This window comes from Kitasatospora sp. NPDC057904 (genome assembly GCF_042887925.1).
Lineage (GTDB): Bacteria > Actinomycetota > Actinomycetes > Streptomycetales > Streptomycetaceae > Kitasatospora.
Map to the genome: position 1 here is coordinate 1 of NZ_JBHVOL010000034.1, position 55,781 is coordinate 55,781.

The following is a 55,781-nucleotide window of genomic DNA, read 5'->3' on the forward strand; positions in this document are numbered from 1 at the left end:
CGTCTTACCACTCATATGAACCCCCCCCCCGGCCCCCCCACCCCCGCCGCCACCCCCGGCACCCCCCACCCACCCGAAAGCCCACCCCGCACCCCAGCCCCGCGCAGCGGAACCCGCATCACCGAGCCGCGCGCCGCGCATCCCTCACCCGGCGCAACCGATTCACCAGCACCGGCGCGTGCGCCAGCGCCTCCGGCCGGTCCAGCAGCGCGTTCAACACCTGGTAGTACCGGGTGCTGGAGATCCCCAGCTCCTCCCGGACGGCCCGCTCCTTGGCCCCCGCCGTACGCCACTGGCGCCCTTCGAGCTCCAGCACCGCCCGGTCCCGCTCACTCAGCTCGCCCACGAGAACACCTCCTGAAGACCTCCTGCCGAGAACACCTCCCACGACCTACGAAGTGTCATTCTCGGACGCCCCCAGGACACACTCTGCGTCCTCCCCCGGCCGAGCGCCCCGGCTAACGTCACGGTCATGATCGAATCGAGCTTCACCGTCCACGTCCCCGACGCCGACCTGACCCCCGAGCCCCTGGATCCCGCGCAGATCGTCGAGGGCACCCCGGAGGTCACCGGGAAGGTCCTGCACGAGTCCGCCGACGGCCGGCAGCTGCGCGGCATCTGGCAGATCACCCCGGGCGTGGTCACCGACACCGAGGCCGACGAGATGTTCGTGGTGCTGAGCGGCCGGGCCACCATCGAGGTCGACGGCGGCCCGACGCTGCACGTGGGCCCGGGCGACTGCGCCGTCCTGCGGGAGGGCGACCGGACGACGTGGACCGTCCACGAGACCCTCAGGAAGGCCTACGCCATCACCCTCCCCTGAAGGAAGGAGGCACCCCGCCCCACCTCAGCCCAGGCCCGGCCTCACTTCCGAAGCCGGGCCGCCTCCTTGACGGCGGCGTCCTGCAGCCCGGTGAGGACCTGCTTCGGGTCCCCGGTGACGGCCTCGCCGATCCCGGCCTTGATCCGGTTGCTCACGTCCGCCCAGGCCGGGTCGCCGAACGGGTAGAAGCTGGCGTTGGTCAGACCGGTGGCGAACTGCTTGAGGTCGGCGTGCTTGGGGTCCGAGGACATCTGGCCGAAGGCGTCCTGGGTCACCGGCAGGAGGTTGTACCGCTCGTCGAACTTGAGCTGGTTCTCCCGCATGAAGACGAAGGACAGGAACTTCTTGATCTGGTCCTTGTGCCCGTTGGCCTTGAAGGCCATCATCCAGTCCGCGACGCCGAGGCTGCCGGTCTTGTTGAGACCGTCCTTCCTGGGGATCGGGGCCGTCCCGAAGTCGACGTTCCCGGCGGTGGCCATCCGCAGCAGCGTCGGGTGCCCGTTCAGCATCGCGACCTTCCCGGACGCGAAGTCCTGGAACACCGGGGTGCGGTTCATCTTGCCCGGCTCGGGATAGGTCAGCCCGGTGCTCACCAGGTTGCTCTTGAGCCAGGTGAAGGTGGCCTGGTTCTGGGCGCTGTCGATCGTGTAGTTGCCGACGTCGTCGGAGAGCAGGCCGCCGCCGCTCAGCGTCCACAGCATGGACTCGGCCGGTGCCTCCTCGGGCCCCAGCGGGAGGCCGTACGGGGTGACGCCCGGCGCCTTGGCCTTGATCTTCTCGGCGTCCTGCCGCAGTTCGCTCCAGGTGACCGGCGGCTGGCTGATTCCCGCCTGCTTGAAGAGCGTCTTGTTGTAGAAGAGCACGCGGGAGGAAGAGACGAAGGGAATCCCGTACTGCGTGCCGAGCACCTGCCCGGCGTGGGCGAAGGAGTCCATGAACTTGGCCTGGGTGTCCAGCGAGAGCACGTCCGCCGCCGGGTACAGCCGGTCCGCGGCGACCTGGTCGGCGAAGCCGCCGGTCTGCAGGAGGTCGGGCGACTTGCCGGCCGCGATCAGGTCGTCGACCTTCTTGCCGATGTCGGTCCAGCTCTCGACGTCGACGTCGACCTTGATGCCGGGGTTCTGCGCCTCGAAGCCGCGCACGACCTCGTCCCAGTACAGCTTGGAGCTGGTGTCGGCGTTCTCGCCGTAGTCCGCGGCGACCAGCCTGATGGTGACGGGCCCGTCGCCCTGTCCGCTGCAGGCGCTGACCGCGGAGAGCACCAGCGCTCCGGCCAGCGCGGTGCCGAGCACACGGGTGGGGACGTGGGCGCGCCTGTTCAACGCGGGTACCGCCTTCGGGGGGAGAAATGCGACCGGAGGGGTGATTCCGGCAGGGGGGAGGCGCAACACTGCCAAACCGACCCCACAGTGGTCCATACCTCTGCCCCGTGTCCGGCAAGTAGTTATCGAAGTGCGGACGTCATTGCACGATGCGCAACGAAACACCGTCGACGCCCGCCCGAACCACCGCCCGAACCACCGCCCCAACCCCTCCCAACCCTCCGAAAACCCACACCCCAAAGCCCCGCACACCGCCCGCTTCTGCGACAAAGCTCACCCAGTATGGACCAGACCAATCCGACAACTGGACTAGACCTCTTCGACCCGGCCAAGGGAAACTGTCCCCCGTGAAGCACGTCATCGCACTCGATGTAGGCGGCACCGGCATGAAGGCCGCGCTGCTCGCCCAGGACGGCTCCGTGCTGTTCGAGGCACGCCGACCGACCGGGCGGGAGCACGGCACGGACGCCGTCGTCGCCGCCATCCTCGACTTCGCCGCCGACCTGGCGGCCGAGGGCCGCGACCGCTTCGGCGTCGCTCCGCTCGCGGCCGGCGTGGCCGTGCCCGGCACGATCGACGAGAGGAACGGCATCGCGGTCTACTCCGCCAACCTCGGCTGGCGCGACCTGCCGCTGCGCAAGCTCCTCGGCGAGCGCCTCGCGCCCCCCGCCCCCGCGAAGGGGGGCAGCAGCACCGCCCCGATCCCCGTCGCCCTCGGCCACGACGTGCGCTCCGGCGGCCTCGCCGAGGGCCGGATCGGCGCCGGCCGGGGCGTCGGCCGCTTCCTGTTCATCGCGCTCGGCACCGGCATCGCCGGCGCCATCGGCATCGACGGGCGGATCGAGGCCGGGGCCCACGGCTACGGCGGCGAGATCGGCCACGTCGTGGTGCGCCCGGGCGGCCCGCAGTGCGGCTGCGGCGCCCGCGGCTGCCTGGAGACGCTGGCCTCGGCCTCCGCCGTCTCCCGGGCCTGGGCCGCGGCCAGCGGCGACCCCGACGCCGACGCGGCATCCTGCGCCGCCGCGGTGGACGCCGGGGACGACCGCGCACTCGCGGTCTGGCAGGGCGCCGTCGACGCCCTGGCGGACGGCATCGTGCTCGCCCAGAGCCTGCTCGACCCGTCCACGGTGATCGTCGGCGGCGGGCTGGCCGAGGCCGGCGACACGCTCTTCACCCCGCTGCGGGCGGCCATCACCGAGCGTCTGACCTTCCAGATGCCCCCGAAGGTCGTACCGGCGATGCTGAAGGACACCGCGGCGTCGCTGGGGGCCGGTCTCCTCGCCTGGGACCTGCTCGCCGAAACCCACCCCCCGCGCCCGTGAGGGGGCTCCCCACCCGGCCTCCGAGGCCTCATGCTCGGCATCCGGGACCGCACGGGCCCACCCGGAGACACCGGCCGACCCGACCCCCGGAGCCGACCCGACACCCGGAGCCGACCCAACACGACCGGCCGTCCCGATACCCGAAGCCGGCCCGACCCCCGAAGCCGACCCAACACGACCGGCCGTCCCGACCCCCGGAGCCGACCCGACACCACCGGCCGGCCCGGCCCCCGCACCCCCGTGGCACCCGGACGCCGACCGCCGTCCGGAGCCGGGTCACCGACCACAGCGGCCTGCCGGCGCCCAGCGCATTCGAGAACCCGGGACACCCGTCCCGACAGATGGAGGTGACCGCGTGACTGCCGCGGAGCGTGACCGTACCGCACTGGCCGGCGCCCGGCTGGTCCTGCCCGGCGGGGTCGTCGAGGGCGAGCGGATCGCCGTCGAGGGCGACCGGATCGCAGCCATCACGAGTGGGGCGCGTGGTGGCGGGGCCGAGCCTGGCGACCTCGACCTGACCGGCCACACCGTCGTCCCGGGCTTCGTCGACCTGCACGTCCACGGCGGCGGCGGCGCGTCCTACGCCTCCGGCATCGCCGAGGAGGCGCTGCGGGCCGCCCGGACCCACCTCGAACACGGCACCACGACCACCATCGCCTCGACCGTCACCGGCGAGATCGACGAGGTCGCCCGCCAGGCCGCCGTGCTGTCCGAGCTGGTCGAGGACGGCGTGCTGGCCGGCATCCACTTCGAGGGCCCGTTCATCTCCCGCAACCGCTGCGGCGCCCACCGCCCCGACCTGCTGCGCGACCCGGACCCGGCGCTGGTGCGCAAGCTCGTCGACGCGGCCCGCGGCCACGCGAAGATGGTCACCCTCGCCCCCGAGCTCCCCGGCGGCCTCGACTCCGTCCGGATGCTCGCCGACCTCGGCGTCATCGCGGCCGTCGGCCACACCGACTCCGACTACGCGACGACGCTGGAGGCCGTCGACGCGGGCGCGACCGTGGCGACCCACCTGTTCAACGCGATGCCGGCGATCGCCCACCGGGCCCCGGGCCCGATCGTGGCGCTGCTGGAGGACGAGCGGGTCACCGTCGAGCTGATCAACGACGGCGTGCACCTGCACCCGTCCGTCCTCGACCTCGCCTACGGCACCGCGGGCGCCGAGCGCGTCGCCCTGATCACCGACGCCATGGGCGCCGCGGGCATGGGCGACGGCCTCTACCCGCTCGGCCCGCTCCAGGTCGAGGTCAAGGACGGCGTGGCCCGGCTGGTCGAGGGCGGCTCGATCGCCGGCTCGACGCTCACCCTGGACGTCGCGTTCAAGCGCTCGGTCACCGTCAACGGCCTGACGCTCGACCAGGCCGTCCAGTCGCTCTGCACGACCCCGGCCCGGCTGCTCGGCCTGGGCGACTCCGTCGGCACCCTGGAAACCGGCAAGTACGCCGACCTGGTCGTGCTCGACTCCGCCACCCACGACCTCGTCGCCGTCATGCGCCGCGGCGAGTGGGTCGTCGGCGGCGACCGCTTCACCACCGTCAAGCCGGCCTGACCGGAGCCGCCTGACGGAACGCCGACGGCCGCCCTCCCCGCTTACCGGGGACGGGCGGCCGTCGGCGCGTCCGGGCCCGACCGGGCCGTCGTCAGCCCGTCAGCTGCTCGGCTCCACCGTGATCTGGTCGACCAGGATCGGCCCGCCGGACGGCACGGTCATCGTGATGGTGTTCGAACCGGCCTGGAGCTGCGGCAGTATCCAGGTGGAGTACCACGAGGACGCCGGGTCCTTGCCGGGCGAGTAGTTCTTGAAGGCCAGTCCGCTCGGCCAGTCCTTGCCGTTGACCGACGCCGCACCCCGCACGTCGCCGCCGGCGTTGTTGAAGTGCACGGTCAGCTTGTAGGTGCCGGCCGCGGCCACCTCACCGGTCCAACTCAGCGAACCGCCCGGCTGGAGCGTCAGGTAGCTGCCGTCCGCGGACTTGGCGCCCTTGACGGTGTTTCCGGAGGGTGCGTTCTGGCCCTGGAGCTGTCCCGCGTCCACCGTCACCGGCCCGCCGGAGGCGGAGGCGCTCGGCGAGGCCGAGGCGGAGGAGGTCCCGGACGGGGTGCCGGAGCCGGTCGTGCTGGGAGCCACCGAGGCGGCGGTCTGCTGGCCGCCCTTGGCGGTCTTCTTGTCGTCGCCCGAGTCCCCGGTGGACAGCGCGATCCCGGCGCCGATCGCGATCGCCGCGATCACCGCCACCGCGCCGATCACCGCACCCTTGCTCCGGCCGCTGCTGCCCTGGCGGTCGTCACCCGGCTGCGGGCGGGAGTGCTCGGCGTAGCGGGTCTGCTGCGTGGGGACGCTGCCGTAGTCGGGCTGCTGCTGGCCGTACTGCTGCGGGTACGGCTGGCCGGGGCCCTGCTGCGGGGACCCTTGCTGGAAGTACTGCGGCTGCTGCTGCGCGCGCGGAGGGTAGGACTGCTGCTGGCCGTACTGGGCACGGCCGACCTCCATCGGGCGGCTGTACGGCGTACGCGGCACACCCTGCTGCGGCTCGGCCGACTGCCCGGAGGACCCGTCGGCCGGGCGGTAGAGGTAACCGAAGGGGTCGTCTTCCTGAGGGGCACCGCCCCCCGGGCCCTCGGGCGCTCCGTTGTTGCCGGCGGTCGTCACGGTGGTCAACTCCCCCATCGTTCGCGCCGCCGGGCCGGCGGCCCCAGGCGCAGGTCATGGACGCTCTCGTTACCGGGGAACCCTACCTGCCCGACCCGGCCGCCCGGAACGAGGGCTTGACAACCCGCCGGTAACCTGGGCCGCCAGGGCCCGGGTTCAGCCCGCCCGGCGGTGCGAGCGCTCGCCCCTGGCCCCGCGCACGGCGCCGCCCCTGGCCCGCTTCTCGTCGTACATCCGCTCGTCCGCCGTGTGCAGGACTTCCTCGATGCTCATCCCGCAGCCGGCCCAGCCGATCCCGAGGCTCACGCCCACCCGCATCGCCCGTCCGTCGATCCGCATCGGCGGGATGATGGCGTTGCGCAGCCGGTGGGCGAGGTCCTTGGCCTCCTCGCGGCCGATGCCGTCGGCCAGCACCACGAACTCGTCACCGCCGAGCCGGGCCACCGTGTCGCCGTCCCGGACGGCCTGGCTGAGCCGGCGGGCGACCTCGACCAGGACGGCGTCGCCCGCGTTGTGGCCGAACCGGTCGTTGATGGACTTGAAGCCGTCGAGGTCGCAGAAGAGCACCGCGAGCCCCTTGTCGACGATCGCGCCGCCGCCCGCGCCGGGGCGGAATGCTCCGGACCACGCCTCGCCGCCCGGGCCGTACTCGGCCGGGACCACCGCGTGCACGTGCTCCGGATAGCCGGGACCGAACCCGGCGGCCCCGTAGCCCGCCACCTCGTAGCCCGTGACCTCGTAGCCCATGACCTCGTACCCGGCCGGGAGACCGCCGTCCGCCGCCCCGAGCCCCGCCGGCAGGCTCCCGTCCGGCGCGCCGTACGTGTGCACCGCCCCCGCGTACGGTTCGGCGCCCTCCAGGCCGTCGTACGCGGCGTGCGCGCTGTACGAGTCGGCCGGGTAGCCGCCGTACGGCTGCGGGAAGGCCGCCTCCGCGGGGCCCGCGACCGCGCCGACGGTCTGCGGCTCGGGGCAGAGCCGGCGGGCCAGCCGGGCCTTCAGCTCGGCGCCGTTGGGCAGGCCGGTGAGCGCGTCGTGGCTGGCCCGGTGGGCGAGCTGGAGCTCGTGGCGCTTGCGGTCCTCGATGTCCTCGACGTGGGTGAGCAGGAAGCTGGGTCCCTCGGCGGCGTCCGCCACGACGGAGTTGCGCAGGCACACCCACTGGTAGCCGCCGTCCCGCCGGGAGAGCCGGAGCTCGGCCCGCCCGCTCTCCGCGCTGGTGCGTTCCAGCAGGGCGCGGTCGTCGGGGTGGACGAGGTCGACGAAGCTCTGCTGGCGCAGCACCGCGCGTGGTCGGCCGAGCAGGCGGCAGAGCGCGTCGTTGACCCTGGTCAGCTGGCCGCGCCCGGGGCCGCACAGCTCCGTGATGGCCATGCCGCTGGGCGCGTACTCGAAGGCCTGGCGGAAGCTCTCCTCGCTCGCCCGCAGTGCCTGCTGCTCCTTCTCCAGGCGGGCCAGGGCGCGCTGCATCTCGGCCCGCAGGCGGGCGTTGCCGATCGCGATGGAGGCCTGGAGCGAGAACATCTCCAGCGCCTCGCGGGTCCAGGCGCCGGGCCGCTTGCCGCTGCGCGGACGGTCCACCGACAGGACGCCGAGCAGGTCGCCGCCGGCGCTGTACATGGGGGCGAGCAGCCCGTCGGCGGGGTGCCAGTCGTTGGCGTACACGGGCATCGGGCCGTCCCCGATCCAGCGCGGGATGTCGCTGGCGACGGCCCAGCCCCGGTCGTAGGGCAGGAAGCGCAGGGTGCCCCAGTGGTCGCTGACGCCGAGCAGCCGGTCCCAGGACTCGCGGGAGCCGACCTGGCCGAGCAGCACGGAGGGGCCGCCCATGGCGCTCTCCTCCAGCTCCCAGACGGCCGCCACGACGAGGTCGCCGTCGGGCCGCACCAGGCTCACCGCGGCGGCGTCGAATCCGAGCCCGTGGACCGCACCCTCGACGACGGCCTGCAGCGTGCCCGCCAGGCTGCGGGCAGCGTTGAGGTCCGCCACGACCCGGTGCAAGGTGCGGAGGGTCGCGAGACGGACGTACGGCTCCGACTCGGCTTCCATGCGGGGGCTCCCCGGCTGCTTCGGATAGTTCTTGATTGGTTATCGTCCGATTGCCAGAAGAACTGAATCACAGGGAGCACAGCGTTCGGCACGCTCGGTCAGCAATAGGCCACCACTTGTGACTTAAATCACACGACACTAATGCGCCCTTAATCAGCTCATCCGTCCCATAGCGGGACATAAAGCGCTATCGGAACATTTCTCGTGGTCGACCGCATTGCCCGCGTGCTGAAGCCGCCTGTCGCCCGGCAGGCCCTCTGCTTCACCCCTGCTTCACCCCTGGGGGTGAGTGAGGGCACCGGTCCCGGCCGTCACCCCTGCGCCGCTGGTCCTACGACCACGGCCCGATGTCGCGACCCGCGACCGCCAGCTACCGTGCGGTACGTGTACCCGTCCCCGCAGCCCGAAGCTGCCGCCCACGCCACGCCCGACGAGTTCCGGGCCGCACTCTCCCAGCTCGCCGCCGGCGTGAGCCTGGTGACCGTCCACGACCCCGAGGACGGCGAGGACATCGGCATGACCGCCACGTCCTTCCTCTCCGTGTCGCTGGAGCCGCCGCTGGTGCTGATCTCGGTCCGCGAGGACTCCCGGATGGACGAGGTGCTCGCCCGCGTGGACACCTGGGCGGTCTCGGTGCTCACCGAGGCCCAGAAGACGACCGGCTCCCGCTTCGCCATGAAGGGCCGGCTCAGTGACCGGCTGCTGTTCGCCGACACCCCGCACCACCGCGGCCCGGCCACCGGCGCCCCGCTGATCGAGGGCGCGCTGGCCACCGTCGAGTGCCGCACCGAGCAGCGGATACCCGCGGGCGACCACACGCTGCTGCTCGGGCGCGTCCTGGAGGCCGTCGTCCCGGACCCCGGCGGCCGGCCCCTGCTCTACTTCCGCGGCGGCTACCGCACGCTCGGCTGAGCCACCCCGCCGGCACACGGCGCGCTCGACCGGGCCACCGCGCCGACGGACCGGCGGGCGACTACTCGGCGGGCGACTACTCGGAGCGCGGCGAGCGCCGCCCCTCCTTCAGCTCGGAGCGGTGCCGCTTGTTGTCCAGCCGCCGCTCGACCATCCCACGGCTCGGCCTCGTCGCCCGGCGGGTCTTCGGCGGCGGCGCGCAGGCCTCGGTCAGCACCGCGGCCAGCCGGACCGCGGCCGCCTCGCGGTTGCGCCACTGCGAGCGGAACTCCGAGGCCTGGACCACCAGCACCCGGCCGTCCACCAGCCGGCCCGCCAGCCGCTCCAGGGCGCGCTCGCGCCACACCTCGGGCAGCGCCTTCGAGGCGGCCACGTCGTAGCGCAGCTCGACCTTGCTGTCGGAGGTGTTGACGTGCTGGCCACCGGGGCCGGAGGAACGGGAGAAGCGCCAGACGAGCTCGGCGTCGGGGACGACCACCGACCCCCGTACGCGGATGGGCTCGGGCATGCGCCCATCATCCCGCGCCCGGCCCGCCCGGTCACCCGGTTATCCGGCACGCACCCCGAGCCCCGACAATGGCGGTGTGATCGAGCTCGGCTACTCCCTCTCCAACCGCTTCCCCGACCCCCCGCAGACCGACTACCGCACCGCCTCCGTGCACGCCCTGCGGTACGACCTCTTCTGCGGCGACGTGTACCTGGACGCCGAGGGCGCGGAGCTCTCCACCGCCTGGGGCTGGGTCCCGGTGCTCGACTTCGCGTGGGCGCTGTGCGACATCGCCGAGGAGCTGGACCGCGACCCGGCCGGCGGCCGGGCCGCCCGTGTCCAGACCGCCGACCTCGACTTCACCCAGAACACCGAGCTGCTGCGCTTCGCCCGCCGCTTCAACTGGGTCGAGGTCAGCGCCACCTGGCTGCCCGACGAGCCGCCCGCGGTGGTGCGCCACGCCGATCTGCGCCGCGAAGCACGGGACTTCCTCCAGGACACCCTCGCCGACCTGTTCGACATGCACCCCGACCTGGCCGACAACCCCAACATCTGGTCGCTCCAGGGCAGGTTCCGCCGGATCTGACCCGTACATTGCCCGTGCTTTGCCAGAACTTGGCTCCCGCGCGAAAGGGAGGATCCCCGGTGGAACCAATCCACCGGACGATTGCGTTGTCCCGGGAAAAGCGAACGAAGGGACAGCGATCACCATGCCAGTGAGCCTCTCCAAGGGCGGAAACGTCTCGCTGACCAAGGAGGCCCCGGGCCTGTCCGCGGTCTCGGTCGGCCTGGGCTGGGACGTCCGCACCACGACCGGCGCCGAATTCGACCTCGACGCCAGCGCCATCGTCCTGAACGCGGACGGCAAGGTGCTGTCCAACGGCCATTTCGTGTTCTTCAACAACACCAGCACGCCGGACGGCTCCGTCGTGCACACCGGTGACAACCGCACCGGCGAGGGCGTGGGCGACGACGAGTCGATCAACGTCGACCTGGCCGCCCTGCCCGCCGAGGCCGCCCGGATCACCTTCCCGGTCACCATCTACGACGGCGTCGCCCGCAGCCAGAACTTCGGCCAGGTCCGCAACGCCTACATCCGCGTGGTGAACGCCGCCGGCGGCGCCGAGCTCGCCCGGTACGACCTCTCCGAGGACGCCGCGACCGAGACCGCGATGATCTTCGGCGAGCTCTACCGCAACAACGCCGAGTGGAAGTTCCGCGCCGTCGGCCAGGGCTACGCCTCCGGCCTGGCCGGCATCGCCCAGGACTTCGGCGTCCAGATCTGACGCCCGGGCCCCGGGCCCGAAACGCCGCGGCGCGGAACGTCGGTCGATCCGATGTTCCGCGCCGCGGTCGCGTTCGCGGGGCGTCAGCGCGAGGCGCGCAGCTCCGGGAGCTGGATCAGCTCCGTCTCCTCCTCCGGCGTCAGGTCGACGACGGTCGGCTCGCCCTGCTCCGGCGCGGCACCCCCGGCGTCCCGGGCCCCGCGGGCCTCCTGCGCCTCCTGGGCCTCCTGCGCCTCCTGGGCCTCCTGCGCCTCGGCCAGCGCCTTCTCGGCCACCGCCTCGTCGCCCACCACGTCCGCCAGGTCCGTCCGCTCGTTCAGCTCGGCGACACTGCCGACCGCCGGAGCCGGGGCCGCCGCCCGCACCGCGGCACCCGGACTGCGCCCGAAGAAGCTGAAGCCCTGCCCGCGCGCCTGGCCGGACTGCCCCGGGCGCGGACGCTGCCGCTCGGCCGGAGCCGCGGGCGCGGCCGGCGCACCGCCCAGCTGGCCCACCGTGGCGGTCAGCACCGGCCGCACCGGAGCCGCCTTCACCGGAGTCGGCGCCGGAGCCTGCCGCGGAGCCGACTCCGGCGTCGGGACGGACGGGGCCACCGGGGCCGGCACCGCGGAAACGGGCACGGCGGCAACCTGCTTCGGGGGCACCGGAGCCTGCGCGGCCCGCGCCGGCGCGACGGGAGCCGTCCGCGCCCGCAGCGCGACCTCCGCGCCCGCCGACCGCTCGCGCCGCTCCTCCTGGGCCCGCGCGCGCCGCTCCAGCAGCCGCAGCACGGCACCGGCACGGACGAACGCGGCCGGGCTGGCCGGGTACTTCGGACGGCTCGCGGCCAGCGCCCGCTGCGCCGCCTCGGCCTCCTTGAGCGCCTGCTCGGCGACCAGCACGGCCCGCTCGCGCAGCAGGCGGGCGATCTCGGTCTCGGCCTTCGCCAGGCGCGACTTCTCCGCGGTCAGCCGCCGCCCGAACCGGGTGGCCCGCTCCTCCGCGACCTCCGCCGCGTACTCGGCCTCGGCGAGCTGCTCCTCGAAGCGCTCCTCGGCCCGCAGCCGCTGCGCGACGGACGTCTCGGCCGCGGCCCGGGCCGCCCTGTCGCGCTGCTTCAGCAGGACCGCGAAGCCGAGCGTCGCGGACACCGCCGCGACACCCACCGAGCGGACCAGGATGGTGTCCTGACTGAAAAGCAGAGCGGCCAGAGCTGCGACGAGGAGCACGCCGGCTGCGGTGGGGGGAAAGACCCGGCCGAGGACGGAGGAATGACGGTGGCGTCCGCGAGACATGCCAAGAAACTAGCGTGCGAATTGGGGCCGTGTCAGCCCAGGGTCCGCTTTGACCCTTGACACTGTGCAAGATTTACCGCACGTGCCCGGCACTTCACTCAAGATCACGACAACTGCCCAGCTCAGCGGTGCGAGGCCGCCGGGCCACCCGGATCGTCGTGGTTCTCCGGCAGCTTGCACACGTGCTGGAGCCAGAGCGCCGTCGCGATCACCGCGGCGCCCGCGAGCACCGCGAGGCCGGCCGTCACGGCCTGGTCCTTGCGCGCCGGCACGTCCAGCTCGCCGAGCAGGTAGATGCCCGCCCCCGCGTAGATCCCGGTGACCACCGCCGACACGAGCGCGCTGGCCTGCCCGAGCACCACGGCCCGGGCCGCGAGCAGCGGATCGACCCGCTTCGCGCCGGGCTGGCGCTCCCGCACCGCCTTCAGCCGGCCCCGCAGCGAGATCGTGGTCGCCAGGAGGATCACCGCCACCGCGGCCAGCACCACCGGCGCCGCCGCCGGCACGGCCGGCAGGGTGTCCAGGGAGGCCCACAGCTTGGCACCGGCCCAGGACAGCGCCGTCGTGGCGGCGGTGATGCCGATCAGCAGGCGGAGGCGAAGCAGCTTCACGCGGAGGAGGTCCTTCCCGGGGTACCAGAGACGGCCGCCCGGGAGCCCGGAGCGGCGGCGCCAGGCCACCGTACCGGGCCCGGCCGGGCGGACACCCGCACGGACGGCGGACACCTACTCGGACGGCCGGGCCCCCACCCGAGTTCCCCGGCCACCGGGCCGCCGAACCGCTACTCCGGCAGCGTCAGGCGGATGTCGTCCCGCCGGCGCACGCCCTGCGCGTCCGGGCCGCCGAGCTTCTCCAGCAGCACGGAGACCTGCCCGTACCCGGGCACCTCGGCGTCCGGCTGGGCGTCCAGCCACGGCGCCAGCACGAAGGCCCGCTCGTGCGAACGCGGGTGCGGCAGCAGCAGCTGCGGGTCGTCGCTGACGACGCCCTCGTACGCCAGGATGTCGACGTCCAGGGTGCGCGCGCCCCAGCGGACGGTGCGCACCCGCCCGAAGGCGTCCTCGATCGCGTTGCCGCGCTCCAGCAGGTCGCGCGGCGGCAGCGAGGTGCGCAGCACGACGACCGCGTTGTAGTAGTTGGGCTGCTCGTCCGGCCCGCCGACGGCCTCCGTCTCGTAGACCGCGGAGACGGCCTTGATCCTCAGCCCGGGGGTGTCGGCGAGGGCGTCCACGGCCCCCTGCAGGGTGTCCAGGCGGTTGCCCAGGTTGCTGCCGAGGGCGACCACCGCGCAGCGCTGGCTGTGCAGGGTCGTGTCGGCGGAGTCCACCCGGCTCTCCAGGTCGAACGTGCTCGGCGAGGTGGTCGGGTCGCTGTTCATCGAGATTCCTCTGCATCGGGTACCGGGCGCACGGCTGCGGTCATGCGCGCGTCCGGTGGATGGTCACGGTCACGTCGTCGAACGGCACGGTGATCGGGGCGTCCGGCTTGTGGACGGTCACCTCGACCTCCTCGACCGCGTCGTGCTTGAGGCACTGGTCGGCGATGCGCTGCGCCAGGGTCTCGATCAGGTCGACCGGCTCCCCGGCGATGATCGCGGTGACCTCCTCGGCCACGATCCCGTAGTGCGCCGTGCGGGTCAGGTCGTCGCCGGACGCGGCCGGGCGGGTGTCCAGGTACAGGACGAGGTCGACCACGAAGGTCTGCCCCTCGACGCGCTCGCGCTCGAAGACGCCGTGGTGGCCCCGGGCTCGCAGACCCCGCAGGGTGACGCGGTCCAGCAAACGAATCACTGCTCCCAGTCGGACGGGCCCCGCCCGAGGAAAAGGCACGGACGAGCAGGGCGAAGGCGGGCGGCAGGCCCGCCACTCCGTTTCGAATCTACCCGCGGGCACGGACAACGTCTGACCGTCCTACCCGGCACGAACCGTCGCCACGCACGCCGATCCGGCGATTGACGTGAACGTTCGGTGACCGATTCGAAATTCCCGGGCGACGCTTCGGCGGCGGTTTTCCCCGGCTCGCCCGGTCAGTCCTCGTCGTCCTCGTCTCCGCTGGTCAGCACGGGTGAACCGTGGTGCGACCAGAGCTTCCACCCGGCCGGGGTGCGCCGGAAGAGATTCGTCGAGACGACCTTTCCGCCGACCAGCGGACCGAGTTCGCCCTCCTCCTCGGCCTCCCCGCCGGAGAGGATGTTCTCGGTGCACGTGACAAGGGCCACATCGCCGTGCACCTCGGCCTCGACGTCGGTCAGGAAGAACTGGATGTACTCGGTGTTCATCATGATCAGCATGTACGACCGGGTCACCTGGGCCCGGCCGCGCAGCACCGGCCAGCCCGGGTGCACGCACACCACGCCGCCCTTGTCGTCCGCGTCCGCGGCGCCCAGCCAGGCGTCCTCGACCGCCTCCAGGTCCCCGCGCTCCAGCGCCTCGTAGAGCGCCCGGTTCGCCGCGAGCACGGCCTCCACGTCCGCCTCGCGCGCCCGTCCCGCCGCGGCCCCGCTCAACCTGCCGTCACCTGCCACAGACCCTCCCGTCCTACCCCAACCGGGCCGCGCGCTGCCAGGCCGCGACCACCCGGACCGCATCCGCCGTGCCGGACACGTCGTGCACCCGCACCGCCCAGGCCCCGGCCCGGGCCGAGAGCACCGACACCGCAGCGGTCGCGTCGTCGCGCTCCCTGGCCGGGCGCAGCTCCCCGGTTTCCGGGTCGGCGAGCAGCGTACCCAGGAACCGCTTGCGCGATGCGGCGACGAGGACGGGACGGCCGAGCGCGGTGAGCGCGTCCAGCCGCCCGAGCAGCGCCCAGTTGTGCTCGGGGGTCTTGGCGAAGCCCAGCCCCGGGTCGAGGATCAGCTGCTCCTCCTTGACGCCGGCCGCCGCCAGCGCGTCCACCCGCGCGGTCAGCTCGGCGACGACGTCCCCGACGACGTCGCCGTACACGGCCAGCCGGTCCATGTCGGCGGACTGCCCGCGCCAGTGCATCACCACGAACGGCACGCCCGTCTCGGCGACGACGTGCGCCATGGCCGGGTCGGCCAGCCCGCCGGAGACGTCGTTGACGATCGCGGCACCGGCCGCCACGGCCCGCTCGGCGACGGAGGCGCGCATGGTGTCGATGGAGACCACGACCCCGGCGTCGGCCAGCTCGCGCACGACGGGCAGCACCCGGGCGAGTTCCTCCTCCTCGGTCACCCGCTGGGAGCCGGGCCGGGTGGACTCGCCGCCGACGTCCACCAGGTCCGCGCCGCGGGCCCGGAGCGCGAGCCCGTGCGCGATCGCGCGGGCCGGGTCGTGCCACAGCCCGCCGTCCGAGAAGGAGTCGGGCGTGACGTTGACCACGCCCATCACGGCGCAGCGGCCGAGCCGCGGCAGTCCGGCCGGAACGGAGAAGGACGGCGTATCGCTCATGCGCCCGCCTCGCTTCGCTCGGCGAGGGCATTCGCCCACGCGCGCCCTCCAATGATTCGCTCGCTGCGCTCGCTCATGCGCCCATTATCGAACGGGGCCCCCGCCGAGGATTCTCGGCGGGGGCCCACTGGGTCCTGCGGTGCCCGGATCGGGCCCGGTGCCTCAGGCGGCCTCGGTGACCTCGCGGGCGACGGAGTCCGGCATCAGGCCCTCGCGCTGGCGCTTGCGGCCGAAGCGCGGCATGCCGAGGGTGATGAAGGCCTCGGCCTGCATCGCGGCGAAGCCGATCCGCGGCAGGTCCCGGGTGCTCGGGAACACCAGGAAGCGCGGCTCCCACTCGGGCTGGAACTTGGCGTTGAACTTGTACAGCGACTCGATCTGGAACCAGCGCGACAGGAAGACCAGCAGGCCGCGCCAGGCCCGCAGCACCGGTCCGGCGCCGATCCGCTCGCCGCGGGCCAGCGCCGAGCGGAACATCGCGAAGTTCAGCGACACCCGGCGCACGCCCAGGTCGGGCACGGCCTGCAGGGCGGCGACGATCAGCAGCTCGTTCAGGCCGGGGTCGGCCGCGCGGTCGCGGCGCATCAGCTCCAGCGAGATGCCGTCCGGGCCCCAGGGCACGAAGTGCAGTACGGCCTTGAGGTCGTCGCCGGCCTCGCCCTCCTCGGGCGCCTTGTGGGCGGTGACCACGACGCAGTCGTCGTCGAGCGGGTCGCCGAAGCGGCCGAGGGCCATGGAGAACCCGCGCTCGGTGTCGGTGCCGCGCCAGCGGGCGGCGGCGTCGGCGATCCGGAACTTCTCGTCGAGGGTGAGGTCGCGGACGCGGCGCACCTTGCAGGAGTAGCCGTTGCGCTCGATCCGCTTGACCATCTGGCGGACGTTGCGCATGGCGCGGCCGGAGAGCGAGAACGCCGCGGTGTCGACGATCGCCTCGTCGCCCAGCTCCAGCGCGTCCAGGCCCGCCTCGCGGGTCCAGACCTCGCCGCCGACCTCGCTGCAGCCCATGACGGCCGGCACCCAGGCGTGCTCGCGGGCCTCGGCCATGAAGACCTTGATCGCGCCGGGCCAGGCCTCGACGTCGCCGACCGGGTCGCCGGAGGCGAGCATCACGCCGGAGACCACCCGGTAGGAGATGGCGGCCTTGCCGGTGGGCGAGAACAGCACGCTCTTGTCGCGGCGCAGCGCGAAGTAGCCGAGCGAGTCGCGCTCGCCGTGCCGGTCGAGCAGGCCGCGGACCTTCTCCTCGTCCTCCGGGGTGAGCTCGGGCTTCGGCTTGCCCGGGCGCAGCGCCAGGTAGGCGGTGGTGAAGGCGGTCAGCAGGCCGAGCCCGCCGAGCAGGTAGGCGACCAGGTCGGACATCCGCTCGTTGTTGTAGCGGATCGGGCCCTCGAAGCCGAAGAGGCCGTAGGCGACGTGCTCCAGCCGCTCGTAGAGGCCGGGGTGGCCGAGCTCGTAGCGGGTCCGGACGCTGACGATCATGAGGCCGAGCAGGACGCTGACGGTGCCCATGACGATCAGGTTGACCAGCGCGCGCCAGCGGGTGCGCGGGTCGGCCTTGGCGTAGAACTCGCGACGGTGCACGAGCATCACGGCGAAGACGACCAGGGAGACGACGGCCGGGCCGATCTGGTGCCAGCGCACGATGTGCAGCGCGGCACCGACCGGCAGCAGGACGCAGACCGCACGCCAGGCCCGGCGCTTGCGCCGGCGCAGCGCGTGCGCGAGCAGCACCAGCAGGAGGCCGATCATCAGCGTGCCGACCGCGGCCAGGGAGGTGGTCCCACCCGGCAGCTGTCCGGCGACGGTGTGCATCTTGGTGTGCCGGAGCTTGGGGAACACCGCACTGGCGATGTCCACCAGCCCGATCAGCAGACAGGCGTAGCCGACCGCACCGGGCAGCCAGGCCCTCGGGACGGCAGCGGCCTGGTTGCGCAGCGTCTGCAGACCGCGGCGGCGGCGCGGCTGCTCGGGGCTCGGCTCATCGGACACGGGAACACTCATGGGAGCTCAGCGTAGAGGCTGCGTGGGGCTGTCCTGTCACTCCGGGGGAGCACGTGTGATGGACCTTCATGCCTTTTCCTTCATCAGGCCATACGCGCACAAAGGAACCGGAAACGGACGGTAAACCGGTGCCGCGGCGCGCTGCGATCGAGCCGGGGGTGGGAGCCGGGGCCGCCGTCGCGCGGTGCGACGAGGACCTCCGGGACGCGTTACGTACGGTGGACGCCGCATTCTAGGGCGCCGGTTGCCCCCCGCTCGTCCCCGGCCTCGCCGGACGGCCCCGGCCTCCGGACAGCCTAGTCGCGGTGGCCGCAGCTGACGGATCGCCAGACGATGAGGCGTGCACCGACAGGGTCCCATCGGAAGGCCGACGGCATGGAACTGACCAGCGACGCGCTGGTGGACTCGCTGCTCGCACTCGGCGCTGCGGCTCTCCTCACCACACTCTGGATCTGGCCCCGGCTCGCCCGGCAGCGCCCGCTGCCGGTCCTCGGCCGGATCGGCCTGCTGACGGTCACCCAGGCCTCGGTGCTGGCCGTGCTGGCGCTGTCGGTGAACAACTCCTTCGGGTTCTACACGTCCTGGGACGACCTGCTCAGCCCCGGCGGTGCCAAACTGGTCCTGACCAGCAACGAGAACCACAAGGGCGGCACCCCGGTCTCGGACGCGCTGGTCCAGCCCACCAACGAGGGCGGCCTGGAGTCGGTCCCGAACCTGCCCAAGGGCGCCCCCGAGGAGGTCGGCAGGATCGAGTCGGTCCGGGTCAGCGGCAAGGAGACGGGCTACTCCGACCAGATGTTCGTCTACCTGCCCCCCGAGTACTTCGACCCGAAGTTCGCGCTGGTCCGCTTCCCGGTCATGGTGGGCATCGCCGGCTTCCCCGGCACCACGCTGAACATGCTGAAGGAGCTGCCGGTCGTCCAGACCGCGGCGGACCTCCAGAAGAACGGCAAGATGCCGCCGACCATCGTCGTCCTGGCCCGCCCGACGGTCGCCCCGCCGCGCGACACCGAGTGCGTGGACGTCCCCGGCGGCCCGCGCACCGAGACCTGGTTCGTCAAGGACCTCCCGGAGGCGCTGGGCTCCACCTACCGGATCGGCCGCTCGGCGGGCTCCTGGGGCGTCTTCGGCTACTCGACCGGCGGCAGCTGCGCGATGCGGCTGGCGATGCGCTTCCCCAACGTCTACGGCAGCGCGGTCGGCCTGCACGGGGACTTCACCGTGCGCGAGGACCAGTTCACCGGCGGCAACCTCTTCAACGGCGACAAGGGCCTCGCCCAGCAGAGCGACCTCGGCTGGCGGCTGCAGAACCTCCCGGCCCCGCCCCTCAACCTCCTGGTGGTCTCCACCCGCAAGGAGGCCGACTACCCGCAGACCGTCCAGTTCGTCGAACAGGCGCAGCAGACCGCCGCGAGCAACCCCCAGTTCAAGGCCGAGTCGCTGTACCTGGACGACGGCGGCCACAACTGGGACAGCTGGATCCGGGAACTGCCGGCCTCGCTGGAGTGGATGGGCTCGCACCTCGGGTGACGCGCGCGGGTGATTACCCGCCGGTCGGGCCACCCGGCCGGCGACCCCGGGGGAACGTATCGCGACCGCCCGTCCGGCCCCCGGAGGGCGCCGTCCGGATCCGCGCAGGAGGCGCCGTGCTGAGCACCCGCTCGCTCTTCAACGAGATCTACCGCAACGACGAGGCCTACCAGCTGTTCTGCAGCATCGCGGCCGGCGGCGAGGACCAGGGCGGCTGGGAGAACGAGCGGATCACCACGCTCACCCGGGACCCGGTCCTCGCCCCGAAGGTCGCCCGGCACGGCGCCGACGAGCGCAAGCACGGCCGGATCTTCACCCAGCTGCTGAGCAAGCGCGGCCTGCCCAAGGTCGCCGTCCCGGCCGACGCCGACTACTGCATGCTGCTGGAGGCCAAGGGCGTCGGCCTGTCCCACGAACGGCTGAACAGCGACCTCCCGCTGTCCGACCGCGAGATCATCACCTACCTCGCGCACAGCCGGGTCACCGAGCAGCGCGCGGCCGAGCAGATGCGCCAGCTGGTCAAGGTGTACGGGGACAACCCCGACCTCGGCCGCGCGATGCGGATGATCTCCGCCGACGAGGACAACCACCTCGCGTACTGCCACGAGGAACTGCTGCGGCTGCGGGCCGAGGGGTACGGCCCGTACATCCGGCACGTCCTGGAGACGTGCGCCCGCGGCGAGATCCGCACCCACCGGGACGTCGGCCTCGCCGTGACCGCCCGGATGGCCCGGATCCTGGGCTGGCCGCGGTGGCAGCTGGCGGTCGTCACCCTCGGGGTGCGCGCCCTCTACCTGTACGACCGCGCGATCGGCTGGCGGCGGATGGTGCGGCTGCGGATGCCCGAGCGCCGCAACGCCCTGGGCACCCCGGCACCCCCGCACGCCGAGCACGAGGCGCTCTGAGCGCCCCCAGGGGCCCTGGCGGCCCCTAGCGCCCGATGATCAGGCTCATCGCCTCGGCCCGGGTGGCCGGGTCGCGCAGCTGCCCGCGGACGCAGGACGTGATGGTCTTGGCGCCCGGCTTGCGGATGCCGCGCATCGACATGCACATGTGCTCGCACTCGACGACGACGATGGCACCCCGGGGCTCCAGGATCCGCATCAGCGCGTCGGCGACCTGGCTGGTCAGCCGCTCCTGCACCTGCGGACGGCGGGCGTAGACGTCGACCAGCCGGGCCAGCTTGGACAGGCCGGTGATCTTGCCGCTGGTGGACGGGATGTACCCGACGTGAGCCACCCCGCGGAACGGCACCAGGTGGTGCTCGCAGACGGACGTCAGCTCGATGTCCTTCACGAGCACCATCTCGTCGTGGCCGAGGTCGAAGGTCGTCGTCAGGACGTCCTCGGGCTCCTGCCACAGGCCCGCGAATATCTCCTTGTAGGCGCGCGCGACGCGGGCCGGCGTCTCCAGCAGGCCCTCGCGGTCCGGGTCCTCCCCCACGGCGAGCAGGAGCTCGCGCACGGCGTTCTCGGCCCGCTTCTGGTCGAAGGTCCCGACGGTGGCCGGACCGTCGAGAGTCACCGGGTCGATCATGCGGGCCTCGCTTACTAGGGGGAACGTCGGGGCGAACAGCACGGATGCCGCGCCTCCAGGGTACAAACCCTGGTGACGCGGCATCCATTCCGTCCCGGGCTCCGCCGGGAGCGCCGGATCAGCCCTCCGCGGGCGGCTCGGCGGTCGGCAGCGGCGGGAGCTTCACGATGTCGACCGGAGCGGTGTCGGCCGTGGCGGCGGCGCCGTTGGTGAGCGCCAGCTCCTTGGGCGACTGCACCGGCGGCCGGGTGGACGGCGTGCGGCGGGAGGAACCCGTCCAGGCCGGCCGGGTCGGACGCTTGACGATCGGGGCGAAGATCTCGGCGATCTGCTCCTTGTTCAGGGTCTCCTTCTCGAGGAGCTCCAGGACCAGGTTGTCGAGCACGTCGCGGTTCTCGACCAGGATCTCCCAGGCCTCGTTGTGCGCGCTCTCGATGAGCTTCTTGACCTCTTCGTCGACCAGCCCGGCGACCTCTTCCGAGTAGTCGCGCTGGTGGCCCATCTCGCGGCCCAGGAAGGGCTCCGAGTTGTCGCTGCCGAACTTGATCGCGCCGAGGCGCTCGGTCATGCCGTACTGGGTGACCATGGCCCGGGCCGTCGCGGTGGCCTTCTCGATGTCGTTCGAGGCGCCGGTGGTCGGGTCGTGGAAGACCAGCTCCTCCGCCGCACGGCCGCCCAGCATGTAGGCCAGCTGGTCGAGCATCTCGTTGCGGGTGGTGGAGTACTTGTCCTCGTCCGGCAGCACCATCGTGTAGCCGAGGGCCCGGCCGCGGGACAGGATGGTGATCTTGTGGACCGGGTCGCTGTACTGGCAGGCCGCCGCGACCAGGGCGTGGCCGCCCTCGTGGTACGCGGTGATCTTCTTCTCCTTGTCGGACATGATCCGCGTGCGCTTCTGCGGACCGGCCACGACGCGGTCGATCGCCTCGTCCAGGATGCCGTTGTCGATCAGCTTCTTGTCCGAGCGGGCGGTCAGCAGAGCGGCCTCGTTGAGGACGTTCGACAGGTCCGCGCCGGTGAAGCCGGGGGTGCGCTTGGCGACGGCCGACAGGTCGACGTCGGGCGCGATCGGCTTGCCCTTCTGGTGCACCTTGAGGATGTCCAGGCGGCCCTGGAGGTCGGGGCGCTCCACCGCGATCTGGCGGTCGAAGCGGCCCGGGCGCAGCAGCGCCGGGTCCAGGATGTCGGGGCGGTTGGTCGCGGCGATCAGGATCACGCCGCCCTTGACGTCGAAGCCGTCCATCTCGACCAGCAGCTGGTTGAGGGTCTGCTCGCGCTCGTCGTGACCGCCGCCGAGGCCCGCGCCGCGGTGCCGGCCGACGGCGTCGATCTCGTCGACGAAGACGATCGCCGGGGCGTTCGCCTTGGCCTGCTCGAAGAGGTCGCGGACACGGCTGGCGCCGACGCCGACGAACATCTCGACGAAGTCCGAACCGGAGATGGAGTAGAACGGCACCCCGGCCTCGCCCGCGACGGCTCGCGCCAGCAGGGTCTTGCCGGTGCCGGGCGGGCCGTAGAGCAGCACGCCCTTGGGGATCTTGGCGCCGACGGCCTGGAACTTGGCCGGCTCCTGCAGGAACTCCTTGATCTCGTGGAGCTCCTCGACCGCCTCGTCCGCGCCTGCGACGTCGGAGAAGGTGGTCTTGGGGGTGTCCTTGGTGAGCAGTTTGGCCTTGGACTTGCCGAACTGCATGACCCGGGAGCCGCCGCCCTGCATCTGGTTCATCAGGAACAGGAAGACCAGGACGATGATCACGATCGGCAGCATCGACAGCAGCAGGCTGACGAAGGTGCTCTGCTTCTCCGGGCTGATGGTGTAGCCCTCGGCGAGCGTGTTCGGGTCGTTGTCGTTGATCTGGGCCTGGAGCTTGTCGGCGATCGCGACACCCTGGTCGCCGATGTACGAGGCCTGGAACTTGCTGCCGGACGGGGTCTTGCCCGTACCGGCGTTGGACAGCGTGGCGCCGTCCTTCAGCTGGATCTTGATCGTGTTCGAGTCACCGGTGGTGATCTGCGCCGACTTGACCTGCTTCGCGTCGATCGCTGCGACGACCTGACCGGTGTCCACCGTCTTGTAGCCGTTCGAGTCCGAAACGACCTGCATCAAAACGATGACGGCGAGGACGGCCAGCACGATCCACATGATCGGCGCACGGAAGTATCGCTTGACGTCCATCCATGCGGGGCGTTGCCGCCCCGTCCCTCCTGCCACTCAGCGGCGCCGGGGGGCTGTGGGCCGCGGCGCATCCGGAATCGGTGCTCATGTGAAGAGCGGTTTATTGGACCGTACCGCAGTCGGCCCCGCCCATGGCGGGAGCACGGCGACACGGTTGTGGTTCTTTGTCCCCCCGGTCAACGGGCGGGAACAACGTACTGTTCCCGCCCGTAACCCGAACGGGGCCCTCAGCCGCCGTAGACGTGCGGGGCGAGGGTGCCGATGAACGGCAGGTTGCGCAGCTTCTCCGCGTAGTCCAGGCCGTAGCCGACCACGAACTCGTTGGGGATGTCGAACCCGACGTACTTGACGTCGATCTCGACCTTGGCCGCGTCCGGCTTGCGCAGCAGGGTGCAGACCTCCAGCGAGGCCGGACCGCGCGAGCCCAGGTTGCCCAGCAGCCAGGACAGCGTCAGACCGGAGTCGATGATGTCCTCGACGATCAGGACGTCCCGGCCGGCGATGTCGGTGTCGAGGTCCTTGAGGATCCGCACCACGCCGGAGGACTTGGTACCCATGCCGTAGGACGACACGGCCATCCAGTCCATGGTGACCTGCGAGTGCAGGGCACGGGCGAGGTCGGCCATGACCATCACGGCCCCCTTGAGGACGCCGACGATCAGCAGGTCCTTGCCTGCGTAGTCCCGGTCGATGCGCTCCGCCAGCTCCAGGAGCTTGGCGTCGATCTCGTCCTTGCTGATGAGCACCTTCGCGAGGTCAGCGCCCATGTCGTTCTGGTCCACCGGGGATACGTCCTCAAACGTTCGGGGTCTGTGTGGCCGGCGGCCGGCTCCCCCGGGGCATGCCCGCCCGTCAGTCGCCCTGCCGCCGAAAGACCAGCGTGCCACACCGGCGGGTGGCCTCGACGCCCCCGGGTAGGTGCAGCGGTCCCTGACCCCGCCATCCGGTGACCAGCAGGTCGACGGTTTCCAGGTGACGGGCGAACAGGTCGCCGGCCGGGCAGCCGGCCCGGAGCGCCGCCCTGCGCAGCACCCGGCGGCGGACGGCGGACGGCAGCTCCGCCAGTTTGGCGGCGTCCAGGGTGCCTTCGCCGGTCCGGAGGTCCCGCTCGGCGAGGGCCGCCCACTGGTCGAGCGCGTCGGCGTCGTCGCGGAACAGCCGGGCGGTGCGGGCCAGGGCCTCGACCACGCCGCCGCCCAGGTGCTTCTCCAGCACCGGCAGCACCTCGTGGCGCACCCGGGAGCGGGTGTAGGCGGGGTCGCAGTTGTGCGGGTCGTCCCAGACCGGGATCGCCTGGGCGGAGCAGGCCTGCCGGGTGGCGGCCCGGTCCAGCTCCAGCAGCGGGCGGCGGTAACGGCCCTTCTGGGCGGGCATCCCGGCCAGCGAACGGGCGCCGGAGCCGCGGGCCAGGCCCAGCAGGACGGTCTCGGCCTGGTCGTCGCGGGTGTGGCCGAGCAGCACCGCGATCGCGCCGTGGCGCTCGGCGGCCTCGTCCAGGGCGGCGTAGCGGGCGTCCCGGGCGGCCGCCTCCGGGCCGCCGCCGCGGCCCACCCGGACCGGGATCGCCTCGACCGGGTCCAGGCCCAGCGAGCGCAGCCGCTCGGCCACCTGGGCGGCGCGCTCGTCGGAGCCCTCCTGGAGGCCGTGGTCGACGGTGACGGCGCCGACCCGCAGACCGATCTTGGGGGCCTCGAAGGCGGCGGCGATGGCGAGCGCCATGGAGTCCGCGCCGCCGCTGACGGCGACCAGGACGAGCGGCGAGCCGGGGGCGGCCGGGGTGCGGGGCAGCCCGGACGGGTGGCGGGCGGCGTTGCCGATCAGCGTGGTGCCGACGGCGGCACCGACCAGCGGCGCGTCGGCCGCGCGCTCGCGGGCCTCGCGGGCGGGTGCGGTGAAGGTGGAACCGGCCTCGGCGGCGAGGTCGGTGAGCGTGCGGCGGACGGCCAGGCGTATCGCGGCGACGGCGGGGTGTGGGCCCACGGCGGACGACTCCTCGACGGAGGGGGGACAGGACGGCGGTGGGCGCGGCGGGGACCGCGCACATGTGAGCACCCTGTTACCGGGCGCTCACAGATGGTGGCAGAAAGGAGCGACCCGCTACGCCACCCGCGCCACCGGTACGACCACCGTCCCACGTTCGGGTGAATGGAGAAACGTATCTTCTCCCTCGGTCTGCCCGATTGGACCACTCGTACGAACGGGTTTGAAACCCGGTTGACCGCCGCCGACCGGCGGCGGTCCGCTGCTGCCCCGTCAGCGGGCGACGCGGGCGACCCAGGCGGCCGGGTCGTGGATCTCCTCCTTGGTCGGGAGGGTGTTCGGGGACGTCCAGACCCGGTTGAACCCCTCCATCCCGACCTGCTCCACGACGCCCCGGACGAACACCGCGCCGTCCTGGTACTGGCGCAGCTTGGCGTCCATCCCGAGCAGCCGGCGCAGGAGCAGGTCCAGCCGGTTCGCGCCGCGGTCCCGGCGCTGCTGGAACTTCTCCCGGATCTCCGCGACCGTCGGCACCACCGACGGGCCGACCCCGTCCATCACCACGTCCGCGTGGCCCTCCAGCAGCGACATGACCGCCGTCAGCCGGCCCAGGATCTCGCGCTGCGCGGGGGTCTGCACGACCTCCAGCAACCCGGTGGACGCCCCGGCGGGCTCGCGGCCGCCGACGCCCGACAGGCCGCCGCCCAGCGCGCCGGCCGCGTCGCGCAGGCGGTCCAGCAGGGCGCCCGGGTCGACGTCCGTCTCGGTCAGGAAGGACTGCACCTCGGACTGGATGTGGTCGCGCAGCCAGGGCACCGCCGTGAACTGCGTGCGGTGGGTCTCCTCGTGCAGGCACACCCAGAGCCGGAAGTCGGACGGGTCGACGTCCAGCTCCCGCTCGACGTGCACGATGTTCGGCGCGACCAGCAGCAGCCGGCCCGGGCCGGGCCCGTCCGGGCCGAGGCGCGGCTTGTCGAACAGGGCGGCCGGACTGTCCGGCGCCTCCAGCGAGGGCTCCGCGGGGGCGAAGGTCTCGTACTGGCCGAGCACCCTGGTCGCCAGGAACGCCAGCAGCGCGCCGACCTCGATGCCGGTGGCCTTCTCCCCGACCGAACCGAGCACGCCCGCGGCCGGGCCGTTCGCCCGGCGGGCCTGGAGCTTCTCCACCAGCGGCTGGACGACCGTACGGAACCCCGCCACGTTGGCCCGCACCCACCCGGGGCGGTCCACCACGAGCACGGGCGTCGCGACGGCGTCCGCCAGGCTCGTCGAACGCATCCCGGTGAACGCCCGCACGTGCTCCTCGGCCGCCAGGGCGTGCCGGCGCAGCTCGGCGACCACGGCCGCCGCCTCCGCACGGCTCACCTCCGGCCCCGGCCGCACCAGCCGGGTCGCGGTAGCGACCGCGAGATTCCAGTCGACCATGTCAGATCCGCCACTCGCGCTCGTCATGCCCTCACCGTACGTGCTCCGCCCCGCCCGGGGCAGCCACCGGCCCCACCCACGCCCTGCCCCATCCCGTCACCCCCCAACCACATCCGCCCCGGCCCCTCCGGGAGCCGACCGAACGGCCCGGCGCGCAACGATCGAAGGGCGCGGGCGGGGCCCAGGAGCGACGGGGGCGTGGCCCGAGCGCCCCCGGCGAGGCGACCACACTCGGCCGGCAGGCGGGCCGGCGTTTCGGCCGACGCGTTCGCCCGCCTTGGGGCCGCCGAGGGGACGCCGGAGGTGCGCCGCACGAGCGGCGACCGCCGACGCCGCTGGCGCCACAGGCGCTCGACGGCGGTTGGTGGGCACGGGCCGACGAGGGCACCGCCTCGGCGCAGCGGCCACCGATCGACATGCGCGGCACCAGCAGCGGATAAGCCCACGCCGGCTGGCGGGCACGGGCCGACGAGGGCACCGCCTCGGCGCAGCGGCCACCGATCGACATGTGCGGCACCGGAGGCGGACCGCCGACACCGTGCTGCCACCCCACGAGCCCCACTGCCGGGCGGCCTATCGCGGCCAGGCGGGGCGCGCGGCCCACGTCCACAGGGCGGTCAGTGGCAGCCGCAGGAGGTGAGGCGGGCGGCCACGCGGTCGAGGGCGGCGCGGGCGGCGTCGGCGTCGGCGTCGGTGCGGGCCATGACGGCGAAGGCGAGGAGGCGGCCGTCGGCGTCGACGACCGTCCCGGCGAGGGTGTTGACGCCGCTCAGGGTGCCGGTCTTGGCGTGGATCAGGCCGGCCGCGTCGGCGGCGCCCGAGCCGGCGCCGTAGCGCTTGCCGAGGGTGCCGGTGAAGCCGGCGATCGGGAGGCCGGTGAGGACCGGGCGCAGGGTGGGGTGCTGGTCGGAGGCGGCCAGGGTGAGGAGCTGGACCAGGACGGCCGGCGGGATCGCGTTGCCGCGGTGCAGGCCGCTGCCGTCGTTGAGGGTCACGTTCGTCGTCGTCACACCGAGCCGGCCGAGCTCCTGCTTCACCGCGGTGGCGGCGCCCTCGAAGCTGGCGGGCTGGTGGGCGGCGATGGCCGCCTGGCGGGCGATCGCCTCGGCGATGGTGTTGTCCGAGGTGGTGAGGAGGCGTTCGACCAGGCGGGCGATCGTCGGCGAGTCGACCCGGCCGAGGACGGGGGCGGTGGCGGCGGCCGGGGCGGCGGCGGGCTTGGCCTTGCCGTCGACGGTGATGCCCTGGGCCTTGAGCAGGGCCGCGAAGGCGTCGGCGGCCGCGAAGGCCGGGTCGGCGACGCGCGCCGGCGCGTCCTCGCGGCTCTTCGGGTCGGCCTTGCCCTCGTCGACCATCAGCGGGACGACCAGCGGGATGTTCTCCGCGTCGTAGTTCTCGTGCCGCGGGCTGCCCGTGTACATCGACAGGTCGTAGTCCAGCCGGACCGTCGTCGTCCCGGTCTCCTTCAGGGCGGCGGCGGTCTGCCGGGCGAGCGCGTCGAGCGAGGCGGGGGCGGTGTCGGCGTCCGCGGGCCGGCCGGCGATCTGCACCTGGTCGGCGGGCAGCACGGTGAGCGTCGGGTCGCCGCCACCCACGAGGGTGATCGCGCCGGGGTCGGCCCCCTTGACCACCCGGGTGGTGAGCCGGGTGTCGCCGGGGATCAGCGAGAGGGCCGCGACCGTGGTGGCGAGCTTGGTGGTGGAGGCCGGCGTCGCCGGGGTGTTCTCGCCGGAGCCGTACAGGAGTCTGCCGTCGGCGGCGTCCCCGACGGCGACGGTGACCGTGCCGAGGCTGCGGTCGCCGAGGGCGGCGGCGAGCGCCTGCTGGAGGCCCTGGGCGGTGGGCTGCGCGGTCTTGTCCCGGCCCGCCTCGACGGCGGCCAGGACGGCGCCCGGCGCCGGGGCCGGGCGGGCGAGCGGGGACGCGCTGCCGCCCGGAGCGGGGGTGCCGCCCTTGGTGGCCGGGGCGGACGTACCCTGGCTGCCGGGGTCGCCGGAGCGCTTGCCCTTGCCGTGGCCGTTCCTGCCCTGGTCGCCCTGCCCCTGGTCGCCTTGGTCGTCCTGGTTGCCCTGACCGCCCTGGCCCCCTTGTCCGCCCTGGCCGCGGCCGCCGTCGCCGTGCCCGGCGCTGTGCCCGCCCGGCGTCGGGGACGGCTGCGCGTAGGCACCGCCGCCCGAGGCCAGCACCGTCCCGGTGACCAGCAGCGCCACCCCGAACAGTCCCGCGGCCGTCCCCCTGCGGCGGCGCCCCGCCCCGACCCCTGCTCCCACCGACCGGCCCCTTTCCCGAGCACTCGCTCCCGTAGGAGACACTTGGATTCTGTCAGTCCCTACCTTGGAGGAACCGTTGGAGTTCGACGTCCTTATCGAAATCCCGAAGGGCTCTCGTAACAAGTACGAGGTCGACCACGAGACCGGCCGTCTGCGGCTCGACCGGATGCTCTTCACCTCGACCCGCTACCCGGCCGACTACGGCTACGTGGAGGGCACGCTCGGCGAGGACGGCGACCCGCTGGACGCGCTGGTGATCCTGGACGAGCCGACCTTCCCCGGCTGCCTGATCAAGTGCCGCGCGATCGGCATGTTCCAGATGACCGACGAGGCCGGCGGCGACGACAAGCTGCTGTGCGTCCCGGCGACCGACCCGCGCTGGGAGCACCTGCGGGACATCCACCACGTGTCGGAGTTCGACCGTCTGGAGATCCAGCACTTCTTCGAGGTCTACAAGGACCTGGAGCCCGGCAAGTCCGTCGAGGGCGCCAACTGGGTCGGCCGCGCCGAGGCCGAGGCCGAGGTCACCGCTTCGATCAAGCGCCTGGCGGACCAGGGCGGCCACTGAGCCGTCGTTCCGATCTCGATCGAGACCGGTTCGAGGTAGTTCGAGATAGGTCGAGGTAGGTCGGGACAGCCCGGGGCCGGGGTTCGCGGAGAGTCTTCCGCGGCCCCGGCCCTTGCCGTGTCCGGGGCCCTGACGCATCGTTGTTTACCGACGGACTGTCGGCAAGATGTCCGCTTAGGTTAGGCTAACCAAAACTGCCGGGCCCGATTCCGATCCCTGGAGGCCGCATGCCCACGCCCGAGCCCGTCCCGTTCTCCACCGTGCTCCGCACCGCCAGCAGCGAGGAGCACGAGGCCGCGGAGCAGTCGTCGTTCATGAGCCACCTGCTCGGCGGGCGGCTCGGGGTCGAGGCCTACGCGGACCTCACCGGCCAGCTCTGGTTCGTCTACCGGGCGCTGGAGGGCCGCGCGGAGCAGCTCGCGCAGCACCCGCTGGCCGGCCCGTTCATCGACCGGGCGCTGCTGCGCACCGCCGCCATCGAGCGCGACCTGGCGCACCTGCGCGGGCCGCGGTGGCGGGACGGGCTGGAGCCGCTGCCGGCCACCGCCGCCTACGTGGCGCGGGTGGAGGAGCTGGCCGCCGAGTGGCCGGCCGGGTACCTCGCGCACCACTACACCCGCTACCTGGGCGACCTCTCCGGCGGGCAGATCATCCGCGGCGTGGCGGAGAAGACCTGGGGCTTCGAGCGCAAGGGCGACGGCGTCCGGTTCTACGTCTTCGAGGAGGTCGAGAACCCGGCGGCCTTCAAGCGCGAGTACCGGGCCAAGCTGGACGCGGCCGGGCTTGCGATGGACGAGATGGAGCGCCGCCGGGTGGTCGAGGAGTGCAAGCGCGCCTTCGTCCTCAACGGCGCGATCTTCCACGACCTGGACGCGCGCTACCCGCTCGCGTCGTAACCGGGCCCCGGCTCGACCGGAAGGCCCCGGCGGGAAGTCGCCCGCCGGGGCCTTCGCGCGTCCCGGGGGTGCATCAGGACTGCGCGGTCCGTCGGCCGCGGACGAAGGCGGTGGCGCCGCCGCCGACGAGCAGGAGACCGGCGGCGGTGGCCAGCAGCGGGGCCACCGGGGTGCCGGAGCCGGTCGCGGCGAGCACGCCGCCGCCCGGGCCGCCGAGGCCGGAGGTCGTCAGCGAGGCGCCGCCGGCCGCACCCGTGCCCGAACCCTGGCCGCCGGCGGCCGAGTCGGTGCCGGAGCCGGTGGTCACGCCGGCCGGCCGGGCGGTCGGGAGCTGGGCGTTCCCGTCGAAGGCCAGCGTGGCGCTGACCGGGTCCAGGGCCGTCCCCTCCGGGTAGTTGGCGAACACCGGCACGCCCTCGGCGGTGAGCGTCGCCGGAACGGCGGACAGCGTCACCACGCCGTTGACCGGCGTCAGGGCGGACTTGGGCACGTCGAGCCTGGCGATCCGGGCGCCAGTCAGCGAAGTCGGCTTGCCGTCCTGGGACCTGCCGTTCACGTCGGCGGTCAGGAAGGCGCCGTCGCGGTCGATCGTCAGGCCGAGCTTGGAGAGCGTGGTGTCGAGCGCGTAGCCGTCCTTGCCGGGGTGGGCCAGGAAGCGGACGGAGCCCGTGAAGCCGGCGGCGAGCGTGTGGTCGGCCGTGTTGTAGCCGCCGGTCGCACCGCCGAAGCGGTAGTCGGACGCGCCGCCGCCGAACTCGACCTTGCCGGCCGCCATCGGGCTCGCGAGGTACTTCCGGAAGCTGTCCTTGACCGTCCAGTCGAGGGTCCCGTTCACGACCGGCAGCCGCCCGGCGGCGGGCGTGGCGGTGCTGGTCGGCGTGCCGGTGCTGGTCGGCGCGGCGGTGGCGCTCGCGGACGGGGAGCCGGTGGCACTCGGCGACTGCGTCGCGGACGGCGAGCCGGTGGCGGTCGGGGAGGCCGTCCCGCTCGGCGTGGACGTGGCCGACGGCGAGGCGGTGGGCTGCCCGGTGGGCGAGGCGGTCGCGGACGGCGAGCCGGTGGCGGTCGGGGACGGCTTGGCCGGGGCCTGCTTCAGCAGCAGCGACAGCGGGTCCATCTCCGTTCCCGCCGGGTAGAAGCCCGCGAACGCCTTGGCGCCCTGCTCGGTCAGCTTCGCCGCCGCCGGGGAACCGCTGGTGGTGTCCCGCCCGACGGTGAACGTCACCAGCGGCACGTCCTCCCGCCGGGTGATCTCGGTGGCCCCCATCGACTCCTTGGAGGCGGTGTCGGCGGTGAGCGTGCCGGTCGTCCCCGAGGTGGTGATCCGCAGGTCGCTCAGCGCGATGTCCAGCGCGCCGTGGTGCGCGGTGAAGCGAACGCCTCCGGTGAAGGACGAGCTCAGCGCGTGCGTCGTCAGGTCGTACGCGGCGCTTCCGAAGCCGAAGTGGAAGCTCCCGTCGGCGTTGGCGGTCGCGCCGCCGGTCAGCTCGATCGCGCCGCCCTGGGAGGCCGGGCCGGTGACGTAGGCGCGGAAGCTGCTCTTCACGCCCCAGTCCAGCGCGCCGGAGTCGTACGTGACGCTGCCCGGCCCGCCCGCGCCGAAGGCGAGCGCGGGGGCGCCGAGGGCGGTCAGCCCGAGGCCGGTGGTGACGGCGGCGAGGGCCGCCAGTCGGGTGCGGTTGCGGGACATGGTGGTGAACTCCGTTCGGGGGGACGGGGGGAGGTCGGAGGAGGGGTTGTCAGGCAGCCCGGCGACGGCGTCGCAGGAGCACACCGCCGGTCGCCGCGAGCGCGGCCACCAGCGCCGCCCCGCCGGCCACGGCCGCCACCGGGACGCCGTCCGGGGAGGACGGCGCGGCGACGGGTGCGGCGGAGGGGGGCGCGGAGGCGCCCGGCACGGCGGCCGGGCCGCTGCCGAGGTCCGGCAGCGGGGGCAGCGCGGCGGCCGGGTCGAGGGCGACGGCGAAGCTCAGCGGGTCCATCGCGGTGCCGGGCGGGTAGAGGCCGCCGAAGGCCTTGGCACCCGTCTCGGCGAGCGTGAGCGGCAGCTCGACGGCCTTCAGCAGGCCGCCCTCGGACGTGAGGCCGGCCGGGTCGAAGACGGCCAGTTCGGCGCCGGTGAGCTGCTGGACGGCACCGTCCGGCGTCCGGCCGGAGACGTCGGCGAGGAGGCGCCCGCGGCCGCCGGCCACGGTGACGCCGGGGTTGGCGAGGGTGAGGTCGAGGCCGTCCGTGCCGCCCGTCCGCAGGCCGGTGAAGCGGACCGTGCCGGTGAAGGCGGCGGTGAGCTCGCCGGTGGCGGGGTCGTACGTGCCCTTGGCCGGGCTCCAGCGGTAGAACGCCCCGCCGTCGGCGGCTCCGGCGCCGAGCTCCCAACGGCCCTGGGCGATGGCGCCGGTGACGTAGTCGCGGAAGGTTCGGCGCACGCCCCAGTCGAGGGCGCCGGCGGCGAACTCGGTGCGGGCGGGAGCCTGGGCGGTGGGCTCGGCGGTCGGCGCCGGGGCGGTGCTGGGCTCGGCGGTCGGCGTCGAGGTCGGCATCGGTGTCGGTGCGGCACTCGGCGAGGGCGCCGCGGATGTCGCCTGCGCAGCCGGGAGGTTGACCGACAGGGTGACCGGATCGAGGGCCGTGCCGGCGGCGTAGAAGCCGGCGAAGGCCTTCGCTCCGGCGTCGGTCAGGGTGGCCGGCACGTTGCTCAGGGTCAGGGTCCCGGCCGCGCCGCGCAGGTCGACCCCGGCCAGCGACAGGTCCGCGACCTTGGCCTGGCTCGCACCGCTCACCTGGCCGGTCTCCCGCGACTTGCTGCTGACGTCGGCGTAGAGCCCGGCCGCGCCGCCCTGGACGGCCCGGAAGGTGACCCGTCCGAGGCTCAGGTCGAGCGCGTCGGCGCCGTTCTCCTGGTGCCCGGTGAACCGGACGCCCCCCGAGAAGGCCGCGGTGAGCGCGCCGGTCGCCGGGTCGTAGGTGCCGTTCGCGGAGTGGAAGCGGAAGGCGGTGCCGCCGACCGTGGCCGCGCCCCCGGTCAGCGCCCAACTCCCCTTGGCGATCGGCCCGGTGACGTACGTCAGGAAGGACTGCTTGATGCCCCAGTCGAGCCGCCCGCCGGAGACCCGGCCCTCCGCGGCCGCCGCCGGCCCGGGCGACAGGCCCACCGCCAGCAGGGCGGCGAGGACGGCCAGCAGGGCGGCGGCCGGACGGCGGAGCCGGCGGGACAGAGACACGGCGGATCACTCCTGGCGCGACAGCGATGGACGGCGGTGGACGAACGGGGGCACGGCGAGCCGAGGGGCGGCGCAGCGCCGACCCCCTTGCGAAACTCAGGTAAGGCTAACCTAATATAAGAGTCAAGAGTCCCGCCGCCCACCCCACCCCACCGGACCGGAACGGGCGGCAACTCCCAGCGAAGGGAAGCACGTTGAGCAGCCGTACGATCCGATCCCGGACCGCCCGCGGGCCCGTCCTCCTGGCGCTCGTCCTCGGCCTGCTGCTCGCGCTCACCGCCTGCGGCTCCGGCGCGGGCACGGCCGGCAGCGCCGCCACCCGCGCCCCCGACGCCGTCGAACCGCTGCCCGGCGAGCCCGCCCCGCGGCTCCCGGCCACCGTGGCGTCCGCCGACGGCCGCCAGGTGACCGTCACCAGCGCCGACCGGATCATCCCGCTCAACGGCAGCCTCGCCGAGCTCGTCTTCAGCCTCGGCCTCGGGCCCAGGGTCGTCGCCCGGGACGTCTCCACGACGTTCCGGCAGGCCGCCGCGCTGCCGGTGATCACCCAGGCCCACGACGTCTCCGCCGAGGGCGTGCTGTCGCTGCACCCCACCGTCGTCCTCGCCGACCGCTCGACCGGCCCGGCCGAGGCCGTCGCGCAGATCCGCGCGGCCGGCGTCCCGCTCGTCGTCCTGGACGACGCCAAGCAGCTCGCCGACGTCGGCCCGCGCATCGACACCGTCGCCTCCGCGCTCGGCGTCCCGGACGCCGGACGGCAGTTGAAGGAGCGCACCGAGCAGCGGACCGCCGAGGCCAGGGCCGCGCTCCCGGCCACCGACCGGCACCCCAGGGTCGCCTTCCTCTACCTGCGCGGCAGCGCGTCCGTCTACCTGCTCGGCGGCCCGGCCTCCGGCGCCACCTCGCTGATCGAGGCCGTCGGCGGCGAGGACGCGGGCAAGGCCGCCGGGCTCACCGGCGACTTCACCCCGCTCACCAGCGAGGCCCTGGTCAAGGCCGCGCCGGACGCGATCCTGGTGATGAGCAAGGGCCTGGACTCCGTCGGCGGCGTCGACGGCCTGCTCAAGCTGCCCGGCGTCGCCCAGACCCCGGCCGGGCTCGACCGCCGGATCGTCTCCGTCGAGGACGGACAGCTGCTCAGCTACGGCCCGCGCACCCCGCAGGTGCTGCGCGAGATCGCCGCCCAGCTCTACCCGGCGGACGCCAAGTGAGCACCGCCGTACGGGAGAAGGCCGCACCCGGGAAGACCGCCGCGCTCCCCCGCCCGCGCAGCCGCGCCACGCTCGTCACCGCCGCGCTCGCCGCCGCGCTCGTGCTGTGCGCCCTGCTCGCGGCCGGGACCGGCGCCTACCGCATCCCGCTCGGCGACATCCTCGCCTCCGCCGCCCACCGCACCGGCCTCGGCGGCCACGCCCTCGACCGCGTCCCCGAGTCGGTGCTGTGGAACGTCCGGCTGCCCCGGGTCGTGCTCGCCCTGCTGGTCGGCGGCTCACTGGGCTGCGCGGGCGCGCTGATGCAGGGCGTGTTCGGCAACCCGCTCGCCGAGCCCGCCGTGATCGGCGTCTCCTCCGGCGGCGCGGTCGGCGCGGTGGCCTGCATCGTGCTCGGCCTGGACACCCTCGGCACCTGGACGGTCACCGCGTTCGCCTTCGCGAGCGGTCTGCTGACGGTCCTCGCGGTGTACGCGCTGGCCCGCAGCGGCGGGCGCACCGAGGTGGTGACGCTGATCCTCACCGGCGTCGCGGTGAACGCCTTCTGCGGCGCGCTGATCGGCCTGTTCCTGTTCGCCGCCGACTCCGCCGCGATCAGCCAGGTCACCTTCTGGCAGCTCGGCTCGCTCTCGCAGGCCACGTGGGGCAAGGTGCTCGCCGTCCTGCCGTTCGCCGTCGCCGGCCTGGCCGTCGCCCCGCTGTACGCGCGCCGGCTGGACCTGCTCGCCCTCGGCGAGCGCCCGGCCCGTCACCTCGGGGTGGACGTCGAGCGGATGCGGCTCGTGCTGATCACCGTCGTGGCGCTGCTCACCGCCGCGGCCGTCGCGGTCAGCGGCATCATCGGCTTCGTCGGACTGGTCGTCCCGCACCTGCTGCGGATGGTCGCCGGGCCGGGCCACCGGTTCCTGCTGCCCGCCTCCGCGCTCGGCGGCGCGCTGGTGCTGGTCGTCGCGGACCTCGCCGCGCGCACCCTCGCCGAGCCGGCCGAACTGCCGCTCGGCGTGCTCACCGCGCTGATCGGCAGCCCGTTCTTCTTCTGGCTGCTGCGCCGGACCCGCACCAAGCAGGGAGGCTGGGCATGAGACTGCGGACGAACCGCGAGGTGCCCGCACGACCGCTCCCCGGCACCGAGCTGCTGGCTGCCGCGGACGTCCGGCTGACCGTCGGCGGGCGCGAGCTGCTGGCCGGCGCGTCGGTCCGGGTGGCCGCCGGCGAGGTGGTCGCGCTGCTCGGCCCGAACGGTGCCGGCAAGTCGACGCTGCTGTCCGTCCTCGCCGGGGACGTCGTGCCGGACGGCGGCGAGGTCCTCCTCCACGGCCGCGCCCTCGGCGGTTACGGCGCCGCCGAACTCGCCCGGCACCGCGCGCTGCTGCCCCAGGCGGCGGCGCTGTCCTTCCCGTTCCGGTCCGGCGAGGTGGTCCGGATGGGCCGCGCGCCGTGGGCCGGGACGGCGGCCGCCGCCGAGGACGAGGCGGTGGTCGCCGAGGCCATGGCGGCCACCGAGTCCGCCGCGTTCGCCGAGCGCCCGTTCACCGCCCTCTCCGGCGGCGAACGGGCCCGGGTGGCGCTCGCCCGGGTGCTCGCCCAGCGCACGCCGCTGCTGCTCCTGGACGAGCCGACGGCCGCCCTCGACCTGCGCCACCAGGAACTCGTGCTGCGGGTCGCCCGGGCGCGCGCCGCCGCCGGGGACGGCGTGGTCGTCGTCCTGCACGACCTCTCCCTGGCGGCGGCCTACGCGGACCGCGTGGTGCTGCTGACCGGCGGCGCGACGGTCGCCGACGGACCCGTCGCCGAGGTGCTGCGCGCGCCGCTGCTCAGCGAGGTGTACGGGCACCCCGTGGAGGTGCTGGCGCACCCGCGCACGGGCGTGCCGCTGGTCCTGCCCGAGCGGTAGCGGTCAGTCCTCCAGGCGGAAGCCGATCTTCATCCCGACCTGGAAGTGCTTGACCCGTCCCTCCTCCAGATGCCCCCGGACCTGCGTCACCTCGAACCAGTCGAGGTTGCGCAGCGTCCGGGAGGCCCGCTCCACGCCGTTGCGGATGGCGGCGTCGACGCTCTCGGTCGAGGATCCGACGATCTCGGTCACCCGGTACACGTGTTCGGTCATGGCTCGGCTCCCTCAGCTGTGCGACGGCCCCCGGTCCACCGTGCACCGCCCCCGCCCCGCCCGCACGCCGACCGCCGCCACGAGCGTCGGAACCGCTGCGCCGGAACGCCCGGAACGCCTGGAGCGCCTGGACCGCCTAGAACGCCGCCCGTACCTGCCCGACGGGCACGCCGCCGCCGAGCAGCGGGGCCGCGCCGATGCGCTCGACGGTCTCGTCGGCGCCCGTCACCCCGAGCCGGCGCAGCGCCGCCGCCAGGACCGGCCCGCGGGCCCGCTCGGCGCCGTCGTCGATCTTGAAGGCGAGGGCCCGTCCGTCCGGCAGCGCCACCACCTGGACGGCCTCGGCGCCCATCTTGGACAACGCGCCCGGGACGGCCCGCATCAGCCAGGTGTCGGCCCGGCGGGTGCCGGCCACGTACTCGGGGTGGGCGCGCATCGCGTCGGCGACGCGGCGCTGCGCGGTGCCCTCGGCGGCGAGCACGAACGCCCGGTAGCCGCGGGCCAGGCCGGTCAGCGAGACGGCCAGCAGGGGCGCCCCGCAGCCGTCCACGCCGGCGTGGGCGACGCCCTCGCCGGTGGCCTCCTCCAGGGCCTCGCGGGCCAGCAGCTGGATCGGGTGGGCCGGGTCGAGGTAGCCCTCGGTGTCCCAGCCGTTGGCGACGCACGCGGCCAGCCAGCCGGCGTGCTTGCCGGAGCAGTCCATCAGGATCGGGGCGCGCTCGCCGCCGGAGCGCAGCAGCAGCTCGGCCTCGGTCTCGTCGAGCGGCAGGTCGGCCGGGGTGCGCAGGGCGGACTCGTCCAGTCCGGCGGAGGCCAGGATGGTCCGGACACCAGCGCGGTGAAACGTTTCTCCAGAGTGGCTGGAGGCCGCCAGCGCCAGCAGCTCGCCCTCGATCTCCAGCCCGGCCCGCAGCGTGGCCACCGCCTGGAACGGCTTGGCGGTCGACCGGGGGAAGACCGGCGCGCCGGGGTCGCCGAGCGCGAACTCGACCGAGCCGTCGGCGGCGAGCAGCACCAGCGAGCCGTGGTGCCGCCCCTCGGTGAAGCCCGAGCGTATGACCTCGGCAAGAACAGTCGGGGTGGCGGACTGGGGCATGGCGGAGCCTTCCGGGGCAGGGGTGGACCGGGGGCGAGCCGGGCCCCACCCGCCCATGGTGCCTCACCCGGTCAGAGGGGGCCGCCCGCGAGCAGGTCGTCGACCCGTGCTTCCCCATCACGGTACCTGCGGGTGATCTCGGCGTTGCAACCGTCCGCGGTGCGCAGCAGCCGCTGCCGCCGTCCGGAGACCTCCTGCTCGTGCGCCCGCAGCCGGTCCAGCGCGGCGAGCAGTTCCGCGGCCGGGTGCGCGGCGAGGTCGGCGAGCTGGACGTCGCCCATCAGCGCGTCCGCCTCCAGCTGCGACTCGTGGCCGCGCGGCGGCCCGAGCGTGACGTGCCGGGCCGAGCGCCGCACGGTGGAGGGCGCGTCGGTGAGGATGGCCGGCAGCCGGTCCAGCAGGTCGCCGGACGGCCCCTCGGCGCCGCCCGCCCCCGCCGCGCGCGAGCGGCCGCCCGGGCGGCGGTCCAGCTCGGCGCGCAGGATGTCCATCCGGCCGTGCAGCAGCCGCCGCAGGTAGGAGAGGTCGGCCTCCTGTTCCAGGGTCTCCCGGCGCAGGATCCGCAGCTGGTCCAGGCCCAGCCGCTCCAGGTCGGGCTCGTCGTCCCCGGTCGCCCGCCCGGACCGGTCCTGCGCGCTGCTCGCGTCCATCACCCAACCACCTGCCGTCGTCCGTTCCCGCCCGCTCGCGGCACCCCGTCCCTGCCGCCGTCCGGCCCGTCCCCCGACGGACCGTGCGCGTCACGTCCGTTGGCACGCCCGGACACCCCCGAAAGGTTCCGGTCCCCGGCGGACACCACCCGCCGGGGCGACACCGCCAGAACGCCTGACCTACCGGCTCGACCGCCCGGCCGAACCCGGACCCGGGGCGGCGGACCTCCTGGCGCCCCGGGCCGTATGTACGGTGCCCCAGCGTGCCACCCCGCCCGGCGCGCGCGCACCGCCCGTGCACCCGAACGGCCCCCTGGCGAACGGGGGTGGCTGATATGACGAGGTCTTTGCCCAGGAAGAACGGCGCCCGACCCAGCGCAGGCGTGCGCAACCCGGCGCGCGCCACCGCCTCACACGCCTCCCCCGGTGCGTACGGATCCCCCCTCCTGGGTGACCCCGTTCGGCTCCGGCACAATGGCCGCATGCGAGCAGTGGTGCAACGGGTGAGCGAAGCCAGGGTGACGGTGGCCGGAGAAACCGTCGGCGCGATCGAGGGGCCCGGGCTCTGCGCCCTGGTCGGCGTCACCCACGACGACACAGCCGCCAAGGCCGCCCAGCTGGCCCGCAAGCTGTGGACGCTGCGCCTGCTGCCGGCCGACGGGGACGGCGTCGAGCAGTCCTGCTCCGACCTCGCCGCCCCGCTCCTGGTGATCAGCCAGTTCACCCTCTACGGCGACGCCCGCAAGGGCCGCCGCCCCACCTGGAACGCCGCCGCCCCCGGCCCGGTCGCCGAGCCGCTGGTGGACGAGGTCGTCGCCCAGCTGCGGGCGCTCGGCGCCAAGGTGGAGACGGGCCGGTTCGGCGCCGACATGCAGGTGGCGCTGGTGAACGACGGCCCGTTCACCGTCATCGTCGAGGTCTGAGCCCGGCCGCGGCGGCCCGGGGGGCTACTGCGGGACGATCACGTCCTGCGTGCCCGGCACCGTCCCGGCCAGCAGCACCGCGTCCACCGGCACGTTCCGCTTGACGATCGCCAGCGCGATCGGCCCCAGCTCGTGGTGGCGCGCCGAGGACGTGACGAAGCCGAGCGCCCGCCCGTCCGGGTCGGACGCGAGCCGCACCTCGGTGCCGTGCGGGGGCAGCGTCTCCTCGGTGCCGTCCAGGTGCAGGAAGACCAGCCGGCGCGGCGGGCGGCCCAGATTGTGCACCCGGGCGACGGTCTCCTGCCCGCGGTAGCAGCCCTTCTGCAGGTGGACGGCGGTGCGCAGCCAGTCCACCTCGTGCGGGATGGTCCGGTGGTCGGTCTCGAAGCCGAGCCGCGGCCGGTGGCCCTCGATCCGCAGCGCCTCGTACGCCCACACGCCGGCCGCGGGCCCGTACCCGGCGGTGAGCTTCTCCAGCTCGGCGCGCGGCACGAACAGATCGCGCCCGTAGGGGAGTTCGCGCACGGCGGCGGCCCCCTCGACGGAGCTGCCGGAACCCGCCGGCAGGTGCACGACCGCGTAGTCGGCGGTCGCGTCGGCGACCTCGACCCGGTAGAAGAACTTCATGCTCTCCAGGTAGGCGACCAAGTCGCCCTGGGTGCCCGGCTCGACGTGCGCCCACGTGGTGGTGCCGTCGTCGACGAGGTAGAGCGCGTGCTCGACGTGCCCGTTCGGGGAGAGCACCAGCGCCTCGGTGGCCTCCTGCGGCGGCAGCGCGCTGACGTGCTGGGTGAGCAGCAGGTGCAGCCAGGACAGCCGGTCCGCGCCGGTGACGGTGACCACGCCGCGGTGCGAGAGGTCCACGAAGCCGTCGCCCTGCGCGAGGTGGCGTTGCTCCCGGAAGATGTCGCCGTAGTGGGCGGCGACGCCCTCGTCGGCCCCCTCGGCGGGGACGGCTCCGGGCAGGGCAAGCAGCGGGCTCTTCACACCGGTCATACCGGTCAGCTTACGACTGGCCGTCCGCGAGCTTGGCGGTGCAGTCGGCGCAGCGCCCGAAGATGGCGAAGTGCTTGAGGTCGGTGTCGAACCCGTGGCGCGCGCGCAGGCTCTCGATCAGCGGCTCGGCGATCTCGGTGTCCGTCTCGGTGACCTCGTCGCAGTCCCGGCAGACCAGGTGCAGGTGGTGGTGGCGCCCGGCCAGGTGGTACGTCGGGGCGCCGTGGCCCAGGTGGGCGTGCGAGACCAGGCCGAGCTCCTCCAGCAGCTCCAGCGTCCGGTAGATGGTGGAGATGTTGATGCCGCTCGCGGTCCGCCGCACGTGGCTCAGGATCTCGTCCGGGGTGGCGTGGTCGAGCGTGTCGACGGCCTCCAGGACGAGCTGGCGCTGGGGCGTCAGCCGGTAGCCGCGTTCCCGCAGGTCGGCCTTCCAGTCTCCGGAGAGCTGCCAGTCGGTGGTGCCGGTGTCCGCCACGATGCTGTCCCTGCCACGGTCGGGGGTCCTTGGAACAAGTGTAGGGACCGGCCGCGGGCCGGTCCCTACGTCGTGCGCGGGTGGTGACCACCCGCGCGGTGCCTGCCGGAGGCCTGCTGGAGGCCTACTTGAAGAAGGCGATGCCGTCGTCCGGCAGGTCGTTGATGTCCTTGATCAGCTGCGCCGGGCTGAGCACCTTCTTGAGCTGCGCGGACATGTACGGCCGCAGCGGCACGCTCGGGGCGGCCTTCTCGCCGACCCAGAGCAGCTCGGCGTTGACGAAGCCGTAGAGCCGCTTGCCGCCCGAGTACTCCGGGGAGCCCTCGATCCGGGCGACCGCGTCGGTCGAGACGTCGACCTGCGGCTTGCCGTCGGCCAGCTCGCCGTACCAGATCTCGACGGTGCCGTCGTCACGGACGGAGGAGATCTCGATCCCGCGCGCACCCGAGGTGCCGTCGTGGTTGCTGGTGATGCGCCAGAACGCGTGCTCGTTCTCCAGCGGGCGGACCTTCTCGCCCTCCTCGTTCAGCACCCAGGTGCGGGAGCGGAACTCCAGGAAGGGGCGGCCGTCGTGCCGGATCACGATCTCCTGGCCGAAGTTGCACTTCTCCGTGCCCGGGAAGTCATAGACTCCCGCGCCCTCCCAGGTGCCGAGGAGGAAGGCGAGCGGGACGACGTCCTTGTGGAGGTCAGAGGGGATCTCGATCATGTTCCTGGTCGCTGTCGTCGGTGTGGGGCTGCTTCAACCGTACGGCAGGCTCAGCGCTGGCCCTGGTACAGCTTCATCACCGAGAAGATGGCGAACCAGGTGATCAGCACGGCCATGAGGGCCAGCAGACCGTCGAAGAACATTTCCAGACCGGACACGGGGGGCTCCCAGGCGGCGACAGTGTGGTGGATTTTGCTGGCGCTCACTCTATCCGCCGGGTATCGGCCGGTCGCGGTGAGCCCCACCACGTCGCGTTTCCGCCGCCGCGCCGGCGCCCTCCGCGCGGCGACTTCCGCGCGCCGCCGAAGGTTTCCCCGCGCGATCCGGGGATTCCGGGAACCGGACGTTCCGGGCGCTCTAAGGTGGCGCCATGTCGAAGAAGCTCGTCATCAAGGTCACTGCCGGCTCCGACGCCCCGGAGCGGTGCTCGCAGGCGTTCACGGTGGCGGCCGTGGCCGTCGCCAGCGGCATCGAGGTCTCGCTCTGGCTGACCGGGGAGTCCTCCTGGTTCGCCCTGCCGGGGCGGGCGGCGGAGTTCGAGCTGCCGCACTCGGCGCCGCTGCCCGACCTGCTGGAGTCGATCATGGCGGGCGGCACGGTGACGCTGTGCACCCAGTGCGCGGTGCGCCGCGGGATCGAGCAGAAGGACACCGTCGACGGCGTCCGGATCGCGGGCGCGCAGGTCTTCGTCAGCGAGATCATGAGCGACGGCGTGCAGGCGCTCGTGTACTAGCCGGGCAGCGGGGCTAGGAGTCCCGCCGCTCGTGGTCGGGGTGGTCCCGGTCGTGGCCGGGCTCGTCCCACTTCGGGTCGTCCCAGCGGGGGTCGTTCCACCAGTCGTCGTCGGGGTCGCGCTTGTTGGCGAACACCGCCGCGGCCGGCGGGATGACCGCCGCGACCACGCACAGCGCGATCGCGGCGGGCACCGAGAAGAACCGCACCACGCCCCAGGCCAGGACGAACATGCCGAGGCACCCGCCCATCATGGCGAAGTAGTAGCGGCGTCGCCGGCTTGCCTGCACGTCTCCACGGTACGACCGAGGGCCCCGCCGTGGCAGGGCCCTCGTCGTTTCGCCTTCCGCCGCCTTCCGCGGGGCGGGAATCAGACCGCGATCGCGACCTCGACGGCGGTGCCCTGGGAGGCCACCACCTGACGGTCCACGGTCTGCCCCGGCACCAGCGCGCGCAGGGTCCACTTGCCCGGGCGGGCGAAGAACCGGAACTGGCCGGTCGCCGAGGTGGGCACCTCGGCCGTGAACTCTCCGCCCTCGTCCAGCAGCCGGACGTAGCCGTTGACCGGCTCACCGTCGCGGGTCACCGAACCCTGGATGATCGTCTCGTTCGCCACGTCAACTCCTGCCAGGTCCGGGCCGCCGGCCTTCGCACCGCACATGTCTGTCTCCTTCTGACTTACGGGTCGAGCCGGGGGCTCAGTTGCTGCCGAGCTCGATCGGCACGCCGACGAGGCTGCCGTACTCGGTCCACGAGCCGTCGTAGTTCTTCACGTTCTCCTGGCCGAGCAGCTCGTGCAGGACGAACCAGGTGAGCGCGGAGCGCTCGCCGATGCGGCAGTAGGCGATGGTGTCCTTCGCCAGGTCGATGCCCTCGGCCTCGTACAGGGCCTTGAGCTCGTCGTCGCTCTTGAAGGTGCCGTCGTCGTTGGCGTTCTTGGCCCACGGGATGTTGCGGGCGCTCGGCACGTGGCCGGGGCGCTGCGACTGCTCCTGCGGGAGGTGGGCCGGGGCGAGCAGCTTGCCGGAGAACTCGTCGGGCGAGCGCACGTCGACCAGGTTGAGGGTGCCGATGGCGGCGATCACGTCGTCGCGGAAGGCGCGGATCGACGAGTCGGCGGCCTGCGCCGTGTACTCGGTCGCGGCGCGGGCCGGCACCTCGGAGACGAGGTCGCGGGAGTCCAGCTCCCACTTCTTGCGGCCGCCGTCCAGCAGGCGGACGTCGCCGTGGCCGTACAGCTTGAAGTACCAGTAGGCGTACGAGGCGAACCAGTTGTTGTTGCCGCCGTACAGGACGACGGTGTCGTCGTTGGCGATGCCCTTGGCGCTGAGCAGCGCCTCGAAGCCGGCCTGGTCGATGAAGTCGCGGCGGACCGGGTCCTGGAGGTCCTTCTTCCAGTCGATCCGGACGGCGTTGCGGATGTGGTTCTTGTCGTACGCGGAGGTGTCCTCGTCGACCTCGACGATGACGACCTTCGGGTCGTCCAGGCGGGCCTGGACCCAGTCGGCGTCGACCAGGACGTCGCTGCGGCTCATGGTGGTGTTCTCCATCCGGGGGCGGTTGGCGGAAGGTGCTGCTCAGCGGGGTGCTGCGGGACGCTCGGCCTGCTCCGGTCCGAAAGTCCGTCCGAATGATGGGACGGAGGAGGGTGTCCGGGACGGCCGGGCGGGGAATCGCGGTGTGCGTCGGCGGAGGTCGGCCGAAGTGGCCGGACGGAATCGCCGGAGGATCGGCGGCGGGCAGCAACTGCCCTGCCGGGATGCCGAGTTAGCGCATTCGACACAGACAGGCGGCCACGCGGCACAGGTCGACCGCCCGCCGCTTCGTGAGATCCGTCTGTCGCTTCATGTCGACGATGCTAGGGACACCGACGGCCCGCTGTCATCAGCGTATCGGATACCGAGACCAGATCGACCGAATGTCGAGATTTGACCCTCCGCAGCCCGCCGGGCAGCGGGCAGCGGCGCCACGGCGGCCCTCCGGGGCCGGAAACGACACCGCTCCGCGGTCGGCGCTGGACAGCGCGTCTCGCGGAGCGGAACGAAGCCGACCGGGTCGGCCGATCGGGTGAGTGGTCAGCCGAGGAGCTTGACGCCCCGACCGTCGAAGTTCAGCTGCAGGCCGTCCTCGGTCGGCGTCACGCCGTCCTTGTCGGCCAGCTTCAGCCCGGCCGGCAGCGAGTCGAGGGTGAAGCTCACCGGGTCGATCTTCTGGCCGGTCGCCCCGGCGAACATCCCGGCCAGCCCGCTGAGCTGGAAGCCGTCCGCGGTGACGGTGTTCCCCTCGCTGTGCACCGAGCCGGTGCCCACCGGCAGCGGGCCGAGCGACGCCTTGACCTTGCCGGGACCGCCGTAGGACAGGCTCAGCCGGGTGTTCGAGCCCACCGGGAGCTTGCCGCCGCCAGGCATCAGCTGGGCGGCCGGCGGCAGCAGCTGGGCGAGGTCCGCGTAGGTGATCAGACCGCTGCCGGTGCCGCTGTCCACGGTCGCGGAGTTGAGGCTGTCACTCACCCGGACGCCCGACAGCCGGGCCTTGAACCCGTGCAGCGCCACCTGGTGGCCGCCGTCGTTGATCATCAGGTTGTCGGCCGAGATACGGACGTCGTCCAGCTTCTTGGACAGCACCTGGGTGAGGAACGGGAAGCCCCCGATCGAGACGTCCGGGCGCTGGCTCATCCGGCCGCTGCTCACCATCCGGTCGGCGGCCTCGTCCTCGGCCACCCCGACCGCGATCCGGTCGGCGCCCAGCAGCAGCCCGGAGAGCACCACCAGGCCTATCGTCGCCTTCAGCCATCCGCGCATCGCACTCCCCCGTCGTCGCCGGTCGCCGTCGTTCGCCGCCTCACGGCGGCGGCCCGCAACGGGGCCTCCGCACGACCGTACGACGTCCGGCCCCGGAACCTGGTTCCGGGGCCGGACGTCGTACGGGGGCGCCGGGTCAGGCCAGGAGCCCGGTCGCCAGCCAGATCAGCGGCGCGGCCACGGCCAGCGGCAGCGCCACGCCCGCCGTCATGTGCACGAACCGGGACGGCCAGTCGTACGACGCGACCCGGCGGCCCACCAGCGCGCCCACGCCCGCCAGGGCGCCGAGCGCGAGCGGCGCGCCCACCAGCAGGCCCAGCACCACCGCGGCCACCAGACCCAGCACCGGGCCCAGCACCTTCGGCCCGGGCAGCGGCGCCGCGGCCAGCAGGGTCGCCAGCGCGACCGCGCCGACCCCGGCCGGCACCCAGCCGGCCACCAGCAGCGCCGTGCAGAGCGCCGTCACCACGGTGGCCGAGCCGAGCACGGTCAGCGCGTAGAACCGCTCCTTCGGGTCCGAAGGGCGGAACGTCTGCAGCACCAGGACCAGCAGGAAGAACCCGCCGAGGGTGCCGACGACGGCCGCGATGCCGCCGTCCTCGCTCGCCAGCAGCACCGCCGCGTCGGCCGTGAACCCGGCCAGCGCGGCCAGGGCGATGCCCTGCCGGGCCGGCCACATCCCGTTCAGGCGGAACCAGCCGGCCGCCGTCAGCACCTGGAGCAGCGCGACCACGAGGGCCAGCGCCACCTGCCCCAGCGCGGCGCCGCCGGCCAGCAGGGCGGCGACGCCCGCGGTGATCAGCGCGGGCTGGATGCCCGGCTCGATGATCGGCGAACCGGTGCGGTGGGCACTCGGCGCGGCGGGCCCGGTCGGCGCGGCGGCGGGCGCCGTCGGCATCGCGGGCATCCCCGGCATCCCGGGCTGCGGCGGGACGGCCGGGTACGGCGCCATGCCGGGCGCCCCGGGGGCCATGGGTGCCGTGGGCGCCATGGGGGTGGCGGAGCCCGTGGGCCGCTTGAGCGTCATGGTCGGCTGGTCGAGGCCCGGTGCCTGGGCCGGTGCCTGGGGCGTGGGAACCGGAGCGGGCGCGGCGTGCCGGGGCCGGGCCTGTGGCCGGGCCTGTGGCCGAGCCTGCGGCTGGGGCTGCGGCTGGGGCTGCGGATACGGCTGCGCCAGGGGCTGGGGCTGCGGCGGCGCGACGGGCATGGCGCCGGAGACGACCACCGGCGGGAGCAGCGTCGTGGCCGCGGCGTCGTGCATCGGCGGCACCGGGGGCAGCAGCGTCGTCGCCGCGTCGTCCATCGCGGGGACGGGCGGGAGCAGCGTCGTGGCCGCGGCGTCGTCCATCGGCGGGACGGGCGGCAGCAGGGCCGTCGCCGCGTCGTCCATCGGCGGCTGCACCGGCTGCCCGTACCCCGGGTGGCCGTACTGCTGCTGGTACCCGTGCTGCGGGTGCGGCTGCTGAGAATGCGGCTGTTGGGGATGCGGCTGTTGGGGATGCGGCTGCTGCGGGTGGCCCTGGTACGGCTGCTGCCAGCCGCCGTAGCCGCCGTTGTTCGCGTCGTTCGTGTCCGTCACGCCGCTCAGCCTCCCGCGAACGGCGGCAGTACCTCGACCGTTCCGCCTTCGGTGAGTTCGACGGTCGCGTGGTCCCGGCCGCCCACCTGGGCGCCGTCCACCAGGTAGGAGCAGTGCCCGAGGAGCAGCACGAGCTTCGGCCGGTCGGCGTGCCGCTCCTTGGCGGCCGCCAGCGCCTCGGCCAGGGTCGCCGCCTCGTACGGCTCCTCGGCCAGTCCGGCCTCGGACTTCGCGGCCGCCCAGTAGCGGATCGTCCCGCGCACCCGGGCGCCGCTCGCGGGCTCGGTGGTCGCGCCCATGGCAACCCCTTCTCGTCGTCCTCGCCCGGTCCGGTGGCCCGGTCCGGCTCGCCACCGGGGCGGCCGTCCGACCACCCGAAAGGTGGACGTGCGCGGTGCCGCCGATGTGCGTCCCATGATGGCGTGTCCGCCGCCGCGACCGGCAATCGCCCTGGCCGGACGGACCGCGAGCGCCGCTCGAAGCCGTGACCAGGCTCACCCGGCGCGCGCCCGGATTGGGCGAACCGCCGGATTCGAGCCCTCCCGGTGCGGGGGCCGGTCGGCTATTCTCGACCTCCAAGAGGGATCCGGGCAGAGTCGCCCCCGGGTCCTTTTGTGCTTTCAGGACGCCAGTACGGACGTTCTTGCGAATCGTCGGCCCACCCCCGGCGGTGCGCGGGAACCGCCCCGCCTCTCGCGGCACGACGACGTGCCCCGTCCGGCCGGGGTGACGCCACCCCGGTGCCGGGCCGCCGCCCGGAGCGGGACCACGACCGGAGGGTTCGCGGGATGAGCAGGGCAGAAACGGTGCGCCAGGGGTTGCGGGACCCCCGGCCCGTGCGCCGTCGCGCCGTGCACGCCGGCCTGTCCTCCGGTGTGCTCCGGGCGTCCGAACCCCTCCCCCAACCCTCAGCACGTGCGCCATCCGGCTGTGGCGGCAGCCGTGAAGCGACCGCGACGACCCGGAAAGGGGACCACCGGGTATGAGTTCTCTCCTCCTCCTCACCAACGCACTGCAGCCCTCCGCGGAGGTGCTGCCGGCGCTCGGCCTGCTGCTGCACAACGTCCGGGTGGCGCCCGCCGAGGGCTCCGCCCTGGTGGACACCCCCAGCGCCGACGTCATCCTGGTCGACGGCCGCCGGGACCTGCCGCAGATCCGCAGCCTGTGCCAGCTGCTGCGCTCCACCGGCATCGGCTCCCCGCTGATCCTCGTGGTCACCGAGGGCGGCCTGGCGGCCGTGACCGCCGAGTGGGGCATCGACGACGTCCTGCTGGACACCGCGGGCCCGGCCGAGGTCGAGGCCCGGCTGCGGCTCGCGCTCGGCCGGCTCCAGGTCGTCGCCGACGACAGCCCGATGGAGATCCGCAACGGCGACCTCTCGGTCGACGAGGCCACCTACTCCGCGAAGCTCAAGGGCCGCGCGCTCGACCTGACCTTCAAGGAGTTCGAGCTGCTCAAGTACCTCGCCCAGCACCCCGGCCGGGTCTTCACCCGGGCGCAGCTGCTGCAGGAGGTCTGGGGCTACGACTACTTCGGCGGCACCCGGACGGTGGACGTGCACGTCCGGCGCCTGCGCGCCAAGCTCGGCGTCGAGCACGAGCAGCTGATCGGCACCGTGCGCAACGTCGGCTACCGCTTCGTCGTCCCGGAGAAGCCCGAGAAGGGGGAGCGCCCGGAGCTCGCCCCGCGCCCCGCAGCGCCCCTGGAGGCATGACGCGCGCCGGGCGGGGGTGATCCCGCCCGGCATGTCCGGTTCGCCCCCGCGCAGCCTCCCGTCCACCTGCCGGAAGCCCCAGGTCCCACTGCCGACGCCGGCGCCACACGCGTAGACTCGACGCGTGGCCAAAGTGACGCGCGACGATGTAGCCCGACTGGCTGGTACCTCGACCGCGGTCGTCAGCTACGTGATCAACAACGGGCCGCGCCCGGTCGCGCCCGCCACCAAGGAGAAGGTCCTCGCGGCGATCGAGCAGCTCGGCTACCGGCCGAACAGCGTCGCCCAGGCGATGGCCTCCCGCCGCACCAACCTGATCGGCATGGTCGTCCCGGACGCCCGCCAGCCGTTCTTCGCCGAGATGGCGCACGCCGTGGAACGGGCCGCCTCCGAGCGCGGCAAGCTCGTGCTGATCGGCAACTCCGACTACGTGGACGACCGCGAGGTGCACTACGTCCGCGCCTTCCTCGGCATGCGCGTCTCCGGGCTGATCCTGGTCAGCCAGGGCCCGTCGCAGCGCGCCGCCGAGGAGTTCGCCGCGATGGAGGGCGCGAAGGTGGTGCTGCTGCACCGCCGCCCCGAGGCGATCGACGACGTCGCGGTGGTCACCGACGACGTGGGCGGTGCCGAGGCCGTCGTGCGCCACCTGCTGGAGGTGCACGGGCACCCGTACGTGGCCTGCTTCGGCGGCCCGGTCGACTCCCCCGCGCCCGGCGACCCGGTCATCGACCACGTCGAGGGCTGGCAGCGGGCCATGGACGCGCACGGCCTGCCCACCGAACCGCACCTGATCGACGCGCCGTTCCACCGCTACGGCGCGTACGAGGTCGCGCTCGGCGTGCTGCGCTCGGCCGACCGGCCGCCGGCGATCTTCTGCTCCACCGACGACCAGGCGATCGGCGTGCTCCGGGCCGCCCGCGAGGTCGGCCTGAAGGTCCCGGAGGACCTCGCGGTGGCCGGCTTCGACGACGTCCCCGAGGCCGCCCTCGCCGACCCGCCGCTGACGACCGTCGCCTCCGACCGGGACGCGATGGCGCGCGCCGCCGTCGACCTGGTCCTGGACGACTCGCTGATGGTGCCCGGTTCGGACACCGAGCGGGTCCGCAAGTTCCCGTCCCGCCTGGTGGTCCGGCGTTCCTGCGGCTGCGACGGAGCGGCACCGGGCGCCCCGGCCACCTCCACGGAAGCGGAGTAGTCGATTCCGCCACCGGCTCCCATCCGCGCCGCCTGACCAGGCTTTATGAGAAGTCAACGGGCTTCTCGGACCCTTCTGAGACCGCTTTCATCCGATCCTCATCCGCCGGGCGGACGTTGTTCGGCATGAGCGATCAGCAGCGCAGCGAGCAGCAGTACGGGTGGACCGGACAGTACGGCGAGCAGCACGGCACGCAGCACGGCGAGCAGCCGTCCGCGCAACCGCACGCGCCGCACGAGCACCGCGTCATCGAGGGCACCGTCCTCGGCAGCAGCACGGACGACACCGTCGGCACCGGCGCCGACGCCCCCGCGTACGGCTACCGCGAGGACCACTCCGGCGGCGGCTTCGACACCCCGCTCCCGCCGCCGCCCCTGCCCCCCACCCCGCCGTCCGCCGGCCGGCCCGGCAGCCCCGAGGGGCCGGAAGGGCCCCGGAGCCACGGCGCCCGGGCCCGGCGTGGGATGCTGCGCGGACGGCTGGTCCTGGTCACCGCCGTCGCCGCGATCGCCGCCGTCCTCGGCGGGGTCACCGGCGGGGTCATCGCCTCCCAGGAGCGCACCTCCGACACCCGCGGCACCACCATCGCCAGCCCGGTCTCCGCCCGCTCCGACGGCAGCGCCGACGTCGCCGCCATCGCGGCCGCCGTCTCGCCGAGCGTCGTCCAGATCACCGTCAAGGCGCCGGGCGGCACCGCCACCGGCACCGGCGTGGTCCTCGACAGGAACGGGCAGATCCTCACCAACTTCCACGTGATCTCCGGCGCGGTCGACAGCGGCGGCCAGATCACCGTGACCTTCAAGGACGGCTCGACCGCGCAGGCCACCGTCACCGGCACCGACAAGTCCCTGGACGTCGCGGTGATCACCGCGAGCGGCGCCAGGAACCTCACCCCGGCCACCCTCGGCGACTCCTCCGCCGTCGCCGTCGGCGACCCGGTCGTCGCCATCGGCAACCCGGACGGCCTCACCGGCACCGTCACCTCGGGCATCATCAGCGCCGAGAACCGCGAGGTCACCGTCCAGGTCGACGAGGGCTCCACTGGTGGCAACGGCGGCTACGGCTTCCCGTTCATGCCCGGCCTGCGCGGCTCGCAGCAGCAGCCGAGCGGCAGCGGCACCACCACCTACAAGGCCTTCCAGACCGACGCCGCCCTCAACCCCGGCAACTCCGGCGGCCCGCTGATCAACGCGAACGGCCAGGTCATCGGCATCAACTCGGCCATGTACTCGCCCAGCGGCACCGGCTCCACCGCGGGCGGCGGCAGCAGCTCGGCCGGCAGCGTCGGCCTCGGCTTCGCCATCCCGATCAACGACATCAAGCAGGTCCTGCCGAAACTGCAGGCGGGCCAGAACGTGTAAGACGGACAATTACTCCGAGCAGGTCCCCCACACGACGAGAAAGGGCAACGGCCCATGACCCCGTCCGCCGACGACCGCACCTCCGCCGAGTCCGGCCACACCTCGGCCAGGCTCCTCGTGGTCGACGACGAACCCGCACTCCGGGACGCCCTGGAGAGCAGCCTCGCCTTCGAGGGATACGAGGTCGCCACCGCCACCGACGGCTACGAGGCACTCGAATCCGTCGAACGCGACCGGCCCGACCTCGTCCTGCTGGACATCATGATGCCCCGGATGGACGGCCTCACCGCCGTCCGCCGGATGCGCTCGCGCGGCGACACCGTCCCGGTGCTGATGCTCACCGCCAGGGACGCCGTCGGCGACCGCGTCACCGGGCTGGACGTCGGCGCCGACGACTACCTCGCCAAGCCCTTCGAGCTCGACGAGCTCCTCGCCAGGGTCCGCGCCCTGCTGCGCCGCAACGCCCTCGCCACCGAGGCCGCGGCCCGGGCGGCGGCCGAGGACGAGAGCGAGGTGCTGGCCTTCGGCGACCTGCGGATGAACACCGCCACCCGCGAGGTCACCCGGGCCGGCCGGTCCGTCGAGCTGACTCGCACCGAGTTCATGCTCCTGGAGATGTTCCTGTCCCACCCCCGGCAGGTCCTCACCCGCGAGCAGATCCTCAAGGCGGTCTGGGGCTTCGACTTCGAGCCCTCCTCCAACTCCCTGGACGTCTACGTCATGTACCTGCGCCGCAAGACCGAGCAGGGCGGCATGCCGAGGATCATCCAGACCGTACGCGGCGTCGGCTACGCCCTGCGCCCCGCGGCCGGCGCCGGCGCGTGAACGTGCGAGCCAGGGGCGCGCGCGTCCCTCCCCCGCCCCTCGCGCCCCCGCGCCCGTCCCGGATCCAGCGCCTCGTGCACTGGTTCCGCTCCCGCTCGCTGCGCAGCCGCCTCACCTTCCTGAGCGCGGCCGCGGTGGCGGTGGCCATCGCGCTGTCGGCGCTGGCGTGCTGGTTCATCGTCGAGAAGCAGCTCTACGGCCAGGTGCGGACGGACCTCGCGAGCGCGCCGCTCCCGCTGCCGCCCCGGGGCCAGAGCCTGCCCTGCTACGAGACCCCGCAGGCGGCCCTGCAGGCGCAGCCGCGGAGCGTCGCCCCGGAGAACGGCACCTCCGTCGCCCGGGACACCCAGTACGTCGTCAAGGACCCGACGGCGGTCTGCCTGCCCCCGGCCGCGACCAAGGCGATCGTGCTCAGGCCGAGCGACTCGGCGGTGTTCCAGCTGCGGCCCGGCCAGTCGGTCATCCGGGACGGCCACTTCACCGACGGCACCCCCGCCCTCGTCCGCGTCTCGCTGACCCACTTCGGACCGCAGCCCGCCCTGCTGATGGTGGCCAGCCCGACCCAGTCCGTCGAGGAGTCCCTCCAGGGCCTCGCCCTCCTGCTCGGCGCCGTCTCCGTCGGCGGCATCCTCCTCGCCGCCGTCGCCGGCCGGATCGTCGCCCGCTCCTCGCTCAAGCCGGTCCACCAGCTCACCGACGCCGTCGAGCACATCGCCCGCACCGAGGAGGTCGGCACCACCATCCCGGTCCACGGCGACGACGAGATCGCCCGCCTCTCCACCTCGTTCAACTCCATGAGCACCGCCCTCGCCAACTCCCGCGAGCGGCAGACCCGGCTGATAGCGGACGCCGGGCACGAGCTCCGCACACCCCTCACGTCGCTGCGCACCAACGTGGACCTGCTGATCCGCAGCGACGACACGGGCCGCCCGCTCCCGCCCGCCACGAAGACCAAACTGCTGGGCAACATGAAGGCCCAGATGCAGGAGCTGACCGTCCTCATCCAGGACCTGCTCCAGCTCTCCCGCCCCGACTCGCCGAAGCCGGGACCGAACCTCACCGTGGTCGCCCTGCACGAGATCGCCCAACGGGCCGTCGAGCGGGCCAAGTTGCGCGGCCCCGGGCTGGTCTTCGACACCGCGGCCGAGCCCTGGTTCGTCCACGGCGACGCCTTCGCCCTCGAACGGGCCGTGATCAACCTGCTGGACAACGCGGTCAAGTACAGCCCGCCCGGCGGCACGATCGAAGTCCGGCTCCGGCAGGGCGTGCTGACCGTCCGCGACCACGGCCCCGGCATCCCGGCCGACGAGCTGCAGTACGTCTTCGACCGCTTCTGGCGCTCCCCCTCCTCCCGCCAGCTCCCGGGCTCCGGCCTCGGGCTGTCGATCGTCGCGCAGAGCGTCAGGGACGCCGGCGGCGAGGTCTCGCTCGGCCCGGCCGGGGACGGCGGGCCGGGCGCCCTGGCCACCGTCCGCCTGCCCGGCGGCCCCACCGCGGAGTAGCCCCCGGACAGGAAGAAGGACGGGCGGGGCGCCCCGACAGCGCCCCGCCCGTCCCCGTCCGGCTCACGGTCAGTCGACGTCGACGCCCGGGCCGATGACCTTGATCCGGTCCTGCGCCGGAGCCTTCAGCGGCGCGGACGCCGAGCTGTGGGCACCCAGGTAGGCCACGAAGACGTCCAGGTCCGAGGCGCCGACGAGCTTGTCGGTGCCGGCGCCCAGCGCCGGGAAGCCGTCGCCGCCCGCCGCCAGGAACTCGTTCGCCGCGACCCGGTACGTGGCGGCCGGGTCGATCGGCGCGCCGTTGAGCCGGACGGAGTCGACGACGACCCGGTCGGCCCCGGTCCTGCGCATGTCCAGGGTGTAGCTCAGGCTCTTGGACACCTGCAGGATCTTCGGCGCGGCGGCGTTGCCCCCGCTGACCTGCTGCTGGAGCAGCTGCACCAGCTGGGCGCCGGTCAGCGTCTTGACCTGCATCATGTTGGTGAACGGCTGGACGGTGAACGCCTTGCCGTACGTCACGACTCCGTCGCCCTCGCTACCGGCCGCCTTGTAAACCAGGTCGGAGCGGATGCCGCCGGGGTTCATGAACGCCACCTGCGCCCCGCCCTTGTCGGCCGGCGCGAGGCCCTCCAGCTGCGCGTCCGCGATCAGGTCGCCGAGCGGCTTCTCCAGGTCGCCGCTGCCGCGGCCGTTGATGTCCGAGGCGATGTAGCCGACCGGACGGTTGGCGATCGGCGCGGCCAGCTCGGAGTAGCGGGCGATCAGCTCGCTCATGTCCTCGGCCTTGGGCAGCGTGCGCCGCACGACGTGGTTCTCGGCCTTCACCGACGGACGCACGATGGTGCCGGTGGTCTTGTCGAGCAACAGGTCGATCTCGGTGAAGAGCCGGCCGAACGAAGCGGCGCTGGTCACCGAGCGCGGCACGCCGTTCGGGTCCGGGATCATGCACGCGTACGCGTTGTGGGTGTGGCCGGTGACGATGGCGCCGACCGCGGGGTCGATGTTCCGCGCGATGTCGACGATCGGGCCGGAGACGCCCTGCCCGGCCGCGCCGCAGTCGTAGTTGTAGACGCTGCCGGCCGGGTAGCCGCCCTCGTGGATCAGCGCGACGATCGAGTTGACGCCCTGGGCCTTGAGCTCGGCGGCGTACTTGTTGATCGTGGTGACCTCGTTGCCGAACTTCAGGCCCTTGACACCCGCCGCCGTCACGATGTTCGGCGTGCCCTCCAGCGTGACGCCGATGAAGCCGACCTTCACGCCCTGCGACTTCGTCACCCAGTACGGCGGCAGCAGCGGCTCGCCGGTGTTCTCGTCGGTGACGTTGGCGGACAGGTAGTTGAAGTTGGCGCCGCGGAACGTGCGGCCCTTCTCGTAACAGCCGTCGACCGGGTGGCAGCCGCCGTTCTGCAGCCGCAGCAGCTCCTGGGCGCCGTGGTCGAACTCGTGGTTGCCGACCGACGTGACGTCCAGGCCGAGCTTGTCCATCGCCTCGATGGTCGGCTCGTCGTGGAACAGCGCCGAGGTGAGCGGGCTGGCCCCGACGATGTCGCCGGCCGCGACGGTGATCGAGTCGTCCGCCGCCTCGCGCGCCTGACGCAGCGCCGTCGCCAGGTACTCGACGCCGCCGGCCGGGGTGCTGACCTGCTGACCGGTCGCCGGGTCGATCTCCCGGATCGTGCCGGCCGAGCCCGCCGGGGGCTCCAGGTTGCCGTGGAAGTCGTTGATCGCCAGCAGCTGGAGGTTGACGGTCTTGTGCCGCCGGGAGTTCGCGTCGGCGGCCTGGGCGGCCGCGGGCACGGCCACCGAGCCGAGCAGTCCGGCCGCGGCGACCACGGCGAGCGCCGCGCGTCGCGATCTGAGGGTGAGCATGAGGAGGTCCCTGCGCCTAGGAGCGCCCGGCCGCGGAACCGGCGCAGGCGCGCATGGATGTGGGTGTGCGCGAACTGCAGCCTAAGGTCAACGCGCGTAGCTGTCAGGTTTTCTGACGTAACGACCGGGTGACTCGTCGACGAACCGTCGTGAACGGATCGGTGCCGGCCCCCGCACCGGGGCCGCCCGGCTCACACCCCGGGCTCGGCCGCCAACTGCCGCTCGGCACGCTCGCGTTCGGCAACCGCGTCCTCCGTCATGGCGCGGTCGGTGTAGACCAGCGGCCGCTCGGAGTCGGTGATGATGTGCTTGACCACCTGGACGTTCCCGTTGACGTCCCAGACCGCGATGCCCGGCGACAGCGTCGGAATGATCTCCACCGCCCAGCGCGGCAACCCCAGCACCCGGCCGGTGGCCCGCGCCTCCTCGGCCTTCTGCATGTAGATCGTCCGAGTGGAGGCCATCTTCAGGATCGCCGAGGCCTCCTTGGCCGCCGCGCCGTCCACCACGTCCGACAGGTGGTGCACCACCGCGACGAAGGACAGGCCGAGCCGGCGGCCGAACTTCAGCAGGCGCTGGAACAGCTGCGCCACGAACGGGCTGTTGATGATGTGCCAGGCCTCCTCGACCAGGAAGATGCGCTTCTTCCGGTCCGGCCTGATCCAGGTGTGCTCCAGCCACACGCCGACGATCGCCATCAGGATCGGCATCGCGATCGAGTTGCGGTCGATGTGCGAGAGGTCGAAGACGATCAGCGGCGCGTCCAGGTCGATGCCGTCGGTGGTCGAGCCGTCGAACATGCCGCGCAGGTCACCGTCGACCAGCCGGTCCAGCACCAGCGCCACGTCCAGGCCCCAGCGCTGCACCTCGTCCACCGCGACGCCCAGCGACTCCA

The 55,781-nt window shown here is 73.4% G+C and carries 55 protein-coding genes (1 of these 55 running past the window's edge); 20 read left to right on the top strand and 35 right to left on the bottom strand.

Going from position 1 to position 55,781, the window contains the following annotated elements:
- Positions 1-118: 118 nt before the first annotated feature.
- Entirely contained in the window at positions 119-346 is a 228-nt protein-coding gene (locus ACFVSN_RS41470) for a DUF3263 domain-containing protein (RefSeq protein WP_380435791.1), read from the bottom strand.
- Positions 347-472: 126 nt separating this feature from the next.
- Here ACFVSN_RS41470 and ACFVSN_RS41475 point away from each other — a divergent pair, with 126 nt between their 5' ends.
- The gene (locus ACFVSN_RS41475; RefSeq protein ID WP_380435789.1) at positions 473-823 is read left to right on the top strand and encodes a cupin domain-containing protein; all 351 of its coding nucleotides are present in this window, start codon (positions 473-475) and stop codon (positions 821-823) included.
- Between the two features lie 41 nt (positions 824-864).
- Here ACFVSN_RS41475 and ACFVSN_RS41480 read toward each other — a convergent pair whose 3' ends face one another.
- Complete coding sequence (locus ACFVSN_RS41480) at positions 865-2,145, bottom strand: extracellular solute-binding protein (protein ID WP_380498606.1); 1,281 nt, start codon at positions 2,143-2,145, stop codon at positions 865-867.
- Between the two features lie 347 nt (positions 2,146-2,492).
- On the opposite strand from ACFVSN_RS41480, the gene ACFVSN_RS41485 reads away from it, so the two are divergent.
- Together ACFVSN_RS41485 and nagA are read left to right on the top strand one after the other, a co-directional pair.
- A complete protein-coding gene (locus ACFVSN_RS41485; RefSeq protein ID WP_387958710.1) occupies positions 2,493-3,467 on the top strand; it encodes an ROK family protein in 975 nt (324 codons plus the stop codon).
- 355 nt (positions 3,468-3,822) lie between these two features.
- The gene (nagA, locus tag ACFVSN_RS41490; protein WP_380435783.1) at positions 3,823-5,019 is read left to right on the top strand and encodes an N-acetylglucosamine-6-phosphate deacetylase; all 1,197 of its coding nucleotides are present in this window, start codon (positions 3,823-3,825) and stop codon (positions 5,017-5,019) included.
- A gap of 99 nt (positions 5,020-5,118) precedes the next feature.
- On the opposite strand, the gene ACFVSN_RS41495 is transcribed toward nagA, so the two are convergent.
- Complete coding sequence (locus ACFVSN_RS41495) at positions 5,119-6,129, bottom strand: hypothetical protein (RefSeq protein ID WP_380506339.1); 1,011 nt, start codon at positions 6,127-6,129, stop codon at positions 5,119-5,121.
- A 147-nt stretch (positions 6,130-6,276) separates the two neighbouring features.
- A complete protein-coding gene (locus tag ACFVSN_RS41500) occupies positions 6,277-8,169 on the bottom strand; it encodes a diguanylate cyclase domain-containing protein (RefSeq protein WP_380435779.1) in 1,893 nt (630 codons plus the stop codon).
- Positions 8,170-8,553: 384 nt separating this feature from the next.
- Between ACFVSN_RS41500 and ACFVSN_RS41505 the strand changes: the two genes are divergently transcribed.
- Positions 8,554-9,081, top strand: coding sequence for a flavin reductase family protein (locus ACFVSN_RS41505; RefSeq protein WP_380435777.1), 528 nt, complete (start codon positions 8,554-8,556; stop codon positions 9,079-9,081).
- A gap of 76 nt (positions 9,082-9,157) precedes the next feature.
- Here the strand turns inward: ACFVSN_RS41505 and arfB are convergent, their stop codons facing one another.
- Positions 9,158-9,589 carry an alternative ribosome rescue aminoacyl-tRNA hydrolase ArfB gene (gene arfB, locus ACFVSN_RS41510; RefSeq protein ID WP_380498602.1) on the bottom strand — a complete coding sequence of 144 codons (432 nt, stop codon included), beginning with the start codon at positions 9,587-9,589 and terminating at the stop codon, positions 9,158-9,160.
- Between the two features lie 76 nt (positions 9,590-9,665).
- On the opposite strand from arfB, the gene ACFVSN_RS41515 reads away from it, so the two are divergent.
- Positions 9,666-10,154 (top strand): hypothetical protein, encoded by a 489-nt coding sequence (locus tag ACFVSN_RS41515; protein WP_380435773.1) that lies wholly within the window; start codon positions 9,666-9,668, stop codon positions 10,152-10,154.
- Between the two features lie 124 nt (positions 10,155-10,278).
- A complete protein-coding gene (locus tag ACFVSN_RS41520; RefSeq protein WP_387958712.1) occupies positions 10,279-10,854 on the top strand; it encodes a TerD family protein in 576 nt (191 codons plus the stop codon).
- An 83-nt stretch (positions 10,855-10,937) separates the two neighbouring features.
- Here the strand turns inward: ACFVSN_RS41520 and ACFVSN_RS41525 are convergent, their stop codons facing one another.
- The 7 genes from ACFVSN_RS41525 to ACFVSN_RS41555 all read right to left on the bottom strand — a co-directional run bounded on the left by ACFVSN_RS41525 (position 10,938) and on the right by ACFVSN_RS41555 (position 17,539).
- The gene (locus tag ACFVSN_RS41525) at positions 10,938-12,128 is read right to left on the bottom strand and encodes a hypothetical protein (protein ID WP_387958714.1); all 1,191 of its coding nucleotides are present in this window, start codon (positions 12,126-12,128) and stop codon (positions 10,938-10,940) included.
- 122 nt (positions 12,129-12,250) lie between these two features.
- On the bottom strand, positions 12,251-12,739 hold the full coding sequence (locus tag ACFVSN_RS41530; protein WP_359967523.1) for a DUF3180 domain-containing protein: 489 nt from the start codon (positions 12,737-12,739) through the stop codon (positions 12,251-12,253).
- A gap of 170 nt (positions 12,740-12,909) precedes the next feature.
- Positions 12,910-13,506, bottom strand: a complete 597-nt coding sequence (gene folK / locus ACFVSN_RS41535; protein ID WP_380441104.1) for a 2-amino-4-hydroxy-6-hydroxymethyldihydropteridine diphosphokinase — start codon at positions 13,504-13,506, stop codon at positions 12,910-12,912.
- Positions 13,507-13,546: 40 nt separating this feature from the next.
- A complete protein-coding gene (gene folB, locus ACFVSN_RS41540; protein ID WP_329932371.1) occupies positions 13,547-13,906 on the bottom strand; it encodes a dihydroneopterin aldolase in 360 nt (119 codons plus the stop codon).
- 248 nt (positions 13,907-14,154) lie between these two features.
- Positions 14,155-14,634 carry a nuclear transport factor 2 family protein gene (locus tag ACFVSN_RS41545; RefSeq protein ID WP_363651121.1) on the bottom strand — a complete coding sequence of 160 codons (480 nt, stop codon included), beginning with the start codon at positions 14,632-14,634 and terminating at the stop codon, positions 14,155-14,157.
- Between the two features lie 31 nt (positions 14,635-14,665).
- Positions 14,666-15,538: a dihydropteroate synthase gene (gene folP, locus ACFVSN_RS41550; protein ID WP_380441106.1), complete on the bottom strand. Its 873-nt coding sequence runs from the start codon at positions 15,536-15,538 to the stop codon at positions 14,666-14,668.
- Between the two features lie 162 nt (positions 15,539-15,700).
- On the bottom strand, positions 15,701-17,539 hold the full coding sequence (locus ACFVSN_RS41555; protein WP_380441108.1) for a phosphatidylglycerol lysyltransferase domain-containing protein: 1,839 nt from the start codon (positions 17,537-17,539) through the stop codon (positions 15,701-15,703).
- A 375-nt stretch (positions 17,540-17,914) separates the two neighbouring features.
- Between ACFVSN_RS41555 and ACFVSN_RS41560 the strand changes: the two genes are divergently transcribed.
- Both ACFVSN_RS41560 and ACFVSN_RS41565 read left to right on the top strand, forming a co-directional pair.
- Positions 17,915-19,069, top strand: a complete 1,155-nt coding sequence (locus ACFVSN_RS41560; protein ID WP_380498599.1) for an alpha/beta hydrolase — start codon at positions 17,915-17,917, stop codon at positions 19,067-19,069.
- 116 nt (positions 19,070-19,185) lie between these two features.
- Positions 19,186-19,974, top strand: a complete 789-nt coding sequence (locus tag ACFVSN_RS41565; RefSeq protein WP_380441112.1) for a ferritin-like domain-containing protein — start codon at positions 19,186-19,188, stop codon at positions 19,972-19,974.
- 25 nt (positions 19,975-19,999) lie between these two features.
- On the opposite strand, the gene folE is transcribed toward ACFVSN_RS41565, so the two are convergent.
- The 6 genes from folE to dacB form a co-directional block, all read right to left on the bottom strand.
- Positions 20,000-20,605 carry a GTP cyclohydrolase I FolE gene (gene folE, locus ACFVSN_RS41570; protein ID WP_380441113.1) on the bottom strand — a complete coding sequence of 202 codons (606 nt, stop codon included), beginning with the start codon at positions 20,603-20,605 and terminating at the stop codon, positions 20,000-20,002.
- Between the two features lie 118 nt (positions 20,606-20,723).
- Positions 20,724-22,781, bottom strand: coding sequence for an ATP-dependent zinc metalloprotease FtsH (ftsH, locus tag ACFVSN_RS41575; RefSeq protein WP_380441115.1), 2,058 nt, complete (start codon positions 22,779-22,781; stop codon positions 20,724-20,726).
- A gap of 227 nt (positions 22,782-23,008) precedes the next feature.
- Entirely contained in the window at positions 23,009-23,563 is a 555-nt protein-coding gene (gene hpt / locus ACFVSN_RS41580; protein ID WP_030059589.1) for a hypoxanthine phosphoribosyltransferase, read from the bottom strand.
- Positions 23,564-23,633: 70 nt separating this feature from the next.
- On the bottom strand, positions 23,634-24,761 hold the full coding sequence (gene tilS / locus ACFVSN_RS41585; RefSeq protein WP_380441117.1) for a tRNA lysidine(34) synthetase TilS: 1,128 nt from the start codon (positions 24,759-24,761) through the stop codon (positions 23,634-23,636).
- Between the two features lie 273 nt (positions 24,762-25,034).
- Positions 25,035-26,213: a zinc-dependent metalloprotease gene (locus tag ACFVSN_RS41590; RefSeq protein ID WP_380441119.1), complete on the bottom strand. Its 1,179-nt coding sequence runs from the start codon at positions 26,211-26,213 to the stop codon at positions 25,035-25,037.
- A gap of 590 nt (positions 26,214-26,803) precedes the next feature.
- Complete coding sequence (gene dacB / locus ACFVSN_RS41595; protein WP_380441121.1) at positions 26,804-28,456, bottom strand: D-alanyl-D-alanine carboxypeptidase/D-alanyl-D-alanine-endopeptidase; 1,653 nt, start codon at positions 28,454-28,456, stop codon at positions 26,804-26,806.
- Between the two features lie 76 nt (positions 28,457-28,532).
- On the opposite strand from dacB, the gene ACFVSN_RS41600 reads away from it, so the two are divergent.
- Positions 28,533-29,024 carry an inorganic diphosphatase gene (locus ACFVSN_RS41600; RefSeq protein ID WP_329932372.1) on the top strand — a complete coding sequence of 164 codons (492 nt, stop codon included), beginning with the start codon at positions 28,533-28,535 and terminating at the stop codon, positions 29,022-29,024.
- 227 nt (positions 29,025-29,251) lie between these two features.
- Entirely contained in the window at positions 29,252-29,920 is a 669-nt protein-coding gene (locus ACFVSN_RS41605) for a heme oxygenase (biliverdin-producing) (protein WP_380441123.1), read from the top strand.
- Between the two features lie 73 nt (positions 29,921-29,993).
- Here the strand turns inward: ACFVSN_RS41605 and ACFVSN_RS41610 are convergent, their stop codons facing one another.
- Both ACFVSN_RS41610 and ACFVSN_RS41615 read right to left on the bottom strand, forming a co-directional pair.
- Complete coding sequence (locus ACFVSN_RS41610; RefSeq protein ID WP_387958718.1) at positions 29,994-31,610, bottom strand: HtaA domain-containing protein; 1,617 nt, start codon at positions 31,608-31,610, stop codon at positions 29,994-29,996.
- A 49-nt stretch (positions 31,611-31,659) separates the two neighbouring features.
- Positions 31,660-33,141, bottom strand: a complete 1,482-nt coding sequence (locus tag ACFVSN_RS41615; RefSeq protein WP_387958720.1) for an HtaA domain-containing protein — start codon at positions 33,139-33,141, stop codon at positions 31,660-31,662.
- Between the two features lie 194 nt (positions 33,142-33,335).
- Here ACFVSN_RS41615 and ACFVSN_RS41620 point away from each other — a divergent pair, with 194 nt between their 5' ends.
- From ACFVSN_RS41620 to ACFVSN_RS41630, 3 genes are read left to right on the top strand one after another with little or no spacing between them, the layout of a single operon-like run.
- A complete protein-coding gene (locus ACFVSN_RS41620; RefSeq protein ID WP_380441129.1) occupies positions 33,336-34,352 on the top strand; it encodes a hemin ABC transporter substrate-binding protein in 1,017 nt (338 codons plus the stop codon).
- Positions 34,349-35,434: a FecCD family ABC transporter permease gene (locus tag ACFVSN_RS41625; protein WP_387958722.1), complete on the top strand. Its 1,086-nt coding sequence runs from the start codon at positions 34,349-34,351 to the stop codon at positions 35,432-35,434. Before ACFVSN_RS41620 ends, ACFVSN_RS41625 begins: the two co-directional genes overlap by 4 nt.
- A complete protein-coding gene (locus ACFVSN_RS41630; RefSeq protein ID WP_380441133.1) occupies positions 35,431-36,246 on the top strand; it encodes a heme ABC transporter ATP-binding protein in 816 nt (271 codons plus the stop codon). Before ACFVSN_RS41625 ends, ACFVSN_RS41630 begins: the two co-directional genes overlap by 4 nt.
- 3 nt (positions 36,247-36,249) lie before the next feature.
- Here the strand turns inward: ACFVSN_RS41630 and ACFVSN_RS41635 are convergent, their stop codons facing one another.
- The 3 genes from ACFVSN_RS41635 to ACFVSN_RS41645 form a co-directional block, all read right to left on the bottom strand.
- Positions 36,250-36,459 (bottom strand): dodecin, encoded by a 210-nt coding sequence (locus ACFVSN_RS41635; RefSeq protein ID WP_380441135.1) that lies wholly within the window; start codon positions 36,457-36,459, stop codon positions 36,250-36,252.
- A gap of 136 nt (positions 36,460-36,595) precedes the next feature.
- Positions 36,596-37,555, bottom strand: coding sequence for an asparaginase (locus ACFVSN_RS41640; protein WP_380441137.1), 960 nt, complete (start codon positions 37,553-37,555; stop codon positions 36,596-36,598).
- A 71-nt stretch (positions 37,556-37,626) separates the two neighbouring features.
- Positions 37,627-38,205 (bottom strand): ABC transporter substrate-binding protein, encoded by a 579-nt coding sequence (locus ACFVSN_RS41645; protein WP_380441139.1) that lies wholly within the window; start codon positions 38,203-38,205, stop codon positions 37,627-37,629.
- A 482-nt stretch (positions 38,206-38,687) separates the two neighbouring features.
- On the opposite strand from ACFVSN_RS41645, the gene dtd reads away from it, so the two are divergent.
- The gene (gene dtd / locus ACFVSN_RS41650) at positions 38,688-39,128 is read left to right on the top strand and encodes a D-aminoacyl-tRNA deacylase (RefSeq protein ID WP_380441141.1); all 441 of its coding nucleotides are present in this window, start codon (positions 38,688-38,690) and stop codon (positions 39,126-39,128) included.
- Positions 39,129-39,152: 24 nt separating this feature from the next.
- Here the strand turns inward: dtd and ACFVSN_RS41655 are convergent, their stop codons facing one another.
- The 3 genes from ACFVSN_RS41655 to ACFVSN_RS41665 all read right to left on the bottom strand — a co-directional run bounded on the left by ACFVSN_RS41655 (position 39,153) and on the right by ACFVSN_RS41665 (position 41,308).
- Positions 39,153-40,115, bottom strand: coding sequence for a YgfZ/GcvT domain-containing protein (locus tag ACFVSN_RS41655; protein WP_380441155.1), 963 nt, complete (start codon positions 40,113-40,115; stop codon positions 39,153-39,155).
- A 19-nt stretch (positions 40,116-40,134) separates the two neighbouring features.
- Positions 40,135-40,599: a Fur family transcriptional regulator gene (locus tag ACFVSN_RS41660; RefSeq protein ID WP_380441143.1), complete on the bottom strand. Its 465-nt coding sequence runs from the start codon at positions 40,597-40,599 to the stop codon at positions 40,135-40,137.
- A 124-nt stretch (positions 40,600-40,723) separates the two neighbouring features.
- Positions 40,724-41,308 carry an FABP family protein gene (locus ACFVSN_RS41665; RefSeq protein WP_387958724.1) on the bottom strand — a complete coding sequence of 195 codons (585 nt, stop codon included), beginning with the start codon at positions 41,306-41,308 and terminating at the stop codon, positions 40,724-40,726.
- Between the two features lie 370 nt (positions 41,309-41,678).
- On the opposite strand from ACFVSN_RS41665, the gene ACFVSN_RS41670 reads away from it, so the two are divergent.
- The gene (locus ACFVSN_RS41670) at positions 41,679-42,041 is read left to right on the top strand and encodes a DsrE family protein (RefSeq protein ID WP_329932323.1); all 363 of its coding nucleotides are present in this window, start codon (positions 41,679-41,681) and stop codon (positions 42,039-42,041) included.
- Positions 42,042-42,054: 13 nt separating this feature from the next.
- On the opposite strand, the gene ACFVSN_RS41675 is transcribed toward ACFVSN_RS41670, so the two are convergent.
- From ACFVSN_RS41675 to ACFVSN_RS41705, 7 genes are all read right to left on the bottom strand, one after another.
- Entirely contained in the window at positions 42,055-42,330 is a 276-nt protein-coding gene (locus ACFVSN_RS41675; protein ID WP_380498586.1) for a DUF3099 domain-containing protein, read from the bottom strand.
- Between the two features lie 80 nt (positions 42,331-42,410).
- Complete coding sequence (locus ACFVSN_RS41680) at positions 42,411-42,701, bottom strand: DUF1416 domain-containing protein (RefSeq protein ID WP_030059605.1); 291 nt, start codon at positions 42,699-42,701, stop codon at positions 42,411-42,413.
- Between the two features lie 37 nt (positions 42,702-42,738).
- Positions 42,739-43,575, bottom strand: a complete 837-nt coding sequence (locus tag ACFVSN_RS41685; RefSeq protein ID WP_380498585.1) for a sulfurtransferase — start codon at positions 43,573-43,575, stop codon at positions 42,739-42,741.
- A gap of 232 nt (positions 43,576-43,807) precedes the next feature.
- Positions 43,808-43,888 carry an Ms5788A family Cys-rich leader peptide gene (locus ACFVSN_RS41690; RefSeq protein WP_350517234.1) on the bottom strand — a complete coding sequence of 27 codons (81 nt, stop codon included), beginning with the start codon at positions 43,886-43,888 and terminating at the stop codon, positions 43,808-43,810.
- Positions 43,889-44,115: 227 nt separating this feature from the next.
- On the bottom strand, positions 44,116-44,841 hold the full coding sequence (locus ACFVSN_RS41695; protein WP_380506377.1) for a DUF2993 domain-containing protein: 726 nt from the start codon (positions 44,839-44,841) through the stop codon (positions 44,116-44,118).
- 136 nt (positions 44,842-44,977) lie between these two features.
- Positions 44,978-46,420: a hypothetical protein gene (locus ACFVSN_RS41700; RefSeq protein WP_387958726.1), complete on the bottom strand. Its 1,443-nt coding sequence runs from the start codon at positions 46,418-46,420 to the stop codon at positions 44,978-44,980.
- A gap of 5 nt (positions 46,421-46,425) precedes the next feature.
- A complete protein-coding gene (locus ACFVSN_RS41705) occupies positions 46,426-46,719 on the bottom strand; it encodes a MoaD/ThiS family protein (protein WP_363651861.1) in 294 nt (97 codons plus the stop codon).
- A 683-nt stretch (positions 46,720-47,402) separates the two neighbouring features.
- On the opposite strand from ACFVSN_RS41705, the gene ACFVSN_RS41710 reads away from it, so the two are divergent.
- The 5 genes from ACFVSN_RS41710 to ACFVSN_RS41730 all read left to right on the top strand — a co-directional run bounded on the left by ACFVSN_RS41710 (position 47,403) and on the right by ACFVSN_RS41730 (position 53,017).
- Positions 47,403-48,134 carry a winged-helix domain-containing protein gene (locus ACFVSN_RS41710; RefSeq protein WP_380445968.1) on the top strand — a complete coding sequence of 244 codons (732 nt, stop codon included), beginning with the start codon at positions 47,403-47,405 and terminating at the stop codon, positions 48,132-48,134.
- A 124-nt stretch (positions 48,135-48,258) separates the two neighbouring features.
- Positions 48,259-49,329, top strand: coding sequence for a LacI family DNA-binding transcriptional regulator (locus tag ACFVSN_RS41715; RefSeq protein ID WP_387958728.1), 1,071 nt, complete (start codon positions 48,259-48,261; stop codon positions 49,327-49,329).
- Between the two features lie 125 nt (positions 49,330-49,454).
- The gene (locus tag ACFVSN_RS41720) at positions 49,455-50,690 is read left to right on the top strand and encodes a S1C family serine protease (RefSeq protein WP_387958730.1); all 1,236 of its coding nucleotides are present in this window, start codon (positions 49,455-49,457) and stop codon (positions 50,688-50,690) included.
- Between the two features lie 54 nt (positions 50,691-50,744).
- Positions 50,745-51,515, top strand: a complete 771-nt coding sequence (locus ACFVSN_RS41725) for a response regulator transcription factor (protein WP_380445971.1) — start codon at positions 50,745-50,747, stop codon at positions 51,513-51,515.
- Positions 51,516-51,589: 74 nt separating this feature from the next.
- Positions 51,590-53,017 carry a sensor histidine kinase gene (locus ACFVSN_RS41730; protein ID WP_380498801.1) on the top strand — a complete coding sequence of 476 codons (1,428 nt, stop codon included), beginning with the start codon at positions 51,590-51,592 and terminating at the stop codon, positions 53,015-53,017.
- 69 nt (positions 53,018-53,086) lie between these two features.
- Here ACFVSN_RS41730 and ACFVSN_RS41735 read toward each other — a convergent pair whose 3' ends face one another.
- The gene (locus ACFVSN_RS41735; protein ID WP_387958732.1) at positions 53,087-54,886 is read right to left on the bottom strand and encodes a bifunctional metallophosphatase/5'-nucleotidase; all 1,800 of its coding nucleotides are present in this window, start codon (positions 54,884-54,886) and stop codon (positions 53,087-53,089) included.
- A 191-nt stretch (positions 54,887-55,077) separates the two neighbouring features.
- A protein-coding gene (locus ACFVSN_RS41740; protein WP_380445974.1) for an ATP-binding protein crosses the window boundary here: on the bottom strand, positions 55,078-55,781 show its 3' portion. Its footprint extends 646 nt past the window's final position; only the last 704 of its 1,350 coding nucleotides appear in the window; its start codon lies off the right edge, out of view; its stop codon occupies positions 55,078-55,080.

Bases quoted from the DNA above. Each gene is read 5' to 3' on its own strand.
- ACFVSN_RS41475 (WP_380435789.1), top strand. From the start codon at position 473: ATGATCGAATCGAGCTTCACCGTCCACGTCCCCGACGCCGACCTGACC.
- ACFVSN_RS41500 (WP_380435779.1), bottom strand. From the start codon at position 8,169: ATGGAAGCCGAGTCGGAGCCGTACGTCCGTCTCGCGACCCTCCGCACC.
- arfB (WP_380498602.1), bottom strand. From the start codon at position 9,589: ATGCCCGAGCCCATCCGCGTACGGGGGTCGGTGGTCGTCCCCGACGCC.
- ACFVSN_RS41520 (WP_387958712.1), top strand. From the start codon at position 10,279: ATGCCAGTGAGCCTCTCCAAGGGCGGAAACGTCTCGCTGACCAAGGAG.
- ACFVSN_RS41525 (WP_387958714.1), bottom strand. From the start codon at position 12,128: ATGTCTCGCGGACGCCACCGTCATTCCTCCGTCCTCGGCCGGGTCTTT.
- folK (WP_380441104.1), bottom strand. From the start codon at position 13,506: ATGAACAGCGACCCGACCACCTCGCCGAGCACGTTCGACCTGGAGAGC.
- folP (WP_380441106.1), bottom strand. From the start codon at position 15,538: ATGAGCGATACGCCGTCCTTCTCCGTTCCGGCCGGACTGCCGCGGCTC.
- ACFVSN_RS41555 (WP_380441108.1), bottom strand. From the start codon at position 17,539: ATGAGTGTTCCCGTGTCCGATGAGCCGAGCCCCGAGCAGCCGCGCCGC.
- ACFVSN_RS41560 (WP_380498599.1), top strand. From the start codon at position 17,915: ATGGAACTGACCAGCGACGCGCTGGTGGACTCGCTGCTCGCACTCGGC.
- folE (WP_380441113.1), bottom strand. From the start codon at position 20,605: ATGATCGACCCGGTGACTCTCGACGGTCCGGCCACCGTCGGGACCTTC.
- ftsH (WP_380441115.1), bottom strand. From the start codon at position 22,781: ATGGACGTCAAGCGATACTTCCGTGCGCCGATCATGTGGATCGTGCTG.
- ACFVSN_RS41590 (WP_380441119.1), bottom strand. From the start codon at position 26,213: ATGACGAGCGCGAGTGGCGGATCTGACATGGTCGACTGGAATCTCGCG.
- ACFVSN_RS41605 (WP_380441123.1), top strand. From the start codon at position 29,252: ATGCCCACGCCCGAGCCCGTCCCGTTCTCCACCGTGCTCCGCACCGCC.
- ACFVSN_RS41610 (WP_387958718.1), bottom strand. From the start codon at position 31,610: ATGTCCCGCAACCGCACCCGACTGGCGGCCCTCGCCGCCGTCACCACC.
- ACFVSN_RS41630 (WP_380441133.1), top strand. From the start codon at position 35,431: ATGAGACTGCGGACGAACCGCGAGGTGCCCGCACGACCGCTCCCCGGC.
- ACFVSN_RS41635 (WP_380441135.1), bottom strand. From the start codon at position 36,459: ATGACCGAACACGTGTACCGGGTGACCGAGATCGTCGGATCCTCGACC.
- ACFVSN_RS41640 (WP_380441137.1), bottom strand. From the start codon at position 37,555: ATGCCCCAGTCCGCCACCCCGACTGTTCTTGCCGAGGTCATACGCTCG.
- ACFVSN_RS41645 (WP_380441139.1), bottom strand. From the start codon at position 38,205: ATGGACGCGAGCAGCGCGCAGGACCGGTCCGGGCGGGCGACCGGGGAC.
- dtd (WP_380441141.1), top strand. From the start codon at position 38,688: ATGCGAGCAGTGGTGCAACGGGTGAGCGAAGCCAGGGTGACGGTGGCC.
- ACFVSN_RS41665 (WP_387958724.1), bottom strand. From the start codon at position 41,308: ATGATCGAGATCCCCTCTGACCTCCACAAGGACGTCGTCCCGCTCGCC.
- ACFVSN_RS41670 (WP_329932323.1), top strand. From the start codon at position 41,679: ATGTCGAAGAAGCTCGTCATCAAGGTCACTGCCGGCTCCGACGCCCCG.
- ACFVSN_RS41680 (WP_030059605.1), bottom strand. From the start codon at position 42,701: ATGTGCGGTGCGAAGGCCGGCGGCCCGGACCTGGCAGGAGTTGACGTG.
- ACFVSN_RS41685 (WP_380498585.1), bottom strand. From the start codon at position 43,575: ATGAGCCGCAGCGACGTCCTGGTCGACGCCGACTGGGTCCAGGCCCGC.
- ACFVSN_RS41690 (WP_350517234.1), bottom strand. From the start codon at position 43,888: ATGAAGCGACAGACGGATCTCACGAAGCGGCGGGCGGTCGACCTGTGC.
- ACFVSN_RS41695 (WP_380506377.1), bottom strand. From the start codon at position 44,841: ATGCGCGGATGGCTGAAGGCGACGATAGGCCTGGTGGTGCTCTCCGGG.
- ACFVSN_RS41705 (WP_363651861.1), bottom strand. From the start codon at position 46,719: ATGGGCGCGACCACCGAGCCCGCGAGCGGCGCCCGGGTGCGCGGGACG.
- ACFVSN_RS41710 (WP_380445968.1), top strand. From the start codon at position 47,403: ATGAGTTCTCTCCTCCTCCTCACCAACGCACTGCAGCCCTCCGCGGAG.
- ACFVSN_RS41720 (WP_387958730.1), top strand. From the start codon at position 49,455: ATGAGCGATCAGCAGCGCAGCGAGCAGCAGTACGGGTGGACCGGACAG.
- ACFVSN_RS41725 (WP_380445971.1), top strand. From the start codon at position 50,745: ATGACCCCGTCCGCCGACGACCGCACCTCCGCCGAGTCCGGCCACACC.
- ACFVSN_RS41735 (WP_387958732.1), bottom strand. From the start codon at position 54,886: ATGCTCACCCTCAGATCGCGACGCGCGGCGCTCGCCGTGGTCGCCGCG.